General features: G+C 60.5%; 57 protein-coding genes and 3 pseudogenes (1 of these 60 only partly in view). 35 read left to right on the top strand and 25 right to left on the bottom strand.

Features of this window, described 5'->3' with window-relative positions; genetic code table 11:
• Positions 1 to 1,273: the 5' portion of a sialidase family protein gene (locus tag SB822_RS37845; protein ID WP_410857015.1), read on the bottom strand. 170 nt of this gene lie to the left of the window's left edge; the window shows 1,273 of its 1,443 coding nt (coding positions 1-1,273); it begins with the start codon at positions 1,271 to 1,273; its stop codon lies beyond the left edge, outside the window.
• Positions 1,274 to 2,326: 1,053 nt separating this feature from the next.
• Between SB822_RS37845 and SB822_RS37840 the strand changes: the two genes are divergently transcribed.
• Positions 2,327 to 2,722, top strand: a complete 396-nt coding sequence (locus SB822_RS37840) for a hypothetical protein (protein WP_007742238.1) — start codon at positions 2,327 to 2,329, stop codon at positions 2,720 to 2,722.
• 12 nt (positions 2,723 to 2,734) lie between these two features.
• On the opposite strand, the gene SB822_RS37835 is transcribed toward SB822_RS37840, so the two are convergent.
• Positions 2,735 to 3,682 (bottom strand): GlxA family transcriptional regulator, encoded by a 948-nt coding sequence (locus SB822_RS37835; RefSeq protein WP_410857014.1) that lies wholly within the window; start codon positions 3,680 to 3,682, stop codon positions 2,735 to 2,737.
• Positions 3,683 to 3,861: 179 nt separating this feature from the next.
• On the opposite strand from SB822_RS37835, the gene SB822_RS37830 reads away from it, so the two are divergent.
• From SB822_RS37830 to SB822_RS37805, 6 genes are all read left to right on the top strand, one after another.
• Complete coding sequence (locus SB822_RS37830; RefSeq protein ID WP_410856990.1) at positions 3,862 to 4,671, top strand: SDR family NAD(P)-dependent oxidoreductase; 810 nt, start codon at positions 3,862 to 3,864, stop codon at positions 4,669 to 4,671.
• Positions 4,672 to 4,704: 33 nt separating this feature from the next.
• Positions 4,705 to 5,571, top strand: a complete 867-nt coding sequence (locus tag SB822_RS37825) for a type 1 glutamine amidotransferase domain-containing protein (RefSeq protein WP_410856989.1) — start codon at positions 4,705 to 4,707, stop codon at positions 5,569 to 5,571.
• A gap of 129 nt (positions 5,572 to 5,700) precedes the next feature.
• Positions 5,701 to 5,946, top strand: coding sequence for a hypothetical protein (locus SB822_RS37820; protein ID WP_410856988.1), 246 nt, complete (start codon positions 5,701 to 5,703; stop codon positions 5,944 to 5,946).
• A 44-nt stretch (positions 5,947 to 5,990) separates the two neighbouring features.
• A complete protein-coding gene (locus SB822_RS37815; RefSeq protein WP_410856987.1) occupies positions 5,991 to 6,650 on the top strand; it encodes a cation:dicarboxylate symporter family transporter in 660 nt (219 codons plus the stop codon).
• Positions 6,563 to 6,916 (top strand): HAD domain-containing protein, encoded by a 354-nt coding sequence (locus tag SB822_RS37810; protein WP_035536935.1) that lies wholly within the window; start codon positions 6,563 to 6,565, stop codon positions 6,914 to 6,916. Before SB822_RS37815 ends, SB822_RS37810 begins: the two co-directional genes overlap by 88 nt.
• A gap of 318 nt (positions 6,917 to 7,234) precedes the next feature.
• Entirely contained in the window at positions 7,235 to 7,828 is a 594-nt protein-coding gene (locus SB822_RS37805) for a hypothetical protein (protein WP_179142833.1), read from the top strand.
• Between the two features lie 678 nt (positions 7,829 to 8,506).
• Here the strand turns inward: SB822_RS37805 and SB822_RS37800 are convergent.
• Positions 8,507 to 9,424 (bottom strand): LysR family transcriptional regulator, encoded by a 918-nt coding sequence (locus tag SB822_RS37800; RefSeq protein ID WP_007730110.1) that lies wholly within the window; start codon positions 9,422 to 9,424, stop codon positions 8,507 to 8,509.
• A gap of 100 nt (positions 9,425 to 9,524) precedes the next feature.
• Between SB822_RS37800 and SB822_RS37795 the strand changes: the two genes are divergently transcribed.
• Together SB822_RS37795 and SB822_RS37790 are read left to right on the top strand one after the other, a co-directional pair.
• On the top strand, positions 9,525 to 10,544 hold the full coding sequence (locus SB822_RS37795) for an aldo/keto reductase (RefSeq protein WP_009769998.1): 1,020 nt from the start codon (positions 9,525 to 9,527) through the stop codon (positions 10,542 to 10,544).
• 10 nt (positions 10,545 to 10,554) lie between these two features.
• A complete protein-coding gene (locus tag SB822_RS37790) occupies positions 10,555 to 10,983 on the top strand; it encodes an SRPBCC family protein (RefSeq protein ID WP_007740916.1) in 429 nt (142 codons plus the stop codon).
• Positions 10,984 to 11,063: 80 nt separating this feature from the next.
• Here SB822_RS37790 and SB822_RS37785 read toward each other — a convergent pair whose 3' ends face one another.
• Positions 11,064 to 11,999, bottom strand: coding sequence for a LysR family transcriptional regulator (locus tag SB822_RS37785; RefSeq protein WP_007740918.1), 936 nt, complete (start codon positions 11,997 to 11,999; stop codon positions 11,064 to 11,066).
• Positions 12,000 to 12,179: 180 nt separating this feature from the next.
• On the opposite strand from SB822_RS37785, the gene SB822_RS37780 reads away from it, so the two are divergent.
• From SB822_RS37780 to SB822_RS37765, 4 genes are all read left to right on the top strand, one after another.
• Positions 12,180 to 13,319 (top strand): iron-containing alcohol dehydrogenase, encoded by a 1,140-nt coding sequence (locus tag SB822_RS37780; protein ID WP_079491540.1) that lies wholly within the window; start codon positions 12,180 to 12,182, stop codon positions 13,317 to 13,319.
• A 68-nt stretch (positions 13,320 to 13,387) separates the two neighbouring features.
• Entirely contained in the window at positions 13,388 to 14,704 is a 1,317-nt protein-coding gene (locus SB822_RS37775; RefSeq protein WP_007740923.1) for an MFS transporter, read from the top strand.
• A 68-nt stretch (positions 14,705 to 14,772) separates the two neighbouring features.
• A complete protein-coding gene (locus tag SB822_RS37770; protein WP_079482448.1) occupies positions 14,773 to 15,975 on the top strand; it encodes an alpha-hydroxy acid oxidase in 1,203 nt (400 codons plus the stop codon).
• 17 nt (positions 15,976 to 15,992) lie between these two features.
• Positions 15,993 to 16,781, top strand: coding sequence for an SDR family oxidoreductase (locus tag SB822_RS37765; protein ID WP_410856986.1), 789 nt, complete (start codon positions 15,993 to 15,995; stop codon positions 16,779 to 16,781).
• A 63-nt stretch (positions 16,782 to 16,844) separates the two neighbouring features.
• Here the strand turns inward: SB822_RS37765 and SB822_RS37760 are convergent, their stop codons facing one another.
• Together SB822_RS37760 and SB822_RS37755 are read right to left on the bottom strand one after the other, a co-directional pair.
• Positions 16,845 to 17,813, bottom strand: coding sequence for a cyclase family protein (locus SB822_RS37760; RefSeq protein ID WP_007740930.1), 969 nt, complete (start codon positions 17,811 to 17,813; stop codon positions 16,845 to 16,847).
• Positions 17,814 to 17,884: 71 nt separating this feature from the next.
• Positions 17,885 to 18,199 (bottom strand): NIPSNAP family protein, encoded by a 315-nt coding sequence (locus tag SB822_RS37755; RefSeq protein ID WP_009770001.1) that lies wholly within the window; start codon positions 18,197 to 18,199, stop codon positions 17,885 to 17,887.
• 240 nt (positions 18,200 to 18,439) lie between these two features.
• Between SB822_RS37755 and SB822_RS37750 the strand changes: the two genes are divergently transcribed.
• Positions 18,440 to 20,029, top strand: coding sequence for an aldehyde dehydrogenase (NADP(+)) (locus tag SB822_RS37750; RefSeq protein ID WP_410856985.1), 1,590 nt, complete (start codon positions 18,440 to 18,442; stop codon positions 20,027 to 20,029).
• A 622-nt stretch (positions 20,030 to 20,651) separates the two neighbouring features.
• Here the strand turns inward: SB822_RS37750 and SB822_RS37745 are convergent.
• Entirely contained in the window at positions 20,652 to 21,674 is a 1,023-nt protein-coding gene (locus tag SB822_RS37745) for an AraC family transcriptional regulator (RefSeq protein ID WP_035536941.1), read from the bottom strand.
• 287 nt (positions 21,675 to 21,961) lie between these two features.
• On the opposite strand from SB822_RS37745, the gene SB822_RS37740 reads away from it, so the two are divergent.
• Positions 21,962 to 22,978 (top strand): hypothetical protein, encoded by a 1,017-nt coding sequence (locus SB822_RS37740; protein WP_410857013.1) that lies wholly within the window; start codon positions 21,962 to 21,964, stop codon positions 22,976 to 22,978.
• A gap of 31 nt (positions 22,979 to 23,009) precedes the next feature.
• Positions 23,010 to 23,522: a hypothetical protein gene (locus SB822_RS37735; protein ID WP_009770004.1), complete on the top strand. Its 513-nt coding sequence runs from the start codon at positions 23,010 to 23,012 to the stop codon at positions 23,520 to 23,522.
• Between the two features lie 165 nt (positions 23,523 to 23,687).
• Here the strand turns inward: SB822_RS37735 and SB822_RS37730 are convergent, their stop codons facing one another.
• On the bottom strand, positions 23,688 to 24,314 hold the full coding sequence (locus tag SB822_RS37730; RefSeq protein ID WP_410856984.1) for a cation diffusion facilitator family transporter: 627 nt from the start codon (positions 24,312 to 24,314) through the stop codon (positions 23,688 to 23,690).
• Between the two features lie 127 nt (positions 24,315 to 24,441).
• Here SB822_RS37730 and SB822_RS37725 point away from each other — a divergent pair, with 127 nt between their 5' ends.
• Together SB822_RS37725 and SB822_RS37720 are read left to right on the top strand one after the other, a co-directional pair.
• On the top strand, positions 24,442 to 24,963 hold the full coding sequence (locus SB822_RS37725; RefSeq protein ID WP_009770006.1) for a hypothetical protein: 522 nt from the start codon (positions 24,442 to 24,444) through the stop codon (positions 24,961 to 24,963).
• A gap of 160 nt (positions 24,964 to 25,123) precedes the next feature.
• Positions 25,124 to 25,629, top strand: a pseudogene (locus SB822_RS37720) (oxidoreductase); the annotation flags it as partial.
• A 46-nt stretch (positions 25,630 to 25,675) separates the two neighbouring features.
• On the opposite strand, the pseudogene SB822_RS37715 reads toward SB822_RS37720, so the two are convergent.
• Together SB822_RS37715 and SB822_RS37710 are read right to left on the bottom strand one after the other, a co-directional pair.
• Positions 25,676 to 25,816 (bottom strand): annotated as a pseudogene (locus SB822_RS37715) (IS3 family transposase); the annotation flags it as partial.
• Between the two features lie 86 nt (positions 25,817 to 25,902).
• Positions 25,903 to 26,229, bottom strand: coding sequence for a hypothetical protein (locus SB822_RS37710; RefSeq protein ID WP_007740946.1), 327 nt, complete (start codon positions 26,227 to 26,229; stop codon positions 25,903 to 25,905).
• Positions 26,230 to 26,695: 466 nt separating this feature from the next.
• On the opposite strand from SB822_RS37710, the gene SB822_RS37705 reads away from it, so the two are divergent.
• Positions 26,696 to 26,938, top strand: a complete 243-nt coding sequence (locus SB822_RS37705; RefSeq protein WP_410856983.1) for a hypothetical protein — start codon at positions 26,696 to 26,698, stop codon at positions 26,936 to 26,938.
• A 6-nt stretch (positions 26,939 to 26,944) separates the two neighbouring features.
• On the opposite strand, the gene SB822_RS37700 is transcribed toward SB822_RS37705, so the two are convergent.
• The 6 genes from SB822_RS37700 to SB822_RS37675 all read right to left on the bottom strand — a co-directional run bounded on the left by SB822_RS37700 (position 26,945) and on the right by SB822_RS37675 (position 30,191).
• Positions 26,945 to 27,133 (bottom strand): ribbon-helix-helix protein, CopG family, encoded by a 189-nt coding sequence (locus SB822_RS37700; RefSeq protein ID WP_009770008.1) that lies wholly within the window; start codon positions 27,131 to 27,133, stop codon positions 26,945 to 26,947.
• Between the two features lie 146 nt (positions 27,134 to 27,279).
• Positions 27,280 to 27,507, bottom strand: coding sequence for a hypothetical protein (locus tag SB822_RS37695; protein WP_079491546.1), 228 nt, complete (start codon positions 27,505 to 27,507; stop codon positions 27,280 to 27,282).
• 75 nt (positions 27,508 to 27,582) lie between these two features.
• On the bottom strand, positions 27,583 to 28,374 hold the full coding sequence (locus SB822_RS37690) for a spermidine synthase (RefSeq protein ID WP_410856982.1): 792 nt from the start codon (positions 28,372 to 28,374) through the stop codon (positions 27,583 to 27,585).
• Positions 28,371 to 28,688 (bottom strand): HPr family phosphocarrier protein, encoded by a 318-nt coding sequence (locus SB822_RS37685; protein ID WP_009770011.1) that lies wholly within the window; start codon positions 28,686 to 28,688, stop codon positions 28,371 to 28,373. Before SB822_RS37685 ends, SB822_RS37690 begins: the two co-directional genes overlap by 4 nt.
• Before the next feature lie 52 nt (positions 28,689 to 28,740).
• Positions 28,741 to 29,127: a hypothetical protein gene (locus SB822_RS37680; RefSeq protein ID WP_009770012.1), complete on the bottom strand. Its 387-nt coding sequence runs from the start codon at positions 29,125 to 29,127 to the stop codon at positions 28,741 to 28,743.
• 293 nt (positions 29,128 to 29,420) lie between these two features.
• Complete coding sequence (locus SB822_RS37675; protein WP_009770013.1) at positions 29,421 to 30,191, bottom strand: YoaK family protein; 771 nt, start codon at positions 30,189 to 30,191, stop codon at positions 29,421 to 29,423.
• A gap of 450 nt (positions 30,192 to 30,641) precedes the next feature.
• On the opposite strand from SB822_RS37675, the gene hyfB reads away from it, so the two are divergent.
• Genes hyfB through SB822_RS37640 form a run of 7 tightly spaced genes read left to right on the top strand, consistent with a single transcriptional unit; the run spans position 30,642 to position 38,279 of the window.
• Positions 30,642 to 32,651: a hydrogenase 4 subunit B gene (hyfB, locus tag SB822_RS37670; RefSeq protein ID WP_410856981.1), complete on the top strand. Its 2,010-nt coding sequence runs from the start codon at positions 30,642 to 30,644 to the stop codon at positions 32,649 to 32,651.
• Complete coding sequence (locus tag SB822_RS37665) at positions 32,648 to 33,598, top strand: respiratory chain complex I subunit 1 family protein (RefSeq protein WP_007740963.1); 951 nt, start codon at positions 32,648 to 32,650, stop codon at positions 33,596 to 33,598. The genes hyfB and SB822_RS37665 overlap by 4 nt, the downstream gene beginning before the upstream one ends.
• Entirely contained in the window at positions 33,599 to 34,267 is a 669-nt protein-coding gene (locus tag SB822_RS37660; RefSeq protein ID WP_007740973.1) for a formate hydrogenlyase, read from the top strand. It abuts the gene before it with no gap.
• A complete protein-coding gene (locus SB822_RS37655; protein ID WP_410856980.1) occupies positions 34,260 to 35,720 on the top strand; it encodes a hydrogenase 4 subunit F in 1,461 nt (486 codons plus the stop codon). The genes SB822_RS37660 and SB822_RS37655 overlap by 8 nt, the downstream gene beginning before the upstream one ends.
• Before the next feature lie 3 nt (positions 35,721 to 35,723).
• The gene (locus SB822_RS37650; RefSeq protein WP_410856979.1) at positions 35,724 to 37,289 is read left to right on the top strand and encodes an NADH-quinone oxidoreductase subunit C; all 1,566 of its coding nucleotides are present in this window, start codon (positions 35,724 to 35,726) and stop codon (positions 37,287 to 37,289) included.
• Positions 37,289 to 37,819 carry an NADH-quinone oxidoreductase subunit B family protein gene (locus SB822_RS37645; RefSeq protein WP_009770017.1) on the top strand — a complete coding sequence of 177 codons (531 nt, stop codon included), beginning with the start codon at positions 37,289 to 37,291 and terminating at the stop codon, positions 37,817 to 37,819. The genes SB822_RS37650 and SB822_RS37645 overlap by 1 nt, the downstream gene beginning before the upstream one ends.
• A gap of 19 nt (positions 37,820 to 37,838) precedes the next feature.
• A complete protein-coding gene (locus SB822_RS37640; protein WP_039902076.1) occupies positions 37,839 to 38,279 on the top strand; it encodes a hypothetical protein in 441 nt (146 codons plus the stop codon).
• A gap of 114 nt (positions 38,280 to 38,393) precedes the next feature.
• Here the strand turns inward: SB822_RS37640 and SB822_RS37635 are convergent, their stop codons facing one another.
• Complete coding sequence (locus tag SB822_RS37635) at positions 38,394 to 38,894, bottom strand: universal stress protein (RefSeq protein ID WP_007740981.1); 501 nt, start codon at positions 38,892 to 38,894, stop codon at positions 38,394 to 38,396.
• Between the two features lie 450 nt (positions 38,895 to 39,344).
• On the opposite strand from SB822_RS37635, the gene SB822_RS37630 reads away from it, so the two are divergent.
• Entirely contained in the window at positions 39,345 to 39,569 is a 225-nt protein-coding gene (locus SB822_RS37630) for a hypothetical protein (RefSeq protein ID WP_007740984.1), read from the top strand.
• 487 nt (positions 39,570 to 40,056) lie between these two features.
• On the opposite strand, the gene SB822_RS37625 is transcribed toward SB822_RS37630, so the two are convergent.
• Positions 40,057 to 41,568: a diguanylate cyclase gene (locus SB822_RS37625; RefSeq protein WP_410857012.1), complete on the bottom strand. Its 1,512-nt coding sequence runs from the start codon at positions 41,566 to 41,568 to the stop codon at positions 40,057 to 40,059.
• A gap of 492 nt (positions 41,569 to 42,060) precedes the next feature.
• On the opposite strand from SB822_RS37625, the gene SB822_RS37620 reads away from it, so the two are divergent.
• The 5 genes from SB822_RS37620 (at position 42,061) to SB822_RS37600 (ending at position 47,209) form a co-directional block, all read left to right on the top strand.
• The gene (locus SB822_RS37620) at positions 42,061 to 42,315 is read left to right on the top strand and encodes a hypothetical protein (RefSeq protein ID WP_007740987.1); all 255 of its coding nucleotides are present in this window, start codon (positions 42,061 to 42,063) and stop codon (positions 42,313 to 42,315) included.
• 475 nt (positions 42,316 to 42,790) lie between these two features.
• Positions 42,791 to 44,275: a sensor histidine kinase gene (locus tag SB822_RS37615; protein WP_410856978.1), complete on the top strand. Its 1,485-nt coding sequence runs from the start codon at positions 42,791 to 42,793 to the stop codon at positions 44,273 to 44,275.
• A complete protein-coding gene (locus tag SB822_RS37610) occupies positions 44,260 to 45,654 on the top strand; it encodes a sigma-54-dependent transcriptional regulator (protein WP_410856977.1) in 1,395 nt (464 codons plus the stop codon). The genes SB822_RS37615 and SB822_RS37610 overlap by 16 nt, the downstream gene beginning before the upstream one ends.
• A gap of 149 nt (positions 45,655 to 45,803) precedes the next feature.
• A complete protein-coding gene (locus tag SB822_RS37605) occupies positions 45,804 to 46,607 on the top strand; it encodes a hypothetical protein (RefSeq protein ID WP_410856976.1) in 804 nt (267 codons plus the stop codon).
• Positions 46,608 to 46,654: 47 nt separating this feature from the next.
• Complete coding sequence (locus tag SB822_RS37600; protein WP_410856975.1) at positions 46,655 to 47,209, top strand: hypothetical protein; 555 nt, start codon at positions 46,655 to 46,657, stop codon at positions 47,207 to 47,209.
• Positions 47,210 to 47,319: 110 nt separating this feature from the next.
• Here SB822_RS37600 and SB822_RS37595 read toward each other — a convergent pair whose 3' ends face one another.
• The gene (locus SB822_RS37595) at positions 47,320 to 47,448 is read right to left on the bottom strand and encodes a hypothetical protein (RefSeq protein ID WP_410856974.1); all 129 of its coding nucleotides are present in this window, start codon (positions 47,446 to 47,448) and stop codon (positions 47,320 to 47,322) included.
• A 23-nt stretch (positions 47,449 to 47,471) separates the two neighbouring features.
• Here SB822_RS37595 and SB822_RS37590 point away from each other — a divergent pair, with 23 nt between their 5' ends.
• Positions 47,472 to 48,704, top strand: coding sequence for an MFS transporter (locus tag SB822_RS37590; protein WP_410856973.1), 1,233 nt, complete (start codon positions 47,472 to 47,474; stop codon positions 48,702 to 48,704).
• The gene (locus tag SB822_RS37585) at positions 48,701 to 49,930 is read left to right on the top strand and encodes an arsenic transporter (RefSeq protein WP_410856972.1); all 1,230 of its coding nucleotides are present in this window, start codon (positions 48,701 to 48,703) and stop codon (positions 49,928 to 49,930) included. The genes SB822_RS37590 and SB822_RS37585 overlap by 4 nt, the downstream gene beginning before the upstream one ends.
• Before the next feature lie 487 nt (positions 49,931 to 50,417).
• Here SB822_RS37585 and SB822_RS37580 read toward each other — a convergent pair whose 3' ends face one another.
• From SB822_RS37580 to SB822_RS37565, 4 genes are all read right to left on the bottom strand, one after another.
• Positions 50,418 to 51,473: a LirA/MavJ family T4SS effector gene (locus SB822_RS37580; protein WP_007741000.1), complete on the bottom strand. Its 1,056-nt coding sequence runs from the start codon at positions 51,471 to 51,473 to the stop codon at positions 50,418 to 50,420.
• Between the two features lie 869 nt (positions 51,474 to 52,342).
• Positions 52,343 to 52,798: a YeeE/YedE family protein gene (locus SB822_RS37575; protein ID WP_114223022.1), complete on the bottom strand. Its 456-nt coding sequence runs from the start codon at positions 52,796 to 52,798 to the stop codon at positions 52,343 to 52,345.
• A 1-nt stretch (position 52,799) separates the two neighbouring features.
• Positions 52,800 to 53,234, bottom strand: a complete 435-nt coding sequence (locus tag SB822_RS37570) for a YeeE/YedE family protein (protein ID WP_007741003.1) — start codon at positions 53,232 to 53,234, stop codon at positions 52,800 to 52,802.
• Positions 53,235 to 53,248: 14 nt separating this feature from the next.
• The gene (locus SB822_RS37565) at positions 53,249 to 53,566 is read right to left on the bottom strand and encodes an ArsR/SmtB family transcription factor (RefSeq protein ID WP_079491590.1); all 318 of its coding nucleotides are present in this window, start codon (positions 53,564 to 53,566) and stop codon (positions 53,249 to 53,251) included.
• Positions 53,567 to 53,650: 84 nt separating this feature from the next.
• Here SB822_RS37565 and SB822_RS37560 point away from each other — a divergent pair, with 84 nt between their 5' ends.
• Positions 53,651 to 54,508, top strand: a complete 858-nt coding sequence (locus SB822_RS37560) for an MBL fold metallo-hydrolase (RefSeq protein WP_410856971.1) — start codon at positions 53,651 to 53,653, stop codon at positions 54,506 to 54,508.
• A 231-nt stretch (positions 54,509 to 54,739) separates the two neighbouring features.
• On the opposite strand, the pseudogene SB822_RS37555 reads toward SB822_RS37560, so the two are convergent.
• Positions 54,740 to 54,967, bottom strand: a pseudogene (locus SB822_RS37555) (transposase domain-containing protein); the annotation flags it as partial.
• A gap of 139 nt (positions 54,968 to 55,106) precedes the next feature.
• Positions 55,107 to 55,337 carry a hypothetical protein gene (locus SB822_RS37550; RefSeq protein ID WP_007589427.1) on the bottom strand — a complete coding sequence of 77 codons (231 nt, stop codon included), beginning with the start codon at positions 55,335 to 55,337 and terminating at the stop codon, positions 55,107 to 55,109.
• Between the last annotated feature and the right edge of the window lie 148 nt (positions 55,338 to 55,485).

Genomic DNA, 55,485 nt, shown 5'->3' with positions numbered 1-55,485 from the left:
CATTGGCGAACGTCGTTCCGTTGTCCGCCGATGTCGTTTGCCAGATATCCGTCGGTAGTGTCGTGGTGTTGCCATCCGCCAGATTGCGGAAATCGTAGTACGTCACGGCAACGGTCCCTGACGAATTGACGCTAATGTTCGGGTTGAATGCCGGTCTTCCCGTGGGTGTATTGACCCGGATCGGAGCGCTCCATGTGCTGCCGCCGTCTTTGGAAGTGGATAGCGCGATCTCATCATAGTGCCCGCCATTGAAGCGGGAATCCTGCCAGACGACATAGAGTTGCCCGGTCTTTGGATCGATTGCGGGCTCGGGAATTATGTCTCCTGAACGCACCGGTTCGCCGGTGTTCGGATCAAACACCGATACGGTCTGCAAACCAGAGATGATCTTCGGCTTCGTCCACGTTGCGCCGTCGTCAGTTGATTTGATGAACGCCACCTTCCCGGCCGCTTTCGAGAACGGCGGAGAGATCAGGTTGAAGAAGTCGTAGAGCGTTCCGTTCTGCGAGTTGACGACGATCTGGTTACCGATCGTCTGCTGCCGCGAAGGCAACGCCACGATCACGGATGGCTGACTCCATGTCATGCCGCCGTCGGCGGTCTTCGAGAACATCGATGGTCCCCGGAACGCGGCCGTATGCCTGTTGGCGTAGGGATTGCCGTTTGGCAATTCCAGCCGGTCCCATACAGCATAGGCTACGCCTGCCTTGGTTGGATTGGCCGTCACCGATTCCTTGTCGTTGAAGAATTGCAAGGTCGGTTCGTTGTTCGCGATGATGATGCTTGGCTTCGCCCACGTCAGGCCACCGTCCTTCGAAACGGAAGCCAGCACGGCATTGCTGTTGTTGGATTGATTGAAGGAGATCGATACAGCGTACGCTGTTCCATCGGGGCCGATCGACACCCACGGATCGGACGCGCGTTCGTAGTCAGTTCCGCCTGCGCACGCACTAAAAGGCAGTGCAACCGGCGTGCCCCACGTCAAACCGCCATCGGATGACGGGCGGGCAACCAGGCCGTGAGCGCCGCCGTTGTTCCATCGGTCCTGTTGCCATACGCCGATCAAGTTCGACGGATTGCTTGGGTTCGTAGCGATCCAGGGTTCGACTTCGGCGTTCACGTAGTTCGTGCCCGGGCCGCCTATGGTGCAAGCGGCAAAGGGGCTGGGACCGGAGACCAGGACGGGCGCAGCCTGACTAGTCGGAATGATTGTGGCGAGGACAACAGCGAGCGGAATGCCGCTCAAGAGTACACGGTGCTTGTCGCAACGCATGGAAGGCTCCTTTCCATTGCGGCCTGTAACAGCCCACAGTAGCCTGCTGGCAGTTGCGAAAGAAGTGGAGTGGCATTGCATCTTCGCCGATGGTTTCATCGATGGCATCGTCGGCGCGTATTGTGTCCACCATTGTTCGCTCGCCAGATTCGCTACCGCTTCAACCGCCACAGACCGCGAGCGCTGATCACCGCCAGCGCGTCGGTCAAGACTGCACTACCAGATATCAAACGGTTTTCTCACGCACCAGAAGCTTCGCCTCGCGATGACCGGCCTCTCTGCCAAGTCCGTCATTTGTCTGATGCGTGGAATGGACTTTAGGTCGTGACGAAGGACGTTGCGGGGATTTTTTGTAACATTTGAAAGCGATACGCACTCTCATCTGTCGAGCCGTACCAGGCACTGTTTCGACATGTGCTGACATGGGATCCGGACGCCTGCTCGGCACATACGCATTGCCTGATCTCGTCACCATAGGGCCGGGGCCAACGAGCGCATCCCGTTCGAAGTGTCTGTGTCGCAATGCCAGCGTCGGCGACAACGATCACGTTCAGCGCGGTAGACGTGATCACCGGAACGATCGCCGACTGTTTTGTCGACGATGTCGGACCAACGTCCGCAGGCGTCCACTCCTCGGGGATCAGTGCAATGTGCCGAAGGGCAACAACGGGTCGTTGCCATTCGACCACCGATTATTCCGCTTCGGCCTGGTCGAATTGCGGCCTGATGAGCGGGATGGGCGGGCCAAACGTGACGCGTTAGCGCGCATGGACGCAGCGCGGGTTCGTCAAGCGTTCATGCACTGGACCGAGGTGAACGAGCGGGGGGTACTCGGGTGAAAATCGGCCGCTGCGTTGCGCAAGCTCGCCGATCATGTCGCGTCGGATGAATAATGGCCGCATACGAAAGCGCGCGCAAACGGTCCCGCCGCGTCTACAAATTGATCCTCACTGAGCAACGCGATCACTCGCGTGTCCGGAAACCTTGCGCATCTGACATTGGAGAGGCTCCATGTCCAGTGAAAAAATGGGGCTTTCAAGGAGTGTGACGACCATGCCCTACCTGCAACTCGACGTAACCGACCACTATTCGGTGAAGGACAAGCGGCTCCTGGCGCTGAAGATGAGCGAGACCTACGCGCGGATGATGTCGGTCGACATCAGGCGTATCAGCGTCGCGATTCGAGAACTGGGAGATGGCGGTGTCTGGCGGATTCCCGAGGCCGGTGAAGAGCCCACCCCGGTCGCGGTCATGATGCTGGACATCAGAAAGGGCAGGACGCCCGAACTGCGTATGGATGTGGCCAAAGCGCTGTGCGCGCACTGTATCGAAATACTTGGCCTGCGTGAAGACCGGCTCAATGTGGAATTCACCCAGCATTCCGGGGATGAAATGTATCACCCGGCGTTGGGCGGCTATAGCCCGGAATGGACGCCGGGCGAGCAGTAAGGCGAACTACGCTTAAAGCGCAAGGGGCGTGACACCCGACGCCCGCTGTATGGTTTGCGGTGGCTGACCGAATGCACGCAGGAACGCTTGACGCATCCGCTCCCGGTCACCAAAGCCAGTCTCTCTCGCGACGATCTCGATCGGGTGACGCGTCGTCTCCATCATCAGACGAGCGGCTTCAACGCGAAGCCGCTCGACTGCCTTCGCGGGCGATTGACCCGTTTCCTCACGAAACACGCGGCTGAACTGACGCGGACTGAGCCGTGCCGCTTCGGCGAGCCGCTCAACCGACAAATCGCTCGCCAGGTTTTCGCTCGCGTAGGCGAGTGCCATCTGAACGCGGTCTGAGCGCGCGCCCATCTCCAGCAGCGCCGAAAACTGCGACTGACCGCCACCGCGACGCTGATAAAGCACCAGCTTGCGCGCAACCATGCGCGACGTGTCCAGCCCGAAGTCGTTTTCGACGATCGCAAGCGCGAGATCCACGCCGGCGCTCATGCCGGCCGACGTCCAGATCTGTCCATCCACGACGAAGATGCGGTCTTCTTCGAGCTGTACGTTCGGATACTGCTTCTGGAAGTCACGCGCGTGGAACCAGTGTGTCGTTGCGCGCTTTCCTTCCAGCAGACCTGCAGCAGCCAGAACAAAAGCACCCGTACAGATCGACGCAATTCGCCGTGATTGGCGCGGCGCTTCCCGAAGGTAATCCACCAGCGCAGCCGAGGGAAGGCGGCATTCGTTGTCGCCCGCCACGATGAGGGTGTCGTAGCCCTCTTTGGCAAGTGGTTCGCTATGAACCGAAAACCCCTGGGACGAGACGATAGGTCCACCGTGCTCGGACACGATGCTGAATTCGTAAGCTGCCTCGCCGCGCAGCAGATTGGCGTATTCGAAGACGCTCGCCACTGCGAGCGCGAGCGACTGGAAGTTGGGATAGACGACGAGTCCGACCGTATGCATTGATGCCTCGCGAGTCATGGCTTGATTCGTTGAAGGTAGCACATAACGGACGGCATTGTGGGTGAAAGCGTGACCGAAATCCTTGCATATATGGCATTGAGGTCGCGGGCGGCCAAGGTCAGAATTCGCTCCATGAACCGACGCTCTGTTGGTTCAACCACCTACTCAAAGGACTGAAAATGACTTCCTCTACGAATGGTTTCGCGCTGATCACCGGCGCGTCGGCTGGCATTGGCGCCATCTACGCTGACCGTCTCGCCAGGCGCGGCTTCGACCTCATTCTTGTGGCTCGCAACCAGACCCGGCTGAGTGCTCTCGCAGAGCGCCTCACAAACGAGACGGGCCGCTCGATCGAAACAATTGCCGCCGATCTCAACGACAAGGCTGCACTCGCGCAAATCGAGACCCTGCTTCGTGAAGACCCGCGCATCACGATGCTGGTGAACAACGCGGGCGTCGGCTCGGTCGCATCGGTTCTCGATGGTCACGTCGACTCCATGGAATCGATGATCAACCTGAACATCACAGCACTGACGCGTCTCACCTACGCGGCTGCGCCTGCATTCGTCGCCAAAGGCTCGGGCACGATCATCAACATCAGTTCGGTGGTCGGCATTGCAGTCGAACTGCTGAACGGTGTGTACAGCGCCTCGAAATCGTATGTGCTGAGCTTCGGCCATGCGCTTCAGCGCGACCTCGCAGGCAAGGGCGTGCGTGTGCAGATCGTGCTGCCGGCAGCGACGGCAACCGAGTTCTGGGACGTCGCCGGCTATGCGAAGCAAAAGGAAGCCGCGAGCACGATGACAGCCGACGATCTGGTGGACGCCGCGCTCGCGGGCCTCGATCAGGGGGAACTCGTGACCATCCCGACGCTGCACGATGGCGACGACTGGACGAAGTGGGAGGCCGACCGTCGCGCGCTGGCTCCCCGGTTCGCGAACGCCAAGGCCGCGCCGCGCTACACGTCGAACGCCACCACCGTCCAGTAAGTCCGCCAACCCATATTGCGAAAGAGCCTGATCATGAATCTCTTTAAATTCGGCGCCGCTGCGCTCGCGTTGGCCACTGCCTTTGCATTGCCGGTGGGCGCGTCGGCAAAGTCACGCGGCAAGGTTCTCGTTGTGATGTCGAGCGCGCATGAGCTCGACCTGCGCGATGGCAAGCACTACGAGACCGGCTACTACCTGAACGAGTTCGTCGTGCCGTATCGCAAGCTTGTCGAGGCAGGCTACGAGCCGGTCATCGCGAACCCGAAGGGCGACATGCCCGTCATGGACGCCAATTCGAACAACAAGAAGTTTTTTGGCGGCGATGATGCAGCGCGCGCTGACGCATTGAAGTACGCGCAAGGCATCGCGCAACTGAAGCATCCCAGGACGCTCGCTTCGGTGGTCGCCGAGGGAACAGGCGGCTATGTTGGGCTCTTCATTCCGGGTGGCCACGCCCCGATGGTGGATCTGCTGAAGGATCGCAACCTCGGCCAGATCCTGGTCAGCTTTCATGACAGCGGCCGTCCGACTGGAATCATCTGCCACGGACCCATCGTGCTGCTGTCCACGCTGAAGGACCCGGATGCCTTCGTTGCATCGATGATCGCCAATGATGGCAAGGCGAATTCGCTCGCCGCAGGCTGGCCGTATGCTGGCTATCGCATGACCGTATTCTCAACGGGTGAAGAGCAGCAACTCGAAGGCCCGAACGGTCTCGGTGGCAATGTTCAGTTCTACCCGGTGAATGCACTCGCAGAATCGGGCGCACATGTCGATACGGTCGCGAACTGGCACAGCAACGTGGTCGTCGATCACGAACTGATCACGGGTCAGCAGCCGATGTCGGCACCGGAATTCGGTGATGTCCTGGTGGCGAAACTGAAAGCGCGCACGAACTGATCTGTGAAAGGACTGGATGCGTCGTATCCGGTCCTTTTTTATGGGTTTCCCCGATGACCTGAAAACCGTGCCTATTCGACATGGTTTGAGGCATCGACGTCTTCTAAGGTAGTGGCAACAGGTTTCCGTTTGAAAACGGGCTCCGGCAGCGTCTATGCGCCGCTGCGCATGACGGACGTTCCGAATATGAACATCGCCTTCGTGGACAGCACGGAGGCGCCCGTCGGACCTGGCGAACGTCCCACTACCGTAGTCGCACCGGCTATCGGCAACGCGATTTATGCCGCTGTGGGCGTGCGGATGCGCCACCTGCCTATCCGGGCAACGGACATCACGCTGGCATTGGATCAGGCACGACAGAAGACTACGAGCTAACGGAAATAAACATCATGAGACAACCTTTCTACAAAGTTCTGTACGTGCAGGTGCTGCTGGCGATCGCCGCTGGCATCGTGCTCGGTCATCTGTACCCGCAGTACGCGACTGCAATGAAACCGCTCGGTGACGCATTCATCAGGCTCATTCGCATGGTCATCGGACCGGTGATCTTCTGTACGGTGGTGGCGGGCATCAGCAGCATGAGCGATCTGAAAAAGGTGGGTCGCGTCGGTGGAAAGGCGCTGGTCTACTTCGAGGTCGTGTCATCCATTGCTTTGGTGATTGGCCTGCTGGCCGGCCATGTGCTCCATCCTGGCGACGGGTTCAATGTGTCTGTTGCGTCGCTGGACACACGGGCGATAGCAGGCTTCGTCAGCCAGTCGGAACATCTCGACGGGCTGACAGGCTTTCTGTTCGGGATCATTCCCGTGTCGTTCTTCGATGCGTTTGCCAAGGGCGACACGCTGCCCATTCTTTTCGTATCCGTCATGTTCGGCATTGCGATCTCTGCGGCGGGGGAGCAGGCAAGCGGCGTGACGGCCATGATTGAAAAGCTGTCTGCAGTGTTCTTCTCTTTCGTCACGAGAACGCGGGCCTTTTCGTCTGGCGTCCGATTCTGGAGGGACTGCTGGGTGAGTATCCGGCAGTCCGGATCATCGTCAGCTCGGACTGGCGAAGGCTCTTCGATGACGCAACGCTGATTCGACTTCTGGGTCCACTGGGCGATCGGTTTCTCGGGGTAGTGGAGAGTTACGGCTCATGCCGGTCCGCCGAGATCCTGGCAGAGGTGCGGCGCAGAAGGATCACTCACTGGCTGGCCGTCGACGATCACCCGAGCGTCGTTGCGGCTCAGAAGGAGGAGCACCGCTTCATTTCATGTAACGCTTCGACAGGTCTGAGTGAGATTGCGGTGCAACGGAAGTTGAACGAGATGCTGTCCGCGTTTCCGGAAAATGTAGTCGGATAGGTTCTTGCGTGCAGCAGGGATTGCGACAGGAGGCTGCGTCAGGTTGCTACCGGTCTAGCATGCGAGTTGACACGATCCGGTTTTATGAGAATGCAGGCAATCTGCCTGGATGGACGCTCTATACGGAGCTGTTCGAAAACGAGGATGCCGTCTATCTGGAACTTGAGGGCGTGCAGGTCGATGTGATCATGATCGACAACATTTGGGGGCCACCGCCTGGGCGCGGTAGTGCTGCGTCTGCCGACGGCCACGGCACGGCAACTGGGGCTCGTTTCCCGCGAGTGGACAAGAGATGGGTCGTGGTAGGAGGAGTAGGCCATGCTTGAATTCAGAGAGAAATTGGCGCGTGAGGTCTCTGGGTGCACGTGCGATCGTTGCGGACGGCGCATGACCCCGGATGCTCCCGATCTGGAGTGGTATGAACGCGTGTCGATCGCGTATCACGGCGGATTTAATTCCATATTCGGTGATGGTCACGCGATCTGTATCGACCTGTGTCAGTACTGCCTCCGAGACACGCTTGGCGCCTGGCTGCGAATCGCATCGACGAGCATCTACGACGTCGAATCGTCGTCAGACCCGATTTCGTTGAGCTCCCTGCGAGGCATCATCCGGCATGATGCCGGTAATGCCGTTTCCGTTGAGGCAATGAATGCAGCGGTTGTAGCCGGCGCAACCGCTGCTGGAACCGTTGATCCCTCTTTGGATCAGGTCGAGACTTCGGGCGAGCGTAAATCGTATGGGGAGTGCCGGGCGATCGAGTACGAAGAGGGGGCAATCTGGAGAGAACTGCGGGAAGTGGACTGCATGAGCGGTCATGGTGTTGGCAAACTGGGCGCCGCTGCCCATGTGCGGCGGAGAGCTGTCGAAGGCGCCAACGAAGCTACCTCGAGCGCATGCGCGAGGCCCTGATACGGCCGGTTTTGCGGGCCAGCGATTCGGGGCGTGAAAGTGATGGTCAACAACTCGCTGCTCGACAGCTTGCAGATCTCAGCGGCAGTGAGCCGGGATCTGTCAGCGCCCCGCGTCGGTGCGATCCCGGCGATACATCGCCATTGACCTGAATACCGTTTCATAGGGACCAGAGATGAAAAATCACCAATTTTGCGCAACGGCTTTTTCTTCAAGCTAATCGCGATTCGTTACCGCGTTCGGTTTGTCAGGCCGCATCGTGACGATCGGCCTGATTCTTTTTGCTCGGTAGCGCTCTGCAGGAATCAACGCTGTGGTTTGCAGAGGCCGTGGAGAATGGTTCAGTTGTAAAGGGCGATTTTTGCCAACACATATACGCACTCTACTGTGGAGCAATCGGGAAACCGCGCTTACCACTCCGCCTCTGGGAATGAGCAGACGCGTCGGCGAGTGCCAAATGACCGAGAACGGTTGACTACCGAAAATGACCGCTCCATTGACAGCGCGGGCGTTCTGCTTTGCGTGGGATTTCCGAGTTCGGGCCAGTTGCCGCCGTTCGCCATCGACGTTACACGGTCATTCGAACGGCCATTCCCCATCACGCAGCGGACGTTCGGTCGGGCGAGCGAAATGCCTTCGCGGGGTCATGCGTCACTGCGCAAGTCGTCGCTGTGCCGCTTATGTATTTGAAGACATCGGCGGCACCGCGCTTGAATGTAGCAGCGTCGTGCGGAAATGCTCTACCAGTGGTCTCAGGTTGACCCGATGCCACGCCGCCCATAGCGCCGTCCGATAACTGAACCACGACAGTTCATGCAGCACCACGCCAGCGGGCGCATGGCGCCGCAGGCTTTGCTGGATCATCGTGACGCCGAGGCCCGCCGCGACGAGACCGAGTGCAGCCAGCGGCTCGGTGGCTTCCATCGCGATATCGGGTGTGAACCCGGCTTTCGCGCATGCTGCAATGAAATTATCGTGGCGCAGCGCGCCTTCTTCGTACATCACAGCAATCCACTTCTGCGTCGCCAGGTCGTCCGGTGTGAAGCGCGACGCGTTCGCCAGCGGATGGTCCTCGGGAATCGCGAGCAGCATGGGATCGTCGAGCACCAGCGCTGATTCGAGGTCCGGGTCGTCGGACGATAGCGGCTCGCAAACGAGCGCGATATCGAGGCTGCGCTGACGCAAGCCGGTTAGCTGATCGGCCGACCGGTAGCTGTAAAGGGCGATGTGCACGTCGGGCTTCTGCGCGCGCAGTTGCCGCAGCGCGCGAGGCAGCACGCCAGAGTGCATCGCGTTCTCCAGATAGCCGATGCACAGCCCTCCTTCGTCGCCGCGCCCAAGACGCCGCGCCAACGATTCCAGCCGTTTTGCGTGCGTGAGGAACGCCTGCGTTTCCGCAAGAAAGGTGCGCCCATCGGTAGTCAGCCGGATCCGCTGCTGCGAACGTTCGAATAGTGTAAGACCGAGATTTTCCTCGAGCTGGGCGATCTGGCGGCTCAACGGCGACTGCGAGATATGCAGCTTCTCGGCGGCGCGCCCGACGTGCTCCTCTTCGGCGACCGCGACGAAATAATGCAGTTGACGGATATCTAGCATATAAGACCTCTCCGGACTCAAGTTTGTCAAATTATGTCTTAGACAGACTTAACTTGTCACCCTAGACTTTGCGCTACCGACTCAATCAAAGGAGCAAGTCATGAGCATCAAGGACAAACTGCCGGCCGGCACGCAGCTGGGTTTTGGCGCTGCGCCGCTGGGCAACATGTTTCGCAACATCCCCGAGGAAGAAGCGCTGGCAACCGTCAAGGCAGCGTGGGATCAAGGCGTGCGTTATTTCGACACGGCCCCGCTGTACGGCGCCGGCCTCTCGGAAATCCGGCTTGGCGATGCGCTCTCCGCCTGCAGGCGCGACGACTACGTGCTGAGCACGAAAGTAGGCCGCGTGATTCTCGACGAAATCGAGGACGTCAGCGCGCGCGATCTCGGCGAGAAAGGGGATGTGTTCGCCTTTGGCCGTCCGAACAAGATCGTCAACGACTACTCGGCCGACGCGACGCTGCGCTCGATCGAAGACAGCCTGACGCGCCTGAAGACGGATCGTCTGGACATCGTCTGGGTACACGACGTCGCGCAGGACTTCTACGGCGACGAATGGCTCGCCATGTTCGAATCGGCACGCAAGGGCGCGTTCCGTGTGCTGAACCGTCTGCGCGACGAAGGCGTGATCAAGGCGTGGGGGCTGGGTGTCAACCGCGTCGAGCCGTGCGAACTGCTGCTCGATCTCTCGGAAGTGAAACCGGATGGCTTCCTGCTCGCAGGCCGCTATTCGTTGCTCGATCACGAGCGTGCATTGCAGCGGCTGCTGCCGGCCGCTGCCGCGAAAAACGTGGAGATTGTCGTCGGCGGTCCGTATAGCTCGGGCGTGCTCGCGGGCGGCGCACACTTCGAATACCAGAAGGCGTCGCCTGAGATTCTCGCGAAGGTCGAGCGTATCAAGGCGATCGCCGCGCGTCACAACGTGAGCGTCAAGGCCGCCGCGCTGCAGTTCGTGCTGGCCCATCCGGTTGTCGCCGCAGTGATCCCCGGCGCGAGCAAGCCGGAGCGCATCGCGGAAGACCACGCTGCCGTCAAGGAAGCGATTCCCGCAGACTTCTGGCGCGAGTTGCGCGAGCAAGGTCTGGTCGCCGCCAATGCACCACTGCCCGTCAAGGCTTAAGGAGACTGACATGGCCCAAGCCAATGCGTCGATCCGCATTCCCGTTTCGCCCGACAAGGTGTGGCAACTGATCGGCGGCTTCGACTCGCTGCCGGACTGGCTGCCCTACATTCCGTCGAGCGAATTGAGGGAAGGCGGACGTGTGCGGCATCTTGCTACGCCGGCCGGCGATGTGATCGTCGAGCGTCTGGAAGCCTTCGACAACCGCGCGCGCAGCTATACCTATTCGATTCTCGAAGCGCCGTTTCCCGTCACGGGCTATCGCTCGACGCTGCAGGTGCGTGAGAGCGAAGAGGCGGGTGCATCGCTGGTCGACTGGAGCGGTGAGTTCACGCCGACCGGTGTGAGCGACGACGAAGCATCGAGGCTTTTCGAAGGTATCTATCGCGACGGTCTGCGCGCGCTGGCGGCATCGTTCGCGGACAAAGGCATCGCGTAACTTGCGTGGATTCGGGCCCGATGACGCACTATCAGGCATCCGGGCCCGTGATCACGCGGGACGCACGGCACCCGACGGCATTACGCTTCACCGCCATGTTTGGCGTTCAGCTCCTCGATCAGCTGTCGCGCGCCGGGCGAGAGCTGCGCGCCTTTTCGGGTGACGAGTTCATAAGGCTCGCTACGCGAAGCAAGATGCAGCGGAAGGATGCACGTCATCTCGTGACTGGCGAAAAACTGCGCGACGTCGATCGACACCAGCGCGACGAACGACGGATTGCTCTGCAGCAGCGCGAGCGTGGCGAATGCAGACGTCGTTTCGAGCAGATGCATGGGGAAGCGAATATCGGCTTCGCGAAACTCGCGCTCCAGCAATAGCCGCATCGGCATGTTCGCGCGATACACCACCCAGCGGTATTCCGCGACGTCCTGAAGCCTGACCTTCTTCGCGCGCCGCAGCGGATGCTGCACATTGGCCACGACTGCGAGCGTTTCCTCCTGCAGCCGCGTGGTTTCGTAGTGCTGCGGCGTCTGACTGATCGTCGTGCGACAGATCGCCAGATCCAGCCGGCCTTCGTCGATCTGGCTGAGCAATGTTGCGCTCGTGTCTTCGACGATTTCGACTGAGATTTCGGGGTTTCGCGCGATCAGCGAAGTAATCGCATCGGTGAGCAGCGGCACGGCGCCCATGATCACACCGACCGCCACACGGCCGCCCTGGCCGCGCATGATCCCGACGATCTCTTCACGCATGTGCGACAGATCGGTGTGGATCAGGCGTGCGTAGCGAATCACGCAGCGTCCCGCTTCGTTGGGCTCGAGTCCCCGGTTCGTGCGATTGAACAGCGGTGTCCCGAATGTCGTTTCGATTTCCTGCAAGGCCTTGCTGGCGCCCGGCTGCGTGAGCGCGACCTGCTGCGCCGCCTTCAGCAACGACCCGTGATCCCCGAGGGCGATCAGGAGTCGCAGTTGCTTCAGATGCAGGCGGGAAATGATGGAGTTGAGCGGCGGTGTCATGAAGGTTGAGGGAAAGTTATATCTGTATCAAATCTTCTCAATTACTGAGAAATGGGCGCCTCCTTATACTGGCCCACACACGGCGTCTAAAAAGCGCCAGCATCAACGCGACGGCCCGGTTATGGGCCGTTGGAGTCCGGCGCCGAGGCGCCACAGCCACTATAACTGACGCTCATTCCCATGTCTCTCATCAACTACATCACGCAGATTCAGTTCGACTACGGTGCGATCCGTTTGCTTAGCAGCGAATGCGAGCGAGTGGGTATCAGGCGGCCGTTGATCGTCACGGACAGAGGTATCCGGGCAGCAGGCATCATCGATACCGTGCTCGACGCGCTCGCTGGCACGGCGCCCGTCCCGATCTATGACGGCACGCCGCCGAACCCCAACGAGGCTGCGGTGCGCGACGCGGTGGCGGCCTATCGCGCGGGCGACTGCGACGGCATCGTCGCCGTGGGCGGCGGTTCGGCGATCGATCTGGCCAAGGGTGTTGCCGTTTGCGCGACTCACGAAGGGCCGCTGCAACGATTCGCCGTGATCGAAGGCGGCGCGACGAACATCACCACGAAAACCGCGCCCGTGATTGCCGTGCCCACGACAGCGGGCACCGGCAGCGAAGTGGGGCGTGGCGCCATTCTGATTCTCGACGACGGCCGCAAGGTCGGCGTGATCTCGCCGTTCGTGGTACCGCGCGTGGCGATCTGCGATCCGGATCTGACGCTGGGCTTGCCGCCCGCGTTGACGGCGGCGACCGGCATGGACGCGATCGCACATTGCATCGAGACCTTCCTCGCGAGCGCGTTCAATCCACCCGCCGACGGCATCGCGCTAGACGGACTGTGGCGCGCATGGCGTCACATCGAGCGCGCGACGCGTGAACCGGGCGACCGTGTGGCGCGACTGAACATGATGAGCGCATCGATGCAAGGCGCGCTCGCATTCCAGAAAGGCCTGGGCTGCGTGCACAGCTTGAGTCATTCGCTTGGTGGCATCAATCCGCGCCTGCATCACGGCACGCTCAACGCGATCTTTCTGCCCGCGGTGCTCGAATTCAATCAGCACGCGCCATCCGTGCGCGACGAGGACAAGCTCAACCGCATGGCAACCGCTATGGGGCTTGGCAACGGTGCGGAGGTGGCGCCGTCAGTGCGGACCATGACGCAGCGGCTCGGCTTGCCGACCGGCCTCGCGCAACTGGGCGTCACGCCCGCGATGTTCCCCGACATCATCAGGGGCGCACTCAAGGACCACAGCCACAAGACCAATCCCCGCGAAGCGTCCGATGGCGATTACCGCGCCATGCTGGAAGCATCGCTCTGATGCATCGCATCTGACTGACTCAGTGCCGCGCAGACGGCACTCCAACAAATCAACCGGAGACACTCAACATGCAGGCGAGCAAAAAGCTGCGTCGTATCCAGCGCATTTCCATTTTCTTTTTGACGCTGGCGGGCTGCGTCAACTATCTCGACCGTAGCGCGCTATCGGTAGCCAACAGCACCATTAGCGGCGAAATGGGGCTTAGCGCGTCGCAAATGGGTCTGTTGCTTTCCGCGTTTTCGATGTCCTATGCATTCGCGCAGTTGCCGGTCGGCGTCCTGCTGGATCGTCTGGGCGCACGGCTGATGCTCGGCGCAGGCATGTTGCTCTGGTCGGTCGCGCAGCTGTGCACTGGCTTCGTACATGGCATCCAGCAGTTTTTCCTCGCACGGGTGTGCCTTGGCATCGGCGAAGCGCCGCAGTTTCCTGCCGGCGCGAAGGTGATCGGCGAATGGTTCGCGCTGCGTGATCGCGGCGCTCCAACGGGGATTTTCGTGGCCTCTTCGACGATCGGCCCCGCGATTGCGCCGCCGATCCTCACTGCGCTCATGTTGACCCTCAGCTGGCGCGAGATGTTCATCGTCACGGGTGTGTTCGGCATATTGGTGGCGCTAGGCTGGTACGCGGTGTATCGCAACCGCAGTGAAGTGGAGCTGACACCCGACGAGCAGGCCCATCTCGCCGAAGGTGCGCAGGAAGAACCCAACGCAGCACCGCTGAACGGCGCGCAGTGGCGCAATCTTTTCGCGCAACGCACGACATGGGGCATGCTGATCGGCTTCATGGGCGTCATCTACATGGTGTGGCTGTATCTGACCTGGCTGCCCGCGTATCTGGAGCACGAACGCGGCATGAGCATCGCGCGCGCGGGCTGGGTCGTGGCGATTCCGTACCTGGTCGGCACGCTCGGCATGGTGGGAAGCGGCTATATCGCCGACTGGCTCTACAGCAAAGGCATGGCTCCGATCACGAGTCGCAAGTGGCCGATCTGCGTGGGGCTCGTCGGCGCGGCGGCGGCCACCGTCCCAGCTGCATTGACGCCTTCCGCCTCGATGGCCATCGTGTACATCTCGGTGGCGATGTTCTTCCTCAACATGGCATCCGGCGGCGCATGGTCGCTCGTGAGTGTCGCCGCGCCCCGTCACGCCGTGGCGTCGCTCGGCGGCATCCAGAACTTCGGCGGCTTCCTGGCGGGATCGGCTGCGCCGATCGTCACCGGCCTTGTGGTGGACCGCACGCATTCGTTCGTGAACGCGCTGATCGTGAGCGCCGCCGTCGCGCTGCTTTCCGCCGTTGCTTACATGGTCATGGTGCGCAGGCCCGTGAGCGTCACGCAAGAGCACGAAGAGGGTGCCGTGCTTGCAACCGTGCAGGCGGCCGACTGAACGGCAGCGAGCGCGGCAGCCACATCACGGCAGTTTAAAACCGATAGACAGTCAAGTGCAGGGATCGAATGTCAGTCATTACGTGTGTTGAGGATTTGCGTCTGATGGCGAAGAAGCGCGTGCCGAAGGCGTTTTACGATTATGTCGATAGCGGCTCCTATTCGGAATCGACGTACCGCGAGAACAGCCGCGCGTTCGACGACCTGAAGCTGCAGCAGCGAGTGGCCGTGAATGTCGAAGGTCGGAGCACAGCCAGCACGATGATCGGTCAGCCAGTGACCATGCCCGTTGCCATCGCGCCAACCGGCCTCGCCGGCATGCAGTGGGCGAACGGCGAGATGCTCGGCGCGCTTGCCGCAAAGCGCTTCGGCGTGCCGTTCACCTTGTCGACGGTCAGCATCTGCTCGATCGAAGATGTCGCGCGTCATACCGCCGCACCGTTCTGGTTTCAGCTCTACGTGATGCGCGACCGCGGCTTCAATGCGTCGCTGATCGAGCGCGCGAAGCTGGCTGGCTGTTCGGCGCTCGTCGTCACGCTGGATCTGCAGATCAACGGCCAGCGGCACAAGGACCTGAAGAACGGCATGACTGTTCCGCCGCGTCTCACGGCTTCCAACCTGCTCGATTTCGCGTCGAAGCCAGGCTGGATGATGCGTGCGCTGCGCGGCGCCAAAACGTTCGGCAATCTGGCGGGCTACATCAAGGGCGGCGACGACGTCATCGCGATCAGCAAGTGGGTGGCGCAACAATTCGACCCGACGCTCGGCTGGGACGATCTCGTCGCCATCCGGCGCGGCTGGGATCGCAAGCTCGTGCTGAAGGGCATCCTGAGCGTCGAGGACGCACGCATGGCCGCATCGATCGGCGCCGATGCCATCGTCGTGAGCAATCACGGCGGGCGGCAACTGGATGGCGCGCCGCCCAGCATCGAAGCGTTGCCGGCGATCGTCGAGGCTGTCGGCGACAAGATCGAAATATGGGTGGATGGCGGCATTCGCAGCGGGCAGGACGTAATGAAGGCGCTCGCGCTGGGCGCGAAAGGCACCATGGTCGGACGTGCATTCATGTACGCACTCGGCGCAATGGGCGAGGCCGGCGTCACGCGAATGCTGCAGATACTGCAAAGCGAACTCGACGTCAGCATGGCCTTGTCGGGCGTGCGAACGATCGGCGAAATCGGCCGGCACAATCTTTTTCAGCGTCGTCATGATCTGCTGTCGCGCGGCAGCCTGGGCGAGTCGCAGGATCGCGCTGAGACGGCAATCGTTTAAATCAAGGAGCAAGCTGGATGGATCTGAACATCAAAGGTCGGTGGGCGCTGGTGTGCGCGGCAAGCAAGGGTCTGGGAAAAGGTTGCGCACAAGCGCTGGTCGCGGAGGGTGTAAACGTCGTCATCACGGCACGCGGCAGTGACGCGCTCGAGGCGACCGCACACGCGCTGCGTCTGCTCAATCCCGCGGTCACGGTCAAGACCGTGCCCGGTGACATCACGACGAGCGAAGGGCGCGCCGCTGCACTGGCGGCGGCGCCTCACATCGACATTCTCGTGAACAACGCGGGCGGCCCGCCGCCGGGCGATTTTCGCAACTGGTCGCGAGAGGACTGGATCGCCGCAGTCGATGCGAACATGCTGACGCCGATCGAGTTGATCAAGGCAACCGTGGACGGGATGGCCGAGCGGGGCTTCGGCCGCATCATCAATATCACTTCGGGCGCGGTGAAGGCGCCGATCGACGTGCTGGGACTATCGAACGGTGCGCGTTCGGGGCTGACGGGTTTTGTCGCGGGACTGGCGCGGCAAAAGCGTATTGCGCAGGCCAATGTGACCATCAACAATCTGCTGCCGGGGCTGTTCGAAACCGACCGTTTGCGTCAGTCGACGCGAGCAGCGGCCGATGCGCATGGACAGAGCTACGACACGGCGCTGGAAGCGAAGCGCCAGATCGTTCCGGCTGGGCGCTTCGGAACGCCTGAGGAGTTCGGGGCGTTCTGCGCCTTCTTGTGCAGCGCGCAGGCCGGATATCTGACGGGTCAGAATGTGCTGCTGGACGGCGGCGCCTATCCGGGCACCTTCTGAGGCACGGACTGCGGCTGACGTAGCGTGCATGCCTGACAACCGAGGCATGCGCGCTACGCGTGCTTATTTGATGACGAGAGGATTGACGGGAGCACCCGTGCCGCCAACGATCTTCAGCGGTGCAGCCGTATAGAGGAATTGCCATTGACCGTCGCGTTCGCAGTCGCCTGCGAGTTCGTCGAGCAGCACGACCTCGGTAAATACGACGCCCAGGTTGCGCATCAGCGCGTTATGCAGCGGAATCATAACGCCCGACACGGGATCGACAGTGACTTCGTTGCCCATCGTATCCGTCACGAGACAAGGAATTTCCATCTCCCGAAACCACTCGACGAGTTCACGGCTGAACGTCAAGCCCGGCTCCATATAGTCCTGATAGAACTCATCCGCGTCGCGCTCGTAGAACGAGCCGATCCAGCCGGTGCGGATCAGCAGGATGTCCCGCGGCTCGATGGTCACGCCCTGCGCGCGCGCGGCATCGAGCAGATCCCGATGGTCGAACGTTTCGCCCTTGTCGAGCACGGGCTTGTTGCGGTGACGCGCCATATCGATCAGCACGGCGCGACCGGCAATGCCGCGCTCGGCGATCGGCAGAATGCTGGCGCGCGCCAGGCCACCGACCGTACTCATCGCGTCATAGCCGTTCCAGAGGGTGTCGTCGTACCAGACGTGGCCGAGTGCGTCGCATTGCGTCGATCCTTGAACATGCATGAAGATCACATCGTCGGCATATTCGACGTTACCGTCGAAGTGTGCCTTGCCTGCCAGAAAATGGCCTTTATCGAGCACGTTCATGCGCATCGAAGGGCGCCGGCCGGGAAATAGCGGCTCGCCTTTAGCATGACCGATATCGACTTGCAGCGTGAATGTCTTGCCCTGTCGCACCGCGGCGATGCCGCGCAGAATCTCCGCCGATTGAAGATAGTTCAGCGCGCCGACTTCGTCGTCGGGTCCCCACTTGCCCCAGTTTCTGGGCAAGCCTTCGAGCAGTTGCTTGACGTCTGGATTGCCTTTGGGGTTCGGCACACACATGATTGTCTCCTTGGTTGTTGAAGCAAGCACGAAGTGGCTTGCCTTTGAGTTGTTGCCTGACGGATGCTTGCCTAGCGGATCGGCGAGAAGGAGGCGGCCAGCATGATGCGGGATTCCTGATCGATGAGCAGCGGCGTGGCCTTTGCGATGAACCTGTTCATCCAGTTCGGATCTTCGAGCAGCGCAGCACGGCGCTTAACGCGCTCGTCGAGGCTTTCCCATGCCCAGATGTGCACGACCTGATTCAATGTGCCGACTTCCGTGTACCACCAGCCGATCAGCTTCGCGTGACGCGAAATGATGGGCAAGCCTTCCGCTTCGAAGTTCTGAAGATATTCCTTCAGCTTTCCTGGTTGAACCGTATAGGTTCGCATTTCATAAAACATGAACGAGTACTTTCCAAATTAAGCAGAAAGTCAGTATAGAAATCATCCAATAGCCTTTAAATTGAGAGCTTCTTATAGCGCTATAACGAGCTGTCATGTCCAAAGCGTTGACGCTTGCCAGCCGGTTTGAAATCATTCCGTGAAGGTGCTGCGAGGTCGAAATTGCAGCGACGCGAGCACAGTCGAGTGAATAACGACGCCCGGGACAGGGCGTCGACTTATCCCATCAAGGAAATGAAAATGAACATCGCAGGGAACTTGTTGATTGGCCAGAGCGTGCGACGCGGAACGAACGGCGTGTCGTATGCCATCGACGCGGCGAGCGGCGAACGATTGGAACCGGGCTTCGGTGGCGCGACGCTCGAAGACGTCGATGCAGCGTGTGCATTGGCATGGGCCGCTTTCGATATCTTCCGCGAAACCACGCTCGAAGCCCGCGCGGATTTTCTGGAGACGATCGCGGCCAACATCCTCGCAGCAGGCGATGCGTTGATCGAGCGCTGCGTCGCGGAGTCGGGCTTGCCGCGCGCGCGAATCGAAGGTGAACGCGCGCGAACGGTGGGCCAGTTACGGATGTTCGCCGGCGTCGTGCGAGCAGGCGACTTTCTCGAAGCGCGCATCGATCCGGCTCAGCCCGAGCGCAAACCGGCACCGCGCGTCGATCTGCGTTTGCGGCACATCGGGCTCGGCCCCATAGCGGTGTTCGGTGCCAGCAATTTTCCGCTGGCGTTCTCGGTGGCAGGGGGCGACACCGCTTCCGCACTGGCCGCTGGGTGCCCGGTGATCGTCAAGGCCCATGCCGCGCATCCCGGCACGTCGGAACTGGTCGGCATGGCCGTGCAGAAGGCGGTGAAGGACTGCGAAATGCCAGAGGGGACCTTCTCGCTGCTGTTCGGAAGCGGCCGTGAAATCGGCCAGGGGCTGGTTCGCGATCCCCGCATCAAGGCGGTCGGATTCACCGGCTCGCGCCATGCGGGAACGGAGTTGATGGCAGTCGCCGCCGCGCGTCCCGAGCCGGTGCCGGTCTATGCGGAAATGAGTAGCATCAATCCGGTGTTGCTGTTTCCGCATGCGCTTGAGCAGCGCGGCGAAGCGATCGCTCAGGCCTTCGTGCAATCGTTGACGCTCGGTGCCGGGCAGTTCTGCACGAACCCGGGTTTGATTCTCGCGGTGGAAGGTCCCGCACTCGATCGCTTCGTGGCCGCGGCTTCGGAGGCGCTGAGACTGGCGCCGGCCGCAACGATGCTCACGCCCGGCATTCATCGGGCGTTTGAAACGGCGGTGTCGAAGTTCGCCGAACATCCGCAGGTGCAGACGGTGGCGCGCGCGCAGCCTGCGACCGGCGCGAACAAGGGACAAGGCGCGCTCTTTGTGACAAGCGCCGCCGCGTTTCGTGAGCAAACGGAATTACAGGAAGAGATTTTCGGCGCGGCGTCATTGATCGTGCGTTGCCCAGATCTGCACACGATGCGTGAACTGATCGAGTCGCTGGAAGGACAGCTGACGGCGGCGTTGCAGATCGATGAAGCCGATTACGCAGCGGCGCGTTCGTTCCTTCCGTCACTGGAGCGACGCGTGGGCCGCGTGCTCGTCAATGGCTTTGGTACGGGCGTTGAAGTCGCGCATGCGATGGTCCACGGCGGTCCTTATCCGTCCACCGCCGACGGTCGTTCGACTTCGGTCGGCAGCCTCGCGATCCACCGCTTTCTGCGGCCGGTGAGCTATCAGGACATGCCGGAGGCGCTGCTGCCCGAGTCGTTGAAAACGGGCAACCCGTGGCGAATCAATCGTCTCGTCGACGGGAAGATCGCATTGGCGCAGCGCGCTTGATCGTCGTTGCCCAGGTCGGCGCGATTACACCGCCGCCTTTGCGGCGGCGAGGTCATGAGAAGGGCAAGACGTACTGGTTTAAAGGAACACGCTCGACGGTCGTTCGGTCGGGGTTAGCGACTGCCTGATCGATGCCAGCCTAGGCGAACTGTTCTGATCTAACCGCAAGGACAACGACAATGCATCAAGCCAATCAGCAATGTCGGGAGCACGGTTGCACACTTCCGTCCGCCGGTGCGGACCAGAAGCTCCGCCACTGTGAGGTTGACCGCGATGGCCACCGGCAGGAATGATCGTCTCCGGCTGGACATGATGTCACCTCCTAGGCACTGCCTGGCCTTCGCGGGCTCGGCGGACTATATGAATCAAGCTTGGGCGGGCGCGACCGCCGCGGGCGGGATTTTCACAGAAGACGAACGGGACGGCGGCGACTGCAAAATCCGGAAGCCGCACCGATGATAACTAGAGTTAGCGGCATTGCGTTTATTGGTCCCAAAGTGCCGCGTGTTGCGCCGCAATCCGTTATGCAGGTCAACGAAGTGGTGCGACGCCGACTGGCCGTTATACCCCCGTAAGCCGCCGCTTTGGCCGCTCGGGGTCGGACGACGGCAACGGGTCGAACTCAGCCCTCCGATGCGGTGACGCTCGCGCTTTCATTACCCCCAACCGCTGCACTGGCAGCGTTGTTCCTGCGCCATGTGGCTGGCGGCTCGCCGAACTCTCGCTTGAACGCGCGATTGAACGAGGCTTCTGATTCGTAACCGACAGTCTCGGCAACTGACGCTAGCGACGAATCAGTGAGGCGAAGCTGATTTGCAGCGAGCTGCAAACGCCACAGCGACAGGTACTGCATCGGCGGGAGGCCGACCAATTCCGTGAAACGCAGTGCCAGCCCGGAACGCGAGATGCCCACTTCGCGGGCGAGCGCTTCCACGGTCCATGGGTCTACCGGTCGCGCATGTATCAGCGCAAGCGCCCGCGCGACGAAGCGATCGCGCAGTCCCGCCAACCAGCCCTTGCGATCGTCAGGCATCGTGGCGACGTAGCGGCGCACCGCTTCGACGAACAAGAGCTCGGCAAGCTTGGCCAGGACCGTGGCGCTGCCGGCTTGCGCTGAGGCAGCCTCCTGGGTTGCAAAGCGCAGCGACGATTCGAGCCACGACGCGCTGGATCCGCGCATGTCGACCTTGAACAGCCGCGGCAGTGCCGAAAGTAAAGGATTGCGTGAGTTGTCGTGCGTAGCGAGAAAGCCGCACACCAAACGTGTGACCGCACCTCCGCCACCGTAGGCAAGTTCCATCACTTCACCTGGCCTCGTCTCTATCTGCGTGGCCAGCAACGGCCCCAGGAATTCCGGTGAGAGATCCGTAGAACTGCCTAACACGTGAGTTTCGCCTTGCGGCACCACGATGACATCGCCTGCCTGGACATGCAGCGCACCAGCCGAATCGCCTGGCAGCATCGCCCAGCACGCTCCTTCTGTCACCAGATGGAACGAAACAACGCGCTTGGAAGGCGGCAAATACGCTGAACAAAGGGCGGAATCGGCGTGAGCTATGACGCACCAGGGCGCAGAGAAGCAGCCGTCGAGATGAACCGCTCCCGTCAGCTGGATGACGCGCAATACATCGGAGAGAGCGTCCATAGTAGCGATCGCGCAATGTTGGAGCCGCGCACAAGAAAGCTGGACGCCCGGCCATTCAATGTCGTTGATGCTGTGGTGATACTAGCACCGTGCCTGAAGACCACCAAACGCAGCTCGTCTGATCGGAGGAATGAAGTCCATGCAGGCGTGATGCTTTCGCGATTCGATGCGGGACATCCGCGTTGTATGCGCCTGCTCAAGAAGAGCCAGGCAATTTCATAGACCCGTTCGAGATATCTCGACTGCTTTTACGCTGTAGAACCATCCCCATTCTCTGGAGTAAGTCCATGTCAGCAGTGAATGCCGTTGCTACGACCGATACTGATCCCGCGCAAGACGAAATCCACCTTACGGATGCCGTTGTTCAGCAGCCAGTCTTGCAGCCGTACGTCGACTCCGCTCGCTACGCAAAGTGCGTGGAAGTCTCGAAGCGCATTCGCTGGGACATCGATCGCGATGTAATTCGCGGTCGAGAGTTCGACTTCACGAAAAAGTTTCTGCCTGACGGCCTGTCGTTCGTCGATCGGCTGTCGTTTCTGAACGCCATCGAATGCCGCCTGCTGTCGCAGATTCAAGGGCGTTCGTATGCCAACATCTTCGGGCTTGTTGAGCGCTTCATCGGCGCCAAGGTACTCGATGTTAGCCGCGACCACTGGCTTGGCGATCAGATCGCACTCGAGGCGCTCGTTCGGTTCACCGACGAAGAACTGAAGCATCAAGAGCTGTTTCGCCGCATTGAGACAATGATCGGCATGGGAATGCCCGCAGGGTACACGTTCGACCCGCAACCTGATGAGGTCGCATCGTTTGTACTGGCCAAGTCGACATGGGCCGTGCTCGCGCTGACCTGCCTCATTGAACTCTTCACGCAGGCGCACTATCGCGCCAGCATCGAACCGGACAGCGAGCTTTCACCGCTCTTCAAGGAGGTGTTCTTATTCCACTGGAAAGAGGAATCACAGCACGCGATTCTGGATGAACTGGAATGGGTGCGTGAGAACGCGAAACTCTCTTCGCAAGACCGCGATGTGGCCGTTGACGACCTGATTGCGCTGGTCCGCGCTGTAGATGAAATTTTGCAAGCTCAGGCAGCGGCCGATACGCGCTACTTCATTGGACTTTGCAGTCGACCGAAGACGCCCGTCGAAATCGAATCCGTGATGGAAACCGTCCTTGCTGCGTATCGCTTCCAATACATCGTCTCGGGTGTTCAGATTCCGAGGTTCGGCGCAATGCTCAACGCAATGACCACACCTGCGCAAGCGCTACGGATTAGCGAGGCGCTTGCGCCGATCATGGACTGACCGGCAATCGAAAGACGATGGGCTCAAGTAAATGGAAAAAACGACTCCCGTCCGATTTGACGTGGCCGCTTTGCGAACGCAGGTCCGGGGACTCATTGGTTGGATCATGCGCGAAGCCTCGACGACGAAGCGGGCACCAGTGATCCCACTGAAATCATCGTGTGCAATTGCCGGGCAATGGCGGCGGTCCGGCACGGTGCCTGACCCATGCCATGCGCTCGTCGGATCTGAGCAGTGCGACGGTACAGAACTGTGTATCGATGACCCGGTTGATGTCGCACATCTGGAAGCGCATGAGGCGAACTGGGTTGCCAACCTTGCACTGAATGAAGCATCGATTTTCCAGATCCTGCAGGAGGTGGGTGCTCGTGGAGTTGCGGTGCTCGCAAAAATCCTCTGCAGCAGATGTGCCGAAAGCTTGATTACTGGCGATTACAGCGGCGCCACAGTTTCGTTCGTCGATTACTGGGGCAGTTGTGCAAGGGTCCCGTTCCCCGCGGGTATAGACTCCGCTGACGCAGCAGACGTGCAAAGCCTCGATTGAGGACTACCGATGGATTCGGCATCGGACCGGCTTCGGCCACGAAGCGTCATTCACTCCCACCGTCGTTCAGTCTTTCTGGCGTCGACTCTGCATTGCTAAGCGGGCATTCCCTTCAGTGACTGGTAGTCTCCGAAAGGCGGTGGGGCTTTTTGCCATTCATACCCACTACGCGGTCGTGGCTTTGCTTTCGTCTCGCGAGTCCCGCAAAATTTCCGCGGCCTCACGCACCACATAGGCTCCGATGAGCAACCCGGCAACGAGATCGGCCCAGCGAGACCCAGTGATTCCAACGATAGCCCCGGACACGCAAACGCCCAGGTTGGCAACGACGTCAGCCCGAGTGAAAAGATACGTGGCGCGAGGATGAACCTCCCCGGTACGGTATCGCGACAGCCTCCGCAAGACAGTCACGTTGACCGCCAGCGACAGTAATGCGAAGACCATCATGACACTACCTACAGGCTCGGCGCCGCCGAGCGCCCGTCTTCCAACGTCGAGAAGGATGCCTGTGCCGAGCAAGAGCAACAGGACCCCGCTCAGTCGGGCGGAGCGGTGCTTGAAAACCGGGCTTCGTGTAACCGCCAGCAGCCCTATAGCGTAGGCAGTTGCGTCCGCCAGCATGTCAAGGGCATCAGCCAGTAACCCGCTTGATTGGGCCAAAAGGCCCGCCGTCGTGCCGATGACAAACATCGCAAGATTCAGCGCCAGGGCGACGCGCAACGTCTTGCGCTCTTCATCCGTCTGCGCCCGTGCCTGACTGCACACACACCCCACGTAGTCCTCCGCTTCCACGGTATAAACCCTGATCGTAGCGCAAGAGGCCATTGATGCACGTCAAAGGCGGTTGCGGACCGGCGAGTAGGCTTGAAATCGACGATAGCTACTTGTAATCCGCACACGCTACACGCTCGGAGGCCGCATGAGAAAACTTTTACTCGCAATCGCGCTTTGCTCTGCACTGACGTCGCCGATGCTCCTTGCCGCATCCAAAGACACAACTACCGCACAAAGCAGTTCCAAGTCTCAAAGTTCGGATACCGCTGCATTCGACAAGAGTCTGGCTCAGCTTCAGGAGCAGATGAAAATCATGCAGACGCAAATGGACCAGATTCGCAGCACTCAAGACCCTCAGGAACGTCAGAAACTCCTGCAGCAGCACTGGGCGACAATGCAAAGCGCGATGAGCACCATGCACGGCATGTGGGGCCCCGGAATGATGGGATATGGGAGGATGGGCCCAGGCGTGATGGGGGGAGCCGGTCCCGGCTGTTGCGGTGGCGGCTGGGGGCACATGGGAGGCTATTACTCACAGTTGACGCCCGAACAACTTCGGAAGCGGCAGTACATGACTGACCAGTACCTTCGGATGCAGCAGGAAATGATGAACAACATGATGTGGCAACAACAGTATTGGATGGGTCCTCCTGCCTCGCCCCAGTAAAGTCTGCACGAGCGAATGACTGAATTTGCTTCGAGACCTGCCGTTGTCGCCAGGAAGTGTCAGAGGACCGCTCCGGGTTGAACTGACGCTCACAACCGGCGCACAGATTGTGCCGCTCATCGCGCATCTGCGGCGCGTCGCGAAGCGCCGCGCTTCGGCACGCGGGAGAAGGGCGGCGTGGGTGGGCTCGTCGTCCACGCGCGGCGGCACGCCGCCGTTCCTTGTGCCGTATTTTGCCGCCAAGGCCGCGATGGATGCGCTGGCTGTGTCGTACTCGACCGAACTGGCGCGCTGGGGCATCGAGAGCACGAGCATGGTGCCAGGCGCCTTCACCAAGGGTACCAATCACTTCGCGCATTCGGGCGAACCGGCCGATGCTGATGTCGCGGCCGAATATGAAAACGGCCCCTATGCAGGCGTTACCGAGCAGGCACTGAAGGGTCTCACGAGCCTGGAGCCATCGGATGCCGATCCGGTACAAGTCGCGCGCGAGATCATCAACGTCGTGAACCTGCCGTTCGGAAACGGCCGTTCCGCGTGCACGTCGATCCGTCCCAGGACGGCGCTGAAGTGGTCAAGGTGGTGGCGGACCGGATGCGCCGCGAGATGTACTTCGCAATCGGCCTGCAGGATCTGCTTTCGCCGAAGATCAGCAGCCAACAGTAAGGTATCCAGGAGAACAATTCGGGTTGAGTTTTGTATCGGGGAGCGCGCGCGCCGGCAGATTCTCCGTGACCGGCAGCTTTTGCCTCGAGTCCGTCGAGACGCGATAACGGCGTTTGTGTCGGGCCCGGATACCATTGTCGCGCATCAGACGCTCCCCCCGCTCCTTGCCGGCCGGAAGGCTCCGAGCCACGAATAGCAATACAACTCAGACCACTTCCGAGCGTGGATTCTGAATCGGGCGACGCGAACAGAACAACGTCACAAGATCAGAGATCAATTAGGTTTAGCATCGTCACATATGTGCTTCGCCGAAACGATTTCTTCGCCCAAAGATGCGAAATATGCTCGCCAAAATCGAACTGCTTCTTCCGCAGACACCTGATCTGGAAGACACTCGATCTCAAAAACGTCGCACTCTGAAGGGTGTCCAAACACGCACCATCCCTTCAACGCCGCGTCTGTTCCATGCAAAATGAGACTTATGATGTTCGCGCGACGTTGCTCTATGCTCCCCGCGACATAGTCAATAAACAGACTGGAATCCGATGGTCGAGAGACGCCAAAAACTTGATACGGAATCGGATAAGATAAGCTTTCCATCGTCCTCTCCTCCAGTCTCTATTGGTCGCTAAACATTGGTGATGTAACGAGTAGAATTTTTTGCGTGCAGCAAGCTCGTCGGAAGGCATGCGCTCGATTGCCACGGCCTTTGTGCCGTGGCAATCGCCCCAACGAACATTCGTTTGAGCCCACAGCGTATAAGAAAAGGACAGGAAACTATGTACGCTGCCGCTTATGGAAATCACAGAAATCGCGGCTTGAACGCCTCAAGGCGAGAAACTCGCACGGCGAACAAAAACCGTCCGTCCTGCCGTGCCATTGCCGTTCGGTCCGCGCTTCATGCTAGAAACCTCAACTGCAGGTGATCTGGCGCCATACAAGCTTCGACGCGAAATACGATGGACTCGGGCAGGTCGATTTCGGGTCGACTTCGGGGACGACGGGACGGATTGGATTGTGCGGCAATGGACCATCGAAACCGGCAGCGACCGGGTATGGCAGCCCTATGGCCGCGTCAATCTATGGCACGATTGGGTGGCGGCCGAACACGCAGTTTGGGAGCGAGCAGATTCCTCTGCGCGAAGGAGCAACCCGGATGGAACTTGCCGGCGGAGTCACGGCGTTGCTTTCGCCGAATTTCAGCATCTACGCACAGGCTGGTTACCAGTTCGCTGTGGATAACACGGATGGTGGAAGACGTCAGGGCGCGTGCAGGGTGATCCTGGGCTTCGTTACGCGTCGTGCCTAAGAACTGTCATCGCCGCGTACGTGAGCCGATGGTGCTCCGCGTTTTCCAGGTGACGCCGTGCTGCTCGAGGTAGTCTCTGATAAGCTGCCGCACAACCTGAGACGGTGTCAGGTCCTGTGCGGCGCAGAGTTTCTCGAACGCTTCTTTTTTTACGGGGTCAATCAGGACTGTCAGTCGGGCGCTTTTCGATTCCATGGTGGCAGCGAAGGTTGGAACATGTTAATCAAATTATAATGGATTGTTCGCTTTCGCTACAGTAATTGATGTCACGGCGCTCAATCGACAGGCGGGCGCGTGCGTCCAGGTGGCAGTCCTGGCGGCCGCCGGCAGCAACAAGAGCGTCAGATTCGCGTCCGGCCAAGCAGAAAGCTGCGTCCCGCCTGGGTGAGCGTCGTGGCCCCCCGACCGTTTTCGGAGACGGCAACAAACCCGGCACGAATCAGTTCGTGAGTGACGGACCAGCTCAGGGCTGGCGTGTCGCGCCCGTAGCGTGGTTGCGAAAGGCGCTCGAGCGCCCAGATCGCTGCATGGCTTAATGTGACTGGCTGAAGGTCAGTAGGCTCGGTCATGTCTCGTCCTTGTAATGGCGTGGTTCGCGATGGGAGAAGCGGGGTGAACTCGATCCCGCAGGGGAGCGTGTCTGGTCAGGTTCTTGGGCAGGCAGTGCGTTCTTCCCAGTCAATCCTTTTGCCGTATTCGATCCTTATCGCCGTTTCGCGTAGATTCAACGGGTGCATGGTTTCGAGGACGCGCGCTAGTGCAAGCGACTCGTCCAGGGGGAGGGATGCGGCCGGCGCCTTCCACGCAAAGACGATGACATTCTCGGGGCTGTCCTCCGCCGGCACCACGACGACTGCATCGTCGAAGACGGCCCTGATTGAGCAGACGCAGCGGCGGAACCCGGAATCGCTGCTGATCAGATTGGCTACCAGCAATCCGTTATCCGGCAACTGTCGCCGGCAGGCCGTATAGAACGCTGTGCTGCACAGTTGCGGCGGCACACCCTCGGCGTTGAAACCATCGACAAGCAGCACGTCGGGGCGATGGTCAGACGAATCGACATAGTGGGCGCCATCCGCACAGATCACCGCGAACCGCTCGTCGTCGGCCGGTATCTGGAATAGCGAACGAAGCGCGAGCACGTCGGGATTGATTTCGACAGCGGTGATGACGGCGTCCGGCACATAGCGATAGCAATACTTCGCCAGTGAGCCCCCGCCCAGGCCGACGATCGAAATGCGGCGCGGATTCGGCTGGAACAACAAAAAGCCCATCATGGTTCGCGTATATCCCAACGCAAGCGCGTAGGGCTCATGCGCAAGCATGCAACTCTGCACGCCGGTTTCATCGAACTGCAGCGCGACGAAACCGCCCGCACGTACAACCACAGGTCGCTCGTGTCCTGGATTGCGGCTGGGCCGGCCGCTCCGGGTCATCGTTCGGCAATGGCAGGTGTGCATTGCGGGCGCGGCTGCATGTATTGCAACGCCCCGCACTTTGACGCACTGAGTATGGCCGAAAGGGCGTGCAGTGCATCCCGCTCGTCAGGACCTGCCACAAGAATGCGAACGGGCGTGTCCCGCCGGGCCCGCAGCGACATGACCGACATGGCATCTTTGCCATTCACATGGCGGCCATTTGCCGTGCAGATAACATCGCTCGCAAACGTGGCCGCTGTTGCCGCGAATTCCGCAGCTACCGTCTCATCGACTCCCCATCGGGCCGTCACCCGAATCAAAGCATCTACCACTGCATCTCTCCGTTCCTTCGCGCCGGTTCAACAAGGTCGATCCGTATTCGATCTAGTGCAGACGCCGTCCGACAATGTCCGCAAGAAAGCTGCGCAACTCTTCGGCCCATGTCTCGCTGTCCAGCATCACGCTGGTGGTTTCCACCGGTCGCATGCTGGCGTCGAGATAGACCGCGCGGACGGCCCTAGGCGGTAGTGGTTTGCGAAAAAGCCGGCCATCGCCGTCGAGAAAGAGGCATGTCTTTCCGCGATAGCGGGCGCCACGGATCGAGATAGCGTCGAACACATGGCGCGCCGATGCCTTCGGATAGACAAAAACGATGTTGATTCCATGGGCTTCGAGACTGTCGGATATCTCCGCAAACCGATGGAGCATCTGAAATCCGCGTTCCCCGGCCGTGCCCACGCCGACCACGACCAGACCGTGATCGCCCTTCATGTCCCGAACAAGTCGGCATGCGTGGTCGTACGACAGCAGAGCAGCACCAGGGTCAATCACGTTCTTTCCTTGCCGGTCTTTTGGACGCGCTTCGCACGTCTGTGCAGCGCACCGCTTCAAGGCTTCCCCAATCCAGCCTCCTGTCAGCGCTCCGTCAGACTGAAATGCAACTCAAATGATAATGACATTATCATAACATGTGTGCGTTTGACCGGCACGGATGACGCGACTGCGCGTTCTGTACCGGCACGGCACGGAGCATGAGGCGCGATCGTGTCGGCTCGTCACCGGGATCATTGCGGCTCGCGCGCGGGCCGCCAGGGCCGCTCCCGCAGATCGTCAAGCAGTGGAATGATCGCCAGTGCCATCAGCACGCCCGCGAGCGGAATGGTCGACGCGTAGCCGACATGCTTGAAACCGAGGGCGCCTGTCACGCCGCCTGCAAAGAAACTCGCGAGCATGCCGGAGTGCACCTTGAGTCGCTCCCGGTTGGCGAGAACGGGTTTCGACGCAGGATCATCGTTCGACGCATTCCAGTAAAAGAGCTTGCCGAGTTCGATGCCGATGTCGGTGACGATGCCCGTCATGTGCGTGGTGCGGATTTCAGCGCCTGACAGTTTGGTGATCATGGCGTTCTGTAACCCCATGATGAAGCAGAGCAGCACGACGGTTGCCGGAACGAACAGGGTGTCCCGCAACGCCAGGTGACTGCCGACCAACCCGAAGCACAGAAGCAAGGCGGCTTCGAGCATCAGTGGGGAAGCATATTGACTATGCAGGTGCTGACGGCGCCCCCAGTTGACGAGCACCGCCGAGCAGGCGGCTCCCAGCAGAAACGAAATCAGCGAACCGATACCGGCAAGCACCAGCGCGGCATCACCAAGCACCGCCTCGTCCGCGATCGCGGAAACAATGCCGCTCATGTGCGATGTGTACTGCTTCACGGCCAGATATCCACCCGCGTTCGCCGCGCCTGCGACAAACGCAAGGGAAAACCCGAGGCGCCTGTTCGCCTCGGTACTCCGGTCTTTTCCGGTCAATGTTCGAAAGAAGTGCGCGGGCATGCGAGCAAGACTCCTGCCGTCACACGATGTGTATGCGGCCTTGTGTGGGCGTGAATTCCACCGCGTCGGAATTTCGCGCTGGTCTCGGGTCTGAATGACGGATTGCCATTGTGCAGGCGTGAAAACACGGCGCCGCCGCGAAGCGAGGGGTGTCATCGCTGCCGTATGGAATCCTGCGGACAAAGCTGATAGGATGATAACGACATTATCATAATCTGATAACTGTATGTTCCTGACGCCGGGCCTGTGCTTCCAGGTTCCGGCCTCGAGAGGAGACATCCCATGCGGCGCGGATTTGCGGCAGACGGACAGCTTCGTCAAACGTGCGGTCAGACAGGCAGGCGCTCAGGCGTCGCCTGTCCTGAAGGACGTGCTACGCAAGTCGTTGATCGCTTCGCATCCGGTGCGGCTGCGGGCCGCGAATAGGCATACAGCAAAGAGCGACGCACGATGGCCTCTTTCACCATCCTTCCGTTCGTGCTTGCCGTGATCGCAGGTTGGCTCGTCGTCGGCGTGCTGGGGCTCACCAGTCTGCATCGCACGCGAGTCGTCGCACACGGGCTGTTCCCGGCAGGCGCATTGTTCGGGTTGCTGCTCTGCGCGCTGGGCATTGCAGGCGTGTTTTCCGCCCCTCAGGAGGCGATCCTGCCGCTGGGACTGCCGGGGCTGCCGTTTCACGTCAGGCTTGACGGTCTATCGGCGTACTTCCTGGCGGTGCTCGGGATGGTTAGCGCAGGCGTCGGTGCCTTTTCCGCTGGCTATTTCCGCAAAGGTGAAGGCACGCCCCCCGGGTTGCTCTGCTTCGAATATCACGTGTGCCTCGCGGGCCTCGCGTTCGTTCTCGTGGCGAACGACGCCTACTGCTTCATGGTCGCGTGGGAAACGATGACGCTGGCGGCAACGTTCCTCGTCATGAGCAACCATCGTATTGCCGAGATCCGTCGGGCTGGCTACCTGTACTTCCTGATTTCGCATGTGGGAGCGCTTGCGCTGCTGCTGTGTTTCGGGCTGCTGCAGGCGGGTACCGGCGACTATACGTTTGCCGGCATGCGGCAACAGCATCTGGGCATGTTCTGGGCATCTGTCGCGTTCGTGCTGGCGCTACTCGGCTTCGGTGCGAAGGCGGGCATCTTCCCATTGCACGTCTGGTTGCCCGAGGCGCATCCGGCAGCACCATCGCCTGTGTCGGCATTGATGAGCGGCTTTGTCCTGAAGGCAGGGCTTTACGGCATGCTGAGGACGGTCTTCGACCTCCTGCACCTGCAGATCGCGTGGTGGGGTGTCGTGATGCTGGCACTCGGCCTTTTCACCGCGCTGTTCGGCGTTGTATTCAGCGCGATCCAGACCGACATGAAAAGGCTGCTCGCGTACTCGTCGATCGATAATATCGGTCTGATGTTCGTCAGCATGGGACTCGCGGTCCTGTTCCGGGCGTTCGACATGCCGGCGCTCGCCGCTTTATCGCTTACCGCGTTGCTCTACCAGATCGCAAGCCATGCCGCGTTCAAGAGCCTGCTGTTCATATCGACGGGCTCCGTCCTGCATGCAACAGGTGAACGCAATCTCGGCCGCCTCGGTGGCCTGATCCGTTTCATGCCATGGACCGCGTGGGTCGCGTTGCTGGGCGCGCTTTCGAGTGCCGGTCTGCCGCCCTTGAGCGGGTTCGTGTCCGAATGGCTCTTGCTGCAGAGTTTCCTGTTCACGCCCGACCTGCCGAATTCATTCCTGAACATGATCATTCCGCTGGTTGCAGCGTTGATCGCACTCGTTGCCGCGCTCGCCGGCTACACGATGGTGAAGTTCTTCGGGATCATCTTCCTTGGGCAGCCACGCGAGCCAAAGCTGAGCAACGCGCGCGACGCAAGCCCATGGGAGCGTGTCGGCTTCGTCTGGCTCGCAGCGATGTGCGTGCTGCTCGGCTTGCTGCCGGTGCAGTTCGTGGCCGTGCTCGATCGTGTGACGCAGGCGCTGATCGGCGCGGGCATCGGGCCGGCAGTCGCCCGGAATGGCTGGTTGCTGTTGGCGCCCACGAATATCGGGCGCGCGAGTTACATGCCATTGGTCTTTCTGCTGTTCTTTGTCGGCTGTTGCGGGCTGGCCTGGATACTGGTGCGCCGGTTCTATCATGGGCGGCTGCGTCGCGCGATTCCCTGGGCGTGCGGCCATCCGTTCGTGAATGCGCGCATGCAGGATACGGCCGAAGGGTTCGGCCAGCCGATCCGCGAAATCTTCGCGCCGGTGTTCAGGATCGAACGGCAGCTTCCGTCACCCTTCGACGCGCATCCCACGTATCGCGTCGCTGTAATGGACCGCACGTGGGCGATGATTTACGAGCCTATCGAACGCACTGTCAGGCGTATTGCGGCGCTCGCCGGCCTGCTCCAGGCGGGCCGCATCGCCGTCTATCTGATGTACAGCTTTCTTGTGCTCATCGCCCTGCTGATTCTGGTAAGACGATGATCACGATCTCGGGTCTCTTCTCGCAACTGTTCGAAATCCTGCTGGCGCTCGCGGCGGCACCGCTGCTGACTGGCTGGATCAACATGTGCCGCGCCTGGTTGCAGAACCGTCGCGCGCCGTCCATCTGGCAGCCGTACCGGATGCTGCATAAGCTGTTCAACAAGGAATCGGTCGTCGCGCATCACGCAAGCCCCGTATTTCGCGGTGCGCCGTACGTGATCTGGGGCTGCATGACGCTCGCGTGCGGCATTGTGCCGACGCTGTCGACGGATCTGCCCTTGTCGCCCGCCGCCGACGCCATTGCGCTCGTGGGTCTTTTCGCGCTGGCGCGTGTCTCGATCTCGTTAGCCGCGATGGATATCGGCACGGCATTCGGCACACTGGGCGCACGTCGCGAGATGCTGGTGGGGTTCCTTGCCGAACCGGCTCTGCTGATGGTGCTTTTTTCCGCGTCGCTGATCACGCACTCCACGCTGCTGACGCATATCGTGGGCACGCTGAGCCATCAGGAACTTGCGATCTATCCGAGCCTCGCGTTCGCGGGCATTGCCTTCACGATGGTGTCGCTCGCCGAGAACGCACGCCTGCCCGTCGACAATCCCACCACGCATCTCGAACTGACGATGATCCACGAGGCGTTGATCCTCGAGTACTCAGGCCGGCATCTTGCGTTGATGGAGTGGGCGGCGAGTCTCAAGCTGTTTGCCTACTCGTGCATCGGACTGGCGCTCTTCGTGCCGTGGGGCATCGCGGAAGCCGGGAATCCTGTCGCACTGCTGCTCGCAATCCCGGCGCTATTCGTCAAGCTGCTGGTGGGCGGCGCGGCGCTCGCCGTGATGGAGACGACCAACGCGAAGATGCGCATCTTCCGGGTGCCGGAGTTTCTCGCCACGGCCTTTCTGCTCGCGGTGATCGGCATGCTCGTCCACTTTCTGCTGGGGGCATGAATGCACGGTCTCCACAGTCTTTCGACGCAGATCATCAACCTGCTGGCCGCTGTCCTGCTGATGGTGTCGTTCGCGATGCTCAGCCAGCGCCGGATTCTGACGCTGATTCACCTCTACACGCTGCAGGGCATCGCGCTTGTATTGGCCAACCTCGTTCTGGGCTTTGTCACCGATGACGTCCATCTGTACATCTCGGGGATGCTGACTCTCGTCCTCAAGGTCGGGCTCATCCCCTGGATTCTGTACCGGCTGGTGCAGCGCCTCAACGTGAAAACCGATGTCGAGACGCTACTCAACATACCGACGACGCTGCTCATCGGAATCGTGCTCGTTATCGTGGCGTTCAACGTAGCGACGCCGGTCAGCCAGCTCGCATCTTCGGTTGCGCGTGGCACGCTCGGCATCGCGCTCGCCTGCGTGCTGCTGTCGTTCATGATGATGATCACTCGCTCCAAGGCGATACCGCAGGTGATCGGCTTCCTTTCGATGGAGAACGGTCTTTTCTTCGCGGCCGCGGCGGCGACCAACGGCATGCCCATGATCGTCGAACTCGGCATCGGGCTCGACGTGCTGGTCGGCATCCTGATTCTCGGCGTATTCATGTTCCAGATTCGCGAGCAGTTCGACAGCCTGGATATCCACCACCTGGAAAAGCTCAAAGATGACTGACGCCTGGATTCTGGTGCTGGTTTTCGGCATTCCTCTGTGTGCGGGAGTATGCCTTGCGCTAGTGGGGCAACATGCGTCGGCGCCGGGCCTGAATATCGCGTTCAGTTTTTTGACTTTCATCGCGGCGATGCTGCTGGCCGCGCAAACCGTTGCCCACGGTCCAGCCTTTGCACTCGGGAAGCTCTTTTTCGTCGATCCGCTTAACGTCTTCCTCGTTGCACTGACGGCATTCGTCGGCTGGACCACGTCGATTTTCTCGCGGCCGTATATGCGGATCGAACAGGGGCGCGGCAAGATGACGGCGACGCGCATGCGGCTCTATCACAGCATGTACCAGCTGTTCGTGTTCGCGATGCTGCTCGCGCTGCTCACCAATAACGTCGGCATCCTGTGGGTCGCGATGGAAGCCGCGACGCTCGCGACGGTGCTGCTCGTGAGCGTGTATCGCACGGCGGCTAGTCTCGAAGCGGCGTGGAAATACTTCATCCTGTGCGGGGTCGGCATTGCGCAGGCGCTGTTCGGCACGATCCTGCTTTATCTCGCGGCAAGCCGGCAGCTCAGCGGCGGCGATGCGTTGCTCTGGACCAGCCTGAGCGCGGTCAAGGGCGCGCTCGATCCCACCATCATGTCGCTTGCGTTTGTCTTCCTGCTGATCGGCTATGGCACGAAGGTCGGCCTCGTGCCGATGCACAACTGGCTGCCGGACGCGCACGCCGAAGGACCCACGCCTATTTCCGCCGTGCTCTCCGGCCTGCTGCTCAACGTGGCGCTGTATGCGGTACTGCGTTGCAAGGTGCTTGCCGACGGGGCTTTGCAGAACGGTCTGCCGGGGCGGCTGCTGGTCGGGTTCGGCCTGGTGTCGGTGCTGGTCGCCACCTTTTCGCTGTTGCGGCAGAAAGACGTGAAACGCCTGTTCTCGTATTCGTCGATCGAGCACATGGGCCTGATGACGTTCGCCTTCGGACTGGGCGGGCCGACTGCGACATTCGCCGGCCTGCTGCATATGACCGTGCATTCGCTCGTCAAGTCGGCGATCTTCTTTGCGGTCGGCCATGCTGCCCAGAAGGCGCGAACACAGACGATCGACGACATTCGCGGATTGCTGCGCGTGAGCCCGACCGTTGGGTGGGGCATGATGCTGGGCGCGCTGGCCATTCTTGGCATGCCGCCGTTCGGCGTCTTCGCGAGCGAATTTCTGATCCTGACTACGGCCATCAACGAACTGCCGTGGGCGACACCCGTGCTCCTCATCGCGCTTGCCGTGGCGTTCGCAACCATCTTCGCGCGCGTGCAGCACATGGTATTTGGCGAGACGACGGCGACCGTGCTTGAGCATCCGCCGGCAGTCCTGCCGATATTCGTTCACCTCGGCTTCGGTCTGATGCTGGGGCTTTACATTCCACCGTACCTTGCCACGTGGTACCGGCAGGCGGCAGCGATGATTGCGGGGTGACGCATGCGGATCGACGCGCTCGGGCTTTCTGACCTCGTTCGGCTGTCGGCGTCTGCCGGCAGGGCGTCCGCCTTTCTGGCACATACCGACGCCGCGACATGGGTCCGCATCGCCAGCACAGCACGAGAGGAGCGCGGACGGCTGATCTCGTTGTGGGGTGCTGAAGCGGCTGCGGGCACGTTCGTGGTGTCGGCAGCCTATGCGATGCAGGATGGCCTGTTGTGGGTGCGGTTGCCTGTCGCGATGGGCAAGGAAGGAGTGGCCAGCTATCCGGACCTGTCGAACATCTTTCCGTGTGCGTCGCGCATGCAGCGTGCCGTCTACGACCTGCTCGGGCTGCACGCGACGGGCGCGGCGGATACGCGACCGTGGCTGAATCACGGCAACTGGCCATCCGACTATTTTCCGCTTCAGAGTCTGTCGTCCGGAAACGAGCGCTTCGAATCACAGGAAGCGGATTATCCATTCATACAGGTCGCGGGAGACGGTGTTCATGAGATCGCGGTGGGACCGATTCACGCGGGCATCATCGAGCCGGGACACTTTCGCTTCTCCGTCGTCGGTGAGAAGGTGTTGCGACTGGAAGAGCGGCTCGGTTATACGCATCGGGGTATCGAGCGGCTGTTCGGACAGACGCCGGTGGTGCTCGGACATCGTCTGGCGGGACGGATTGCAGGCGACACGACGGTCGCCTTTTCGTGGGCCTATTGCATGGCCGTCGAACGCGCACTGAACGTCTTTGTTCCGCCACGCGCGCAGTGGCTGCGCGCCCTGTTGCTCGAACGTGAGCGTATCGCCAATCATCTGGGCGATCTCGGCGCGCTTGGCAACGATGCCGGCTTCGCCTATGGGCTCGCGCAGTTCTCCAGGCTGAAGGAAGACTGGCTGCGTCTGAACGACCGGGTATTCGGACATCGCTATCTGATGGACCAGATCGTGCCCGGCGGGGTGGCGCGCGATATGGCTGCGGAGTTCATCGAGATTGTCGCTGACCAGTGCGAGCGAACCGAAGACGCGGTCTGCGTGATGCAGCGCATTTACGAGGAGCAGTCGGGACTGCAGGATCGTTTTGCAGGTGCAGGCAAGCTCTCGGCGAACGTGGCCACGCATTTCAGTGTGTGCGGCCTGGCGGCGCGGGCGAGTGGTCTTGGCATCGATGTTCGCGTCGATCATCCTTACGCGCCGTATCACGAAGTCCAGCCTCAAATGGCGTGCGACAACCGGGGCGACGTGGCTGCTCGCGTCGCTGTGCGGTTCAACGAGGTCTACGAGTCGCTGCGGCTGATTGGCGCGTTTCTCGACGGTCTGCCTGACGGCGGCGTCGTCGTCGCGCCAGTAGAAACCGGCCAGTCGCCATCCTGCGGTGTCGGCTGGGTCGAAGGTTGGCGCGGTGATGTGTTCGTGGCAATCGAGACGGGTGAAAACGGGACCATTTCCCGGTGTCATTGCCATGACCCATCGTGGCAGAACTGGCCGGCGCTGGAGCACGCGATCATCGGCAATATCGTTCCCGATTTCCCGTTGATCAACAAATCGTTCAACCTGAACTACGCGGGACACGACCTGTAATGTGGCAACTTCTCAAACAGATCGCACGCACAGACATTCCGGCCGGGTCCGTCCCGGACACGAACGACGCGTGGATAACCACGCAACACCAGCAGATCCAGCAGGAGATTCTCGACGTGCTCGGTCGCGCGCTGTGCATTCGCCAGATCGACGCGGGCTCATGCAATGGATGCGAGCTGGAGATTCACGCGCTGAATAACCCTTACTACAACATCGAGGGTCTCGGCATCAAATTCGTCGCAAGTCCCCGGCATGCTGACATGCTCCTGGTCACCGGTCCGCTCACGCTGAACATGAAGGAAGCGGTCCGACGGGCATGGGACGCGACACCCCATCCGAAGCTCGTGGTTGCTGCAGGCGACTGCGCGTGCACGGGCGGCATCTTCAGGAACAGCTATGCCGTGTGTGGGCCGCTTTCTGGCCTGCTTCCGGTGGACGTTGCTATTCCGGGCTGTCCGCCACCACCGATCGATCTGTTAAGAGGCATTCTCACGGCACTACGCTCGAGGCCGGACGCATTCGTGCCGTAGGCATTGCGGGAGAGAAATAGTGAACGGGTTAGGAGCAGTCTGCCTGGCATTGGTGCGCGGCACGTGGCCGCAGCTTGTCACGCTTGTGGGATTCCTGGTGGCAGTCGGCTTGAGGTTTCCGGGCTGGTTTGTCATTCTCTCGATCGCAGTTGTGGGCGCGGTCGTGTGGCACATTGGCCGCTGCCTTGAATCGGGTGGGGTGTCAGCGCTTCATGACCCTCTGCTGGGTGCCGTTCTCGTGGGCAGCGGACTGGCGTCGATAGTCCTCACGCTGAGATGGTGGTTCGTGGAAAAGCAGATGCAGTTGCCCTCAGGCAGTCTCCTGTATCTGGCAGGCCATGCCGAAGCGACAACCAGTCCCACACTGGCGTGGTCAAGCGTACTGACCCAGCGGAGCTCATGCCTGATTTTTCTTGCCATCGCCGCCATCTGGGCAATTCGTTGCGGTCGCGTGGACTGAGCGCCGAGACGGTCGGCGCCCGGCTCAATCATCTCTGCGTTTCCTGCCGGTCTGCGCCGTCGTGGGAATGCAAGCCGGGATAGCAGCGCGTGCAATGATGAACGTCTCGTTTGTCTACTGCCCTAGGTCTCTGGGCGTACCGTGTTCCTTTCCACTGGCCGCCTCGGGAGTCACAGACGACCGGACCACGAGCACGGGAATGTCGCTGTGCGTGAGTACCTTCTGCGTCTCGCTGCCTAGCAGCAGTGCCCGTACCCCGCGACGACCGTGAGAGGCCATCACGATGAGATCGCATTTCTGCTGAATTGCAACGCTGATAATAGCTTCATACGGATGTGCTCGCGTCGCCGTTACGGTCTCGCATTCGACGCCAGCGAGGCTCGCTTCTTTCATCACAGCTCCGAGGTAGTCATCCGCGTGCTGGTGGGCGACCTGAAGAAATCGTTCCTCAGTATCTGCAAGCATTTCCGGGCCGTACGCAAAAACGTGGAACTCCGGTATGACGTGAAGTGCCGTCATTTTCGCCTTGTTTTCGCCGGCGAGTGTCACTGCCAGCAGGACAGCGGATTCCGAGAGTGCCGAGCCGTCCGTCGGCACGAGTAGATGCGTGAACATGGCAATCCCCTGCGGCCAGACTCAATTGCCACTGCGTTCCGTCTGGAGCCTGCCGCCTGAACCGGAACGACTGCTTTCAGTATAGTCGGCTAGTTGAAAGAATGTCGGTTTGCTGAGTTTCGACTGTGCTGAAACATGCGTACGCAAATTGCTCCAATCCTGGCTGATGAATTTGCAGCGGGACGATGTCGCCAGATGTTAAGGATGGTTAACTCCACCACTTCGGCGTTGATGCATGCGGGGCAACGTCCGAGAATGAAGCTGCGATGACTGTACCGCAAGTGGCATGTTCGAGTCGCAGCCGGTGGCTGCGGCTTCTTTTTCAGCGATGTGGGTGAGGTTGCCGCCGGACGTTCGGAACGGGAAACCGTGCTTGACATCGTATGGGATGTCGCGGCCCTAGGGATGTTCAACGGTCGATGTTCAATGAGTTTTTTAGGGAGTGAGGAAATGGGAATCTTGGATAAGGTAGGCGAAATCGCGGGTGCGGTAGCGGCTGTCGAAGCGCTCGAGAAGGTTGATCCGGATGCAGGTCTGTTGACAAAGGCGGCGGCTGCCGTCGCCGGCTTCGAAGGTGCCGGCGCGATGGAATCACTTGTCGAAAAGAAGAGTGACAATGTGCAGGCGGCAACCGATGATCCGCAAGCCTCCGGCGCTCCGGAGTCTAAGGCGTAACAGCGTCTGATACGCTAGCCGGCGCCGAGTGACATTGGACCGGCCGGGCTCGATATGCTGGCTGCTGCTGTCAAGGAGAGCAACGTGATGGCAGAGTGCTTGCGCGACGGTTGCTGCATAGATATGATGGGTCGTCCCAATCACATAACGCGGGGATTTGCCGGGCAAATCCCTTCGTACTTGTGTGAGCGCCAATTGCGCGGCAGTACGCCTGGGTCCCGGACGTGATGGTTGTGATACGTCCTGTTGTCTCTTGCGCTCGTCGAACACTGCCTCAATACCTTTTCTGGTGACTTCCTCAAGGAAGATCAGACGCGCCCGGTAATATTCAGCGCGCAACCGTGCGTCGAGTACCGTTTCGCGCCCGAATTTGCACCACACCATCTCATCGACATTCAACTCCGATGTGAACTCGCCCTAAAGAGAACTGGGTAATTGCAAGCTTTGCGAGACGCTTACCGGTCCTCCCGAAAAGGCGCATGCAAGTTCATGTCCCGTCGTCCATTCCCTTTGACGATATAGCCTTCCCGACAACGCAATTTCTTCCGGCGCGCTTTGCTTCATAGAGCGCGAGGTCCGCCGCATTCGTCAACTCACCGAGAGACACATGACTGGCTCGTGTACCGCTGGCACATCCAATACTTACGGTGAACGGTGGACATTCAGAGAGCGCATTCTCAACTTCCGCGCGTATCGCTTCGGCGACACGTTTAGCATGTGGAGCATTCGTGTCAGGAAGCACTACGACGAATTCTTCGCCGCCATATCGAGCCGCGCAATCGCTGCGGCGCCGCACATGCTTTGTAATGCACTCAGCAAGGTGCCTCAACGCGCGGTCGCCCTCAGCGTGACCGTGTCTGTCGTTATATTGCTTGAAATGATCGGCATCGACGTACAGAACTGACAGGCAACTGTCGTTGCGTTGAAGTCTCGCCCACTCGCTAGCGAGACAGTCGTCAAGCGCGCGTCGGTTCCTGAGACCTGTGAGTGGATCAATTTGCGTGAGTTCCGTGAGGCGACCCTCTGCAGCAACGCGGTCCCTTAGCGCGAACGCAAGAAGCCAGACCACACTGCAAAAGCCCACGCCGATCGCGGACGCTGAAATTCCAACTATCCACGACAACTGTTTCCATGAAGTGAGGACGTCATCAAGCGCCGGAGCGACCACTGCGATCAAAGGCGTGCCGGGCACGCGCTGAAACGTGTACAGCCGTAATTCACCGTCCGCCGATGAGCGCCCCGCATAGAACCCGGAATCCTGGCCAACCATGCGTCGAAATGTGGACGATTGGCTGAAATCGATAGTGTGGGATGATTTTAATGGCGGATTTCTGGCAACCAGCGTTCCATCGGTGCGTATGATAGCTGTGACGCCGTGGGGACCCACATCAAGATTCTCAAGCAACTGTCCAAAGTATGCGACGTCAATCGCGACGATCGCCACGCCGCCGAATGATCCGTCCGGGTGGTCTATCCTTCTGGTCAGGGCGATGGACGCCGCGTCGCCCCTGGAACGCGCCAGATAGACGGCCGATATATAGAGGCCGACCTTTGGGGATTGCCGGTGAACCCGGAAATAGTCTCTATCGCTAAAATTCCAGTGATGGGTGCTCGAGCAACAACCATCTATCAGGTTTCCGTACTCGTCCGTCAAACCTATTCCAGTCACGTAGCGAGAAATTGCGGCCCGGTTGAAAAGAACCTTGTGTCGAACATTGACTTCCATATTTTGAATTGTCGGTTCGCGTAGCGTCGCTATGAGCGTCTGGAGAGACTGATCGGACGATTCAAGGGTATGCGAGATATTGTCCGATATGGCAGCGGCGACGTTCCGGGAGGTCCCATGGGCATGCTGGATTGCCGTCCCCCTTGCGGCTAGCAGTGTCAGAAGACTGACACCTAGCAAGCCAGTAGCTAGCAGCGTTCCCAGTGCACCGACGATGAATGGGTGGCCGCCCGCAGTGGCGGTCACCCGTGTGAGAAGTTTATGAAAAAACACGGTAATGAATTTGTAGGATTTTTGGTCTATTCGTCTGCCCTGCGGATGTTGTTGACTTGGCGGCTTCACGACACGGCAGTCATGAGCAGGTTATCGGCTGGAAAAAGGAAAAATACAGGTCCGCCCGCGCGAACAGGCGTTTGGGAGTGAGACGGACTGTGTCGATGTAAAGAAATCAGACACATGCTGTCTGAAAAGCCGACACATTGAGAATGTTTTGAAGGAAAAGTTAAATCCTTCATTTTTATGAAAGAGACGGAGTCCGAAAAAACATTTTTCGGGACCTAAACAAAGTACGCGGCCGACCGTAGACTACGCCATTAACGATGTCGTATGTCACGGCCGCTATAGTGCAGGTCACTGCCATTGTGAGCGAAATTGGCACGGCGTCAGAGGAACAAAGCCGCGTCGATTCCGCCGTATCTATGGATAGCACGTCGCAGGCGCGGCGCGAGCATTAGCTCGACTGTTTGCAGTTACACTGGAAAATGCATGCGAGTCGATATCGATCGAGACGAGTTGCTTAGGCTTATTAACAACTACCTGCGGACGAAGTCCGCGTGCACCAATTTCCGGGCGGTACAAATCGTTAGCACAAGACCGGAACTCAACGAGGCAAACTGGATGCTATTTGGTTTCGCGTGCGGAACATCCGATGGCAACCTGGCGGCATGCGAGGAAGCGGTGAAGGATTTTATCTTTGCCCTCCGGGCGAGATTTAATGTATCGAAGGGTGTGAGTGGCTGAGAGGCATTCCTGGCTTCGAAGCCTTACGGTCACAGACAAACCGGTATGAAGAAAAGACTTCCTGACAGACCCCACGCGAGTCAAATCACGAGGTTGCGGCTTTCGCTGAGTTACTATCGGCAGCGCGGAGCGGCGGCCTATATAGCACCGTTCGTCGGCATGCTCAACAGTCGAAGGGAAAACAATCGTCGGTCCGAGGCTTCCAGACCAGATCAGCAACGACTGCTCTTCCTGGCGCGCTTCAATCGATGACTTCTTGCGACAATGCGATGAATACCTGTTGCGACGCGTGTCCCCCAAGGGACGGAGTTTCACACCAGATCTTGAACCGAAGATCTGTTCACCTATAAATCCCGTCGAATGTTGGGGATGGGCGTGGGAACGCATCCGAGCCGAAAGTCCCCAGCGGCGGCGTTTCTATGTGTTTCACCCGCCTGATCGCCCTGAGGGCCGAAGTTCTTCCCGCCTGCATCATATGTCGAGACCGTCGTTTTCTACTCAACTGTTCGCACTCTGGATTCTCGTCGCCGTTCTGTTCGGCCTGCTCACGAGCGCCGTGTGGCTCATGCTTTCGTCGGCGCTCGGCGAGCGGGTTGGCGTTGCGAGGCAGCAGGCGTTGGCGGCGTGCACGGCGGTTGCATCGCGCTATGACCTGTCGATGCAGCGCCCCAGCGAAACCGACGTCGATCTCATGCACGCCGTGCTCGATCTCGTGCTGATCCGCACCGAAGGAATAGAGGGCGGTTTCTGGAGCAACGCGCCCGCGTCCGGCGCACCGAATGGCTTTCTTGCCTATGCATTCCCAACTTATGAGGGCAGTGGTGTCAAGCGCGACGTCCCGGAAGCCGAGACGCCGCTCATTCTGCGCACGCTCCGAAACGCGGCGAGAGCGGGCCAGTTGAAGGTCGATGTCGTTTCTAGCGGCGCGGATGCCGTGGTTGCCGTGGCCTGTCCAGTGCCGCGCCACGCGGGCCTGCTCGCCTGGATGCTCACGCGCGCGCGGCCGCCGCTGGGCCCGGATGGGGAGCGCGCCGTAACTATCCTGGCGAGCGTGCTCGCAATGATTGTCTTGCTGGCCATGTTTTTGGCTTTGGCGCTCAGGCGCTGGAAGCGCAAACTCACGTTGCTGGAACGGGCGCTCGCCCCTGCGGGCGAGTTCGAGCGGGGCAAGCGGCTCGACCGGCTCGGTGAACGGGACCTGGACCAGATCGTCGATGCGCTCAATCGCTACGGCGAGCGCGCAGAGCGCCTGCAACATGAAGCGAACGCACTGAGCACCCAGCTGGCGCATGCGGAGCGCTTCAGCACGCTGGGCAAGATGGCCGCGCAGATAGCGCACGAGATCCGCAATCCGGCGGGCGCGATGCGTCTGAAAGCCGAAAATGCGCTGGCGGGCGACGCGGCGCGCCGCGAAGCCGCGTTGCGGACGATCATCGAACAGGTGGGGCGGATCGAGTCGCAGGTGGCGAGCCTGCTTGCGCTCACGCAACCGGTGACGGTTCACGCTCGCGAGGTCGATCTGCACTCCTGGCTGGCCGGGATCGTTCATGCACATGAATCTCGTGCTGAGAGCCGCAATGTCAAACTGGTCACCGAAATCGAACCTGGCGACGCCCGCCCTGTCTTTGATCCCGCTCAACTGGCGCGCGCGCTCGACAATCTGATCATGAATGCGCTGCGACACGCGCCGGTGAGCAGCAGCGTTACGGTGCGCGCGCATCACGTACTATCGCAGGAAGGCGAGCGGCTGAGACTCGAAGTCGTCGACAATGGTCCCGGCGTCAACGCGGCGGAGCGTGAACGCATCTTCGAGCCGTTCGTGACGGGCCGCCCGGACGGTTCGGGACTCGGCCTCGCCGTCGTGCGTGAGATTGCATCGGCGCATGGCGGTCGCGCCTATCTCGCCGAGGACGCTCATGTGACCCAATTCGTTGTAGAACTGCCATGGCGACCATACTGATCATCGATGACGACGACGCCTTCCGCGAGGGCCTCGCCGAAACCATTCAGGACCTCGGCCACACGCCACTCGAGGTGCGGTCCGGCGAAGAGGCCTTGGAACGCTTGCGCGAGGCCACACCAGACTGCATCTTTCTCGACTTCCGTCTGCCGGGTGCGAATGGTATCGCCGTGCTCGAATCGCTGCGCGGGACAGTGAGTTTGCAAAGCGTGCCGGTCGTGATGCTCACCGGGCATGCGACGAGCGCCAATACCATCGGCGCGATGCGGCTCGGCGCCTTCGAGCATCTGACGAAGCCGGTCGGCCGGGACGAGATCGCCGCGCTTCTCAAGCGCGTTCTCGCGGCGTATCCCGTCACGCCCCCCGCCGGTACGACGTCAGCCTTCGCCGATGAGACGCCCTCGCGCGAGCCGCAACTGCTCGGCGTCAGTGAAGCGATGCGCGATGTGCAGAAGCGTCTGGGCCGCGCGGCGGGCACCAGTTCGACTGTGCTCATCACTGGCGAAACGGGCACGGGCAAGGAGGTCGCAGCACAGGTGCTGCATCGGGCATCGGGACGGGCGAGTGGGCCATTCGTCGCCGTGAACTGCGCGGCAATTCCGGAGGACCTGCTGGAGAGCGAGCTTTTCGGTCATGGCAAGGGCGCATTCACGGGCGCGCATGCCGAGCGGCAAGGGCGTTTTGAAGAGGCGCACGGCGGTACGCTCTTTCTCGATGAGGTCGGCGACATGCCGCTCGCCATGCAGGCGAAGCTGCTGCGTGTGCTTCAGGAGCGGCAGGTCACGCCGCTTGGCCTGAACCGGCCAATCGCGGTCGATGTCCGTGTCGTGGCCGCGACACATCGCGACCTGCCAGGAATGGTTGCAGCGGGATCGTTTCGCCAGGATCTTCTGTACCGGCTCGACGTGATCCCGGTCCACATCCCGCCCTTGCGCGAACGTGTGGCAGATATTCTGCCGCTCGCGGAGCATTTCCTCGCTACGAGCGCTGCCACACGGGAACCGGCACGCAAGCATCTTTCCGCTGATGCCCAGCGTCTGCTCGCCGCCTTTGCGTGGCCCGGCAACGTGCGAGAACTGGCCAATGCCATGGAACGTGCGAGCGCGCTTGCGCCGGGCGCGCTGCTCACGCGCGAAGACTTTGCCTTCCTCTTCGATACCGTCGGCAACGCTGCGGCTGCGATCCCCGCCCATCTCGCTGAACTGCCGCTCAACGATGCGCTCGCTCAGCTCGAACGTGCGTTGATTGCCCGCGCACTCGCGCTTGCCGACGGCAACCGTGCCGAAGCCGCCCGGCGCCTCGGCATCAGCCGACAGTCGCTTTACACGCGTCTGACCAACCTCGGTATATCCAGCACAACCGTCGACACAGACGGCTAACACTCTCTGTGGATGTAATGGAAGCGGACGATCTGTGTCCGTTCTGTTGACACCGCAGTCGCCGTTCGCGCCGCTAGGCCCTGAGTTCAGGGCTTGCGCTTCATGGTACAGCCTTTGCAGATCACTCCGTGCCAAGTGAAGGAGGGATCATGCTTTCGAGACCGATGTACCGAAGCCGGTGCGGCACCGTCCGCATCGCAAGCGCGATGAGTCTTGTTGTGCTACTCGCAGTGAGCATTGGATGCGCGGCGCAGACGCGGCCCGACACCGCGCCCGTTGCGCCCGCGCCGCCCGTCGGCGCCGAAGTTCCACCGCCGCCACCATCACCGAACGCGCCGGTGCCGCTGCCGCTCGGCGCCGAGCGTGCGCCCGCGTCGCTGGTAGACGAAGGAATGCCCGTTACCACGCAAGCCACCGTTTCGCGTTTCCTCACCAACCCGGATGGCGACGTCGACGGCTTCCTGACCAGCGAAGGCGCGCTCGTGCGTTTTCCTCCGCATATGAGTGCGGATCTCACGTCGATGGTACGTCCGGGCGACAGCGTGCAGTTGAGTGGCTGGCGCGACACAGCCGGCAATCTGAAGGCGCAGCGTATCGTCGATATGAGAAGCGGTCAGCAACTGATCGACCATCCACCGCTTCCGGGCGCGCAGCCCTTGCCGGCTGAGTTGCACGGCGCGGGACTGTCACGCCTGAACGCGCAGGGGGAAGTTGCGTACGTCACGACCGCGCCTCGCGGCGAGCCCGATGGGGTGATCCTGGCCGACGGCACAGTCATCAAGCTGACGCCTCCCGTCGCGCAACAGTTCCCGGGTCTCGTGCGTACGGGCGCGAGGGTATCCGCACAGGGCTACGGCACGCGTAATCAATACGGCATGGCGCTGCAGGCGACGGCATTTGGCTCGCCCGGCAAACTGACGCCGCTCTATGATCGCCCACGACCTCGCCCCTGATGGCTCCCGCCGTTACGTTTTCCCACCATCAGAAGAGGATAGGCAACATGCACTGGATTGACCCTGAGAGTCTTCCCGAAACACAAGGCGTGGTAACGCGCTTTCTCCTGAACCCGCACGGCGAACTGGATGGGATCGTGCTCGGCACGCGTCAGCAGCGTCAGGTTCATTTCCCGCCTCACCTGTCCCGTCAGATCACGCGGCATGTGAGGATCGGTGATCAGGTTCGCGTGCGCGGCGTCAAGCCTCGAGGCGCGGACGTGATCGCGGCGGTCTCATTCGTGACGAAAAGCGGCAGGATCATTCTCGACAACGGCCCGCACGAAGATGGCGGGAAGCATCAGAAGCCGGACGTCGTGCACAGCGCCATGGAAGCATGTGGTCAGGTGGCGCTGTCCCTGTTCGGTCCGAAGGGTGAGCTTCGCGGAGCGCTGCTCGCGGATGGCACGTCGCTACGCATGCCGCCCCACGCCGCCGCCGAACTGGCGTCGTATCTCACGCCGGGCGTGTACATACAGGCGTGGGGACGTGGCATCAGGAACCGGCACGGCCGCACGATCGAGGTTGACGAGATCGCCGAACTGGTCGACGCGCCAGGCTGATCTGCATGCTGATGCGGCATCGGACGCGAGGAGCCGCTGGCACGCTGGGTCAGGTGAACTCCACCGGCTTTCAGGCTTCGTCCAGTCACGCATTCCGAGCCTTGGCAAATTCACGCGATGTTGTCCTGGAAAACATGCAGCCGGCCGTCGACGTCGTCGTTCTTGCGGGCGGATACCGCCAACGACGTGGTCGCTGCGCAGTACCAGCCAACCTTCGGCTCGCAACTCTGATTCGACATGAACTACGCCTGATGACCGATCAATGACTCCTCAATATGCGCTGGAAGGACTGAACTTTTTCATGGCCGATGTGCAGGCGGGCATCGGACCATTTTTGGGCGTCTTCCTTCAGGCGCAGGGCTGGCAACCGGACGCGATCGGCGCGGTGATGACGCTCGGCGGCGTCGCGGGAATGCTGGCGACCTCGCCGGCCGGCGCGCTCGTGGATGCGACGCATCACAAACGCGCCCTCATCGTTGTGGCTGGTGTGATGACGACGCTTGCCTCGCTCGTGCTGTGGGTGTCGCAGAGTTACTGGATGGTCGCCGCTTCGCAGGTATTCACTGCCGTGACGGGCGCGGCGCTCGGTCCCGCGGTCGCCGGCGTGACACTCGGTATGGTGCGCGAATCCGGCTTCGACTGGCAGTTCGGGCGCAATCAGGTGGCGAACCACGCGGGCAATGTCGTCGGCGCGGCGTTGTCGGGCTGGCTCGGCTGGCGCTTCGGTTTCGGCGCGGTGTTTGCGCTTGCGGGTGTGTTCGGCGCAATGACGGTCCTCGCGACGCTGCTGATTCCGAGCGATGTCATCGATCATGACAGTGCGCGGGGATTTCGCGCCGCGTCGGCGTCGGAGCGCGAGCAGGCGAGTGGTTTTCGCGTGCTGTTCAAGTGCAGGCCGCTGCTCCTGCTCGCCGCCGCGCTGGCGATGTTCCATCTCGGCAACGCGGCCATGCTTCCGCTCTATGGACTGGCGGTCGTCGCCGCGCATAAGGGTGATCCGAACGCCTTCACCGCGCAGACTATCGTCGTCGCGCAACTCGTCATGGTTGCGGCGGCGCTCTTTGCCAATTGGCTGATTCGGCGCCTCGGCTATTGGCGCGTGCTTCTCGTCACCTTTCTCGCGCTGCCGCTGCGCGGCCTGGTCGCGGCAATGTTCATCACCGCGTGGGGCGTGTGGCCGGTGCAGGCGCTGGATGGCATCGGCGCGGGACTGCAAAGCGTGGCTGTCCCCGCGCTCGTCGTAAGGGTGTTGCAAGGGACGGGACGCGTGAACGTCGGGCAGGGCGTGGTGATGACAGTGCAGGGCATGGGGGCGGCGCTAAGTCCTGCGCTGGGCGGTGTGCTCGCGCAGCACTTTGGTTATGCGACGGCGTTTTTCGTGCTCGGGGGCGTGTCGACGGGGTCGCTCGCGTTGTGGCTCATTTTCGGCGCATCAATCAGGAACGCTTGCGGCATTCACCGCGATGTCGTCCATGACACGTCTCTCGCTACATGAATCCAACTTTACTCTTCTGGGGTATTACGCTCGCCGCGACTGCGGGGGTCATTTTGCGCCCGTTCAGGTGGCCCGAGGCGATCTGGGCCGTCGCGGGCGCGCTGCTTCTCGTCGCGCTTGGGCTGCTCCCCGCCGGTCTGGCGTGGCAGGCGGTTGGCAAAGGCACGGATATTTATTTTTTTCTCGTCGGCATGATGCTGCTCTCGGAACTCGGCCGGCGTGAAGGGCTGTTCGACTGGGCCGCGGTACTTGCCGTCAACCATGCGAAGGGGTCGCCGCGCAGACTTTTTCTGTTCGTGTATCTGGTCGGTGTCGTGGTGACGACGTTCCTCTCGAATGATGCGGCTGCCGTCGTGCTCATGCCCGCCGTGTTCGCCGCAGCGAAGAAGGCCGGCACGAAGCCGCTGCCGCACCTGTACGCGTGCGCATTCATCGCCAATGCGGCGAGTTTCGTGTTGCCCATATCAAATCCCGACAATCTCGTGCTCTATGCAAACCACACGCCGGCGCTCGGCGTATGGGTCGCACGCTTCGCGTTGTCCTCTATCCTGTCGATCATCGTCACGTTTCTGATGCTGCGCTGGACGCAACGTGGCGAGCTTGGTGGCTCGTGCGCGACGGGCCCGCCCGTCGCCAAGCTCAGTACGAACGGGAAGTTGACGCTTGCCGGCATCGGCGTGACAGCGGTCGCATTGGTGACCGTCTCCGCCTTCGACATGCAATTGGGTTTGCCGACTGCCGTTCTCGGCATCGTTACGGCGCTTGTCATGCTGCTGAAGGAGCGCCAGTCTCCCGTCGAGCTTGTTCGCGAAATCTCGTGGAGCGTACTGCCTCTCGTGGCGGGGCTTTTCGTGCTGGTGGAAATGCTCGCACATACGGGTGTTATCGCGGGACTTTCGCATCGGCTCGCAGCGTCGGCATTGCAGGATCAACCATTCACGGCAGCGATTTCGGGGGTGCTCGTAGCGTTGAGTAGCAACGCGATCAACAACCTGCCGGCGGGACTGATCGCGAGCGCGACTGCGTTACAGGCGCACAGTCCAGGTCCGGCATGGCACATGCGCCCCCTTACTTTCATGGTCTCGCAGCGGCGTGGGTACTCGCTTTCCTACTGCGAGACACGGCTGGTCAAACTCCTTGGCAATCCTCGGCGCTTGCCAAAGGATGTCAGCCAGGGCTCAGTCTCACGCAAAGGAAAAAAAAGCCCGAAGGCCCGCCACGCGTGAGCAACAGTCAGTACGGCCTGCCGCTCCTCGACGGATCTCCGCAAAGTAGATAGACAGCAGTCTGCTTTCTAGAATTTTCAATGGCCGCAATGGGTTGACCGTACTCATTCACGAAGTCGCCCGAGAGCTCTCGTTGAACATTTCCGCGGCAGATCTACGACACTCTCATTGAACCGGTGCTTTCGGCCATGAAGCGACGTTTGATTAGCGTTATCTAATGACGGAATTTTGGTGCGCACCCGACGTCGAAGATAACTTGAGATTTGGTCATGCCTCTGCGTGGTTTGCCCCGGATCCGCAAAGATGGCGGTCGCGCGGAACGGTTCAAGGCCAATCGAGGAACGTGCAAGTTTCTAACTCGAAGCGAGCGACGGGACAGGCTTCGAGGCCGGGGCTGGGCGTCAAGCAATCGCAATGGTGACTCAGGAGGCGCGAACAAAAGCAAATGCGTCAACGCGCATTGTGAACAGGTAGCGTGAAGCGATCCTTAATCGATGTAAAAGTAGGTGAGATGCCCGGCCTGACCGTGGAACTGCACCGCGATCTGATTCTCCGCGTTGACAACGCGTGCGGCTTGCGCCGTGTGGTTAACCTCATCCCGGATAAAGCGCGCGTTCGGCACGGACGGACTTGGGTTCCAGCCCCTGGTAGCGCGTCCGTCGGCACGATGGGTTTTGGGATCACCGGTGTGCAGCTTGGTGGTCTCCGTGCGTACTTCTGGGCCGGTCTTGGTCCAGGTGGTGGTGGTTTTCGTCGTCAGCCAGTTGCGGTTCTTGTAGCGGTAGTACAGATAGTTGGAAAGGAAGTGACCATCGATCGGCCCAGAGCCGGTAGTCATCAGATGATCCATGACGACCTGCGGCGCACGGAAAGACTGGGATTCCAGGGTTTCGTTGTTAAGGAAACTGGAGGTAGCAAGCCTTTTCATGTCGGAGGGGAAGCAGTCGGTCAGCCATTGCCAAAGGATCATCGAACGATCAGGCGCGCGGTCGTCCTTGGACGGAGCGCGATAGTCGGCCGTCAGCGCATACAGGTCTGCAGCGGCAGTCACGGTGCCCCCCCACTTGGCGATGGCCAGCCACTGAAGGCTATGAGCATGCTCGCCATGACGCAAATCCATGCTGTCCTTCCAGAAAAGCTTATTGCGTAGCATATAGCCGAGTTGCGGGTCACCCCCGATGAGCATGATGCCGATTGGCGCGTTGGGTGCCGTGTTGGCAGTAAAGCGATTCTCGAAACGGAAATTCATGCTGCGCGCCACCACGCCCATCGCGCGCGTAAACTTGTTGCGCATTTGTGGGTTAAAGGCACGATATGCGTTCCACATGTCGACCGACACCGCGTTCAGTTCGCGCTTGAAGTTCTCCGTATCGCAGAGAAAGTGAGCGATCTTGCCAAAGTCTTCCAGATAGGTCCTGTGCTGTGCCAGCGGAGTCGCGGTGACCGCTTTTCCAGCCGTCTTGTCCCACTTGGTGTAAGTGAACTTGTTGTCCTTGAGGCTCTTCAGCGCGTCGCCTGCAGTGTTGAATATGGTATTCGGCATGACATACTCCTCATCCATTGACAACGATACTGAAGCGCCGCGATACGGCGCGACGCGTTCCGCTCCTGGTACACGCTGATTACTGCACATCTAGTCGTTCCGAACCCTGAGGTTGAGCATGGCAAGGTTTTGCACTCGCATCAGTAAGATAGGTAGAATAGGCTGCAATTTAAAGCCTTGGCAAGTCACGTTGATAAGAAACGGGGCCGCCTTTTCATGACCATTTCGCGCTTAGGTCGCCCGATGCATGGATGATTCGCCCCCCAAGTGTCGGTCTTCCTACTGATCCAGTCGGCGCGCGTATCATGCTGCAACCAGGGCGTTTGCCTGAGCCAAGGGCGTGTTACCGAGCTCGGCTCGTGATACATGTTTGGCCGCTGCCGACTCGCTGTCCCATCAGAAAACCGCGTAGCTCTATCGAATATCCCACCGGTGCGCGTGAACGCTGCCTCCGGACGCGGTGTGCAGATAGGGGGATTCCATGAAGCGACTGCGTTCCTCGATCCGTTGCACGATCGACTGGAGCGCATCGTCAAAGCAGGGGGCGACCTAGCGGTGTCGGCCCGATGATATTCGTTTCGGGCTTCGATCGCTTTCATTGCTTCCTCTAGGTGGGTCCTGCCGCTTTTCCACTCGCCCAGTTTCAAGAATGCGCCGCCTGTCGCCGAGCGTCGGCTATGGCGAGATCTCGTCGGCAAGGTGACCCGGTGAATGGCCGCTACACTTCAAAACGGGCCGCATAGATTTTAGGATATCGACCGTCAGCAACGGGTCGACACCGGTCCGATGACTCCTCATCGTGAAAGTGATTGCCGTGATAACCTCTGCTTGCTCAACTGCGAGTCTTTCGCGGGTAGCGCAGATTGCGCTCACGCGCGTTGTGTCGTGGCTTTCGTCCGCTCGATCAGTTCGAAGACGACCATGCCGGCAACCATTGCCGCCACGAAACCGACGGCCTTGGGGTAGCCAGCGCCCAGCGCAACGAGCGCGGGACCCGGGCAGAAACCGGCCAGTCCCCAGCCGATACCGAAGGCGGCGCTACCCAGAACCAGCCTTAGCGTGATGGCCGTGCTGACGGGAAGTTGCATCGGCAACCCAAGATATGACCTGTCACGGCGTCTGGCCGCGAAAAATGCAAGTGAGCCGACCGCAATGGCGCCAGCCATCACAAAGGCGAGTGACGGGTCCCACCGGCCGGCCAGATCGAGGAAACCCAGCACCTTCGCCGGGTTTGCCATGCCTGACACCATCAGGCCAACCCCGAAAAGAAGACCGGCGAGCAATGCCGTAACCGGCGCAATGAGCGTTGTCTTGAGGGCTGCCATATCAGCCTCCGATCAGGTGACGTTGTACAAAGACGGTCAGAAATCCTGCGGCCATGAAGGTTGCGGTGGCGATGAGCGAGCGCACAGACCCTCGGGAGAGACCACATACGCCGTGGCCGCTGGTGCAGCCGCTGGCATAGCGGGTACCCATGCCGACAAGAAACCCGGCCGCAAGGATCGCGCCCCAGCTCGCCTCGATCTCTGCCTGTGCAGGTTTGCCCAGCAGTCCTGCGATGACCGGTGCGCCGACGAGCCCCGCCAGAAACGCGAGACGCCAGTTGACGTCATCGCGCGGCCAGGCCAGCAGGCCGCCGAGGATGCTGCTGATGCCGGCGACGCGCCCGTTGAACAGTATCAGCACGGCAGCCGCGATACCGATCACGAGCCCGCCTGTCAACGAGAGGCACGGTGTGAAATGACCAAGGTCGACCAGCATGATTCGCTTCCTTACTACTTCGGGCAGAACTGTTCATAAAGTACGGCCATTACGGCGAGCGCGTGCGGACTCGCCACCGAATAAAAGATGTTCTTGCCTTCCCTGCGAGTGACTACGAGGTCGTTTTCGCGCAATACGCCCAGTTGCTGTGACAGCGTGGGCTGATGGATGCCAAGTTGTTCCTCGAGCTCACCGACCGACATCTCGCCTTGGGAAAGCTGGCACATCAGCAGCAGGCGGTCGGGATTGGCGAGCACCTTGAGCAGGGCGCACGCATTTGCGGCGCCGGCCTGCATCGTGGCGAGGTCGATGGTTAGACGAGTTCTTTTCATGGTCGAGATTCAATCTATTTCAACATAGTATATTGTACGATATATTGTATGTGAATAGAATGATTTCATTCCCCGGAGATAGCCATGCCACCGACCATTCATCCTTTCTTTGACCCCGCCACCTGGACCGTGACTTACGTGGTGTTTGCAGAGGGTCATGCCGGATGCGCCATCGACCCGGTGCTGGACTACGATCCCAAGGCTGGACGGACCTCCACCGCCAGTGCCGGCAAGGTGATCGATTTCATACGTGAGCGTGCGCTGCGCGTCGAATGGATACTGGAAACACATGCACACGCCGACCATCTTTCTGCTGCTGCGTATCTCAAGCGCGAACTGGGCGGGCGCATTGCGATCGGCCAGCACATCCGGCGTGTGCAGGGTGTCTTCAAGACGCTCTTCAACCTCGAGCCGGCGTTCCGTCTGGACGGATCGCAGTTCGACCACCTTTTCGAGGATGGCGAGATGTTTGCCATCAATGGTCTGACGGGCAGGGCGATGCATGTGCCCGGGCACACGCCTGCCGACATGGCGTACCAGATCGGGGACGCCGTGTTCGTCGGGGACACGCTTTTCATGCCCGACGTCGGCACCGCGCGGTGCGACTTTCCAGGCGGTGATGCGCATGAACTGTATCGCTCTATCCGCAAGCTGCTGGCCCTGCCAGCCGACGTGCGGCTATTCATGTGCCATGACTATCCGCCCGAAGGACGCGGGCCTGCATGGGAAACCACGGTGCACGAACAGCGGGAACGCAATATCCACGTGCACGACGGCGTAAGCGAAGAGCAGTTTGTCGCCATGCGCCAGGCACGCGATGCGACCCTGGCGATGCCCACGCTGATCCTGCCGGCGGTGCAGGTCAATGTCCGCGCCGGTGAGTTTCCGCCGCCAGAGGCAAACGGAGTGCGATACCTCAAGATCCCTCTGAATGCTGTTTGACGTACCACGGACCTCGCGCGCGTCCGGCAGGTGAGGGCGCGTCCCCGTCCACTGTTCGCCGTTTAGCTGTTTCAGGAAGCAGGCCATGATTGGTAAGCACTTCGCGACGACCGTAGCTGACTTTCGCGCGCGCGTCGATGATGATGGGTCTAACGGAGAGATCGGGGGAGATCCTGTCCGCGATCTCTAATCATGGACAGGATGTATCTGGATCTCCCGTGATTGCCGTCCTTACGGCGCACCGATTGATGGGTCGGCTGACTTGCGCAGCCGGTCTGCGAGGTTCCATGGCAACAGTTCGTCGATATGATTGGTCTTGTGCTCGGCGATGTGAGTAAGCACGTAGGTCAGATAAGCGCGTGGAACGACACCATTGAGTTTGCAACTGCCGATGAGCGAATACATTGCGGCTGCCCGCTCGCCCCCGCTGTCGGAGCCGCAGAACATCAAATTCTTGCGTCAATGAACATAATTCCATTAACGCAATAATGCGCAGTCGAAATATCGTTAATTGTTATCATGTACATCGACGAAGTCACCTAGGATGGTTTTCTCGGTAGGCAGTAGAACTATGCTCGGGTGCACTGTTCATGATCGTCTATCCAAGCGTGACAGCATGCGATTCCAACGCATTCAGCTTACTCTCCGGTTCGAAAGCTTCCGAGATTCCATCCACGTCCGAGACCTTGATGTCACACGTGATGGTGCCGCTTCCTGCGAGCCGCTCCGCTCTAAGGGTGTCCTCCTGCAAAAAAGGTCCAACCAAATCCCTGCGCTTGTTCGATTTCTTGCGGCGCAGCCGAATACGTCTGCGCACGAAGGCCTTCATTACCGCTACTATCGAGAGTTATCTCTATAGAAAGCCAAGGTCGGGACGAAACTCTGCATGGCCATCGAGTGTGCGTCATGCGTCCGCATCGTAAAGCGTTCGTCAAGATGAATCGGCTCAAGACGCTCCCTGATCAGCATGCATGTAA

The organism is Paraburkholderia sp. SIMBA_054, assembly GCF_046534875.1.
Lineage (GTDB): Bacteria > Pseudomonadota > Gammaproteobacteria > Burkholderiales > Burkholderiaceae > Paraburkholderia > Paraburkholderia hospita.
This window is presented reverse-complemented; position numbering and strand designations above follow the sequence as displayed.

Bases quoted from the DNA above. Each gene is read 5' to 3' on its own strand.
- SB822_RS37840 (WP_007742238.1), top strand. From the start codon at position 2,327: ATGCCCTACCTGCAACTCGACGTAACCGACCACTATTCGGTGAAGGAC.
- SB822_RS37835 (WP_410857014.1), bottom strand. From the start codon at position 3,682: ATGCATACGGTCGGACTCGTCGTCTATCCCAACTTCCAGTCGCTCGCG.
- SB822_RS37830 (WP_410856990.1), top strand. From the start codon at position 3,862: ATGACTTCCTCTACGAATGGTTTCGCGCTGATCACCGGCGCGTCGGCT.
- SB822_RS37825 (WP_410856989.1), top strand. From the start codon at position 4,705: ATGAATCTCTTTAAATTCGGCGCCGCTGCGCTCGCGTTGGCCACTGCC.
- SB822_RS37805 (WP_179142833.1), top strand. From the start codon at position 7,235: ATGCTTGAATTCAGAGAGAAATTGGCGCGTGAGGTCTCTGGGTGCACG.
- SB822_RS37800 (WP_007730110.1), bottom strand. From the start codon at position 9,424: ATGCTAGATATCCGTCAACTGCATTATTTCGTCGCGGTCGCCGAAGAG.
- SB822_RS37795 (WP_009769998.1), top strand. From the start codon at position 9,525: ATGAGCATCAAGGACAAACTGCCGGCCGGCACGCAGCTGGGTTTTGGC.
- SB822_RS37790 (WP_007740916.1), top strand. From the start codon at position 10,555: ATGGCCCAAGCCAATGCGTCGATCCGCATTCCCGTTTCGCCCGACAAG.
- SB822_RS37785 (WP_007740918.1), bottom strand. From the start codon at position 11,999: ATGACACCGCCGCTCAACTCCATCATTTCCCGCCTGCATCTGAAGCAA.
- SB822_RS37780 (WP_079491540.1), top strand. From the start codon at position 12,180: ATGTCTCTCATCAACTACATCACGCAGATTCAGTTCGACTACGGTGCG.
- SB822_RS37775 (WP_007740923.1), top strand. From the start codon at position 13,388: ATGCAGGCGAGCAAAAAGCTGCGTCGTATCCAGCGCATTTCCATTTTC.
- SB822_RS37770 (WP_079482448.1), top strand. From the start codon at position 14,773: ATGTCAGTCATTACGTGTGTTGAGGATTTGCGTCTGATGGCGAAGAAG.
- SB822_RS37765 (WP_410856986.1), top strand. From the start codon at position 15,993: ATGGATCTGAACATCAAAGGTCGGTGGGCGCTGGTGTGCGCGGCAAGC.
- SB822_RS37760 (WP_007740930.1), bottom strand. From the start codon at position 17,813: ATGTGTGTGCCGAACCCCAAAGGCAATCCAGACGTCAAGCAACTGCTC.
- SB822_RS37755 (WP_009770001.1), bottom strand. From the start codon at position 18,199: ATGTTTTATGAAATGCGAACCTATACGGTTCAACCAGGAAAGCTGAAG.
- SB822_RS37750 (WP_410856985.1), top strand. From the start codon at position 18,440: ATGAACATCGCAGGGAACTTGTTGATTGGCCAGAGCGTGCGACGCGGA.
- SB822_RS37745 (WP_035536941.1), bottom strand. From the start codon at position 21,674: ATGGACGCTCTCTCCGATGTATTGCGCGTCATCCAGCTGACGGGAGCG.
- SB822_RS37740 (WP_410857013.1), top strand. From the start codon at position 21,962: ATGTCAGCAGTGAATGCCGTTGCTACGACCGATACTGATCCCGCGCAA.
- SB822_RS37735 (WP_009770004.1), top strand. From the start codon at position 23,010: ATGGAAAAAACGACTCCCGTCCGATTTGACGTGGCCGCTTTGCGAACG.
- SB822_RS37725 (WP_009770006.1), top strand. From the start codon at position 24,442: ATGAGAAAACTTTTACTCGCAATCGCGCTTTGCTCTGCACTGACGTCG.
- SB822_RS37710 (WP_007740946.1), bottom strand. From the start codon at position 26,229: ATGGAAAGCTTATCTTATCCGATTCCGTATCAAGTTTTTGGCGTCTCT.
- SB822_RS37705 (WP_410856983.1), top strand. From the start codon at position 26,696: ATGGCCGCGTCAATCTATGGCACGATTGGGTGGCGGCCGAACACGCAG.
- SB822_RS37700 (WP_009770008.1), bottom strand. From the start codon at position 27,133: ATGGAATCGAAAAGCGCCCGACTGACAGTCCTGATTGACCCCGTAAAA.
- SB822_RS37695 (WP_079491546.1), bottom strand. From the start codon at position 27,507: ATGACCGAGCCTACTGACCTTCAGCCAGTCACATTAAGCCATGCAGCG.
- SB822_RS37690 (WP_410856982.1), bottom strand. From the start codon at position 28,374: ATGACCCGGAGCGGCCGGCCCAGCCGCAATCCAGGACACGAGCGACCT.
- SB822_RS37680 (WP_009770012.1), bottom strand. From the start codon at position 29,127: ATGAAGGGCGATCACGGTCTGGTCGTGGTCGGCGTGGGCACGGCCGGG.
- SB822_RS37675 (WP_009770013.1), bottom strand. From the start codon at position 30,191: ATGCCCGCGCACTTCTTTCGAACATTGACCGGAAAAGACCGGAGTACC.
- hyfB (WP_410856981.1), top strand. From the start codon at position 30,642: ATGGCCTCTTTCACCATCCTTCCGTTCGTGCTTGCCGTGATCGCAGGT.
- SB822_RS37665 (WP_007740963.1), top strand. From the start codon at position 32,648: ATGATCACGATCTCGGGTCTCTTCTCGCAACTGTTCGAAATCCTGCTG.
- SB822_RS37660 (WP_007740973.1), top strand. From the start codon at position 33,599: ATGCACGGTCTCCACAGTCTTTCGACGCAGATCATCAACCTGCTGGCC.
- SB822_RS37655 (WP_410856980.1), top strand. From the start codon at position 34,260: ATGACTGACGCCTGGATTCTGGTGCTGGTTTTCGGCATTCCTCTGTGT.
- SB822_RS37650 (WP_410856979.1), top strand. From the start codon at position 35,724: ATGCGGATCGACGCGCTCGGGCTTTCTGACCTCGTTCGGCTGTCGGCG.
- SB822_RS37645 (WP_009770017.1), top strand. From the start codon at position 37,289: ATGTGGCAACTTCTCAAACAGATCGCACGCACAGACATTCCGGCCGGG.
- SB822_RS37635 (WP_007740981.1), bottom strand. From the start codon at position 38,894: ATGTTCACGCATCTACTCGTGCCGACGGACGGCTCGGCACTCTCGGAA.
- SB822_RS37630 (WP_007740984.1), top strand. From the start codon at position 39,345: ATGGGAATCTTGGATAAGGTAGGCGAAATCGCGGGTGCGGTAGCGGCT.
- SB822_RS37620 (WP_007740987.1), top strand. From the start codon at position 42,061: ATGCGAGTCGATATCGATCGAGACGAGTTGCTTAGGCTTATTAACAAC.
- SB822_RS37615 (WP_410856978.1), top strand. From the start codon at position 42,791: ATGTCGAGACCGTCGTTTTCTACTCAACTGTTCGCACTCTGGATTCTC.
- SB822_RS37610 (WP_410856977.1), top strand. From the start codon at position 44,260: ATGGCGACCATACTGATCATCGATGACGACGACGCCTTCCGCGAGGGC.
- SB822_RS37605 (WP_410856976.1), top strand. From the start codon at position 45,804: ATGCTTTCGAGACCGATGTACCGAAGCCGGTGCGGCACCGTCCGCATC.
- SB822_RS37600 (WP_410856975.1), top strand. From the start codon at position 46,655: ATGCACTGGATTGACCCTGAGAGTCTTCCCGAAACACAAGGCGTGGTA.
- SB822_RS37595 (WP_410856974.1), bottom strand. From the start codon at position 47,448: ATGTCGAATCAGAGTTGCGAGCCGAAGGTTGGCTGGTACTGCGCAGCG.
- SB822_RS37590 (WP_410856973.1), top strand. From the start codon at position 47,472: ATGACTCCTCAATATGCGCTGGAAGGACTGAACTTTTTCATGGCCGAT.
- SB822_RS37585 (WP_410856972.1), top strand. From the start codon at position 48,701: ATGAATCCAACTTTACTCTTCTGGGGTATTACGCTCGCCGCGACTGCG.
- SB822_RS37580 (WP_007741000.1), bottom strand. From the start codon at position 51,473: ATGCCGAATACCATATTCAACACTGCAGGCGACGCGCTGAAGAGCCTC.
- SB822_RS37575 (WP_114223022.1), bottom strand. From the start codon at position 52,798: ATGGCAGCCCTCAAGACAACGCTCATTGCGCCGGTTACGGCATTGCTC.
- SB822_RS37570 (WP_007741003.1), bottom strand. From the start codon at position 53,234: ATGCTGGTCGACCTTGGTCATTTCACACCGTGCCTCTCGTTGACAGGC.
- SB822_RS37565 (WP_079491590.1), bottom strand. From the start codon at position 53,566: ATGAAAAGAACTCGTCTAACCATCGACCTCGCCACGATGCAGGCCGGC.
- SB822_RS37560 (WP_410856971.1), top strand. From the start codon at position 53,651: ATGCCACCGACCATTCATCCTTTCTTTGACCCCGCCACCTGGACCGTG.
- SB822_RS37550 (WP_007589427.1), bottom strand. From the start codon at position 55,337: ATGAAGGCCTTCGTGCGCAGACGTATTCGGCTGCGCCGCAAGAAATCG.